At 73.4% G+C, this 50,101-nt stretch carries 43 protein-coding genes; 20 read left to right on the top strand and 23 right to left on the bottom strand.

All coding sequences use genetic code 11. The features are described 5' to 3' along the window. Both ACFVU9_RS32570 and ACFVU9_RS32565 read right to left on the bottom strand, forming a co-directional pair. On the bottom strand, window positions 1–2,320 hold a 2,320-nt coding region (locus tag ACFVU9_RS32570), incomplete at its 3' end, for a PKD domain-containing protein (RefSeq protein WP_387599621.1). Window positions 2,321–2,544: 224 nt separating this feature from the next. Continuing rightward, entirely contained in the window at window positions 2,545–4,974 is a 2,430-nt protein-coding gene (locus ACFVU9_RS32565) for a PKD domain-containing protein (protein ID WP_387599618.1), read from the bottom strand. Between the two features lie 359 nt (window positions 4,975–5,333). Here ACFVU9_RS32565 and ACFVU9_RS32560 point away from each other — a divergent pair, with 359 nt between their 5' ends. Both ACFVU9_RS32560 and ACFVU9_RS32555 read left to right on the top strand, forming a co-directional pair. Then, window positions 5,334–6,371, top strand: coding sequence for a fatty acid desaturase family protein (locus ACFVU9_RS32560; protein WP_387599625.1), 1,038 nt, complete (start codon window positions 5,334–5,336; stop codon window positions 6,369–6,371). Between the two features lie 60 nt (window positions 6,372–6,431). After that, window positions 6,432–6,902 (top strand): hypothetical protein, encoded by a 471-nt coding sequence (locus ACFVU9_RS32555; protein WP_380502591.1) that lies wholly within the window; start codon window positions 6,432–6,434, stop codon window positions 6,900–6,902. A 17-nt stretch (window positions 6,903–6,919) separates the two neighbouring features. Here the strand turns inward: ACFVU9_RS32555 and ACFVU9_RS32550 are convergent, their stop codons facing one another. Then, entirely contained in the window at window positions 6,920–7,813 is an 894-nt protein-coding gene (locus ACFVU9_RS32550) for an alpha/beta fold hydrolase (RefSeq protein ID WP_387599615.1), read from the bottom strand. Window positions 7,814–7,876: 63 nt separating this feature from the next. Here ACFVU9_RS32550 and ACFVU9_RS32545 point away from each other — a divergent pair, with 63 nt between their 5' ends. Beyond that, window positions 7,877–8,488: a TetR/AcrR family transcriptional regulator gene (locus tag ACFVU9_RS32545; protein WP_387599612.1), complete on the top strand. Its 612-nt coding sequence runs from the start codon at window positions 7,877–7,879 to the stop codon at window positions 8,486–8,488. Between the two features lie 20 nt (window positions 8,489–8,508). Here ACFVU9_RS32545 and ACFVU9_RS32540 read toward each other — a convergent pair whose 3' ends face one another. Beyond that, on the bottom strand, window positions 8,509–8,871 hold the full coding sequence (locus ACFVU9_RS32540) for a nuclear transport factor 2 family protein (protein ID WP_380435500.1): 363 nt from the start codon (window positions 8,869–8,871) through the stop codon (window positions 8,509–8,511). Window positions 8,872–8,942: 71 nt separating this feature from the next. Here ACFVU9_RS32540 and ACFVU9_RS32535 point away from each other — a divergent pair, with 71 nt between their 5' ends. Then, complete coding sequence (locus ACFVU9_RS32535) at window positions 8,943–9,827, top strand: LysR family transcriptional regulator (protein WP_380498355.1); 885 nt, start codon at window positions 8,943–8,945, stop codon at window positions 9,825–9,827. 8 nt (window positions 9,828–9,835) lie between these two features. On the opposite strand, the gene ACFVU9_RS32530 is transcribed toward ACFVU9_RS32535, so the two are convergent. The 4 genes from ACFVU9_RS32530 to ACFVU9_RS32515 form a co-directional block, all read right to left on the bottom strand. Continuing rightward, window positions 9,836–10,672: an ABC transporter substrate-binding protein gene (locus ACFVU9_RS32530; protein ID WP_387599609.1), complete on the bottom strand. Its 837-nt coding sequence runs from the start codon at window positions 10,670–10,672 to the stop codon at window positions 9,836–9,838. A gap of 257 nt (window positions 10,673–10,929) precedes the next feature. Beyond that, entirely contained in the window at window positions 10,930–11,721 is a 792-nt protein-coding gene (locus ACFVU9_RS32525; protein WP_387599607.1) for an ABC transporter ATP-binding protein, read from the bottom strand. Next, window positions 11,721–12,767 carry a FecCD family ABC transporter permease gene (locus tag ACFVU9_RS32520; RefSeq protein ID WP_380502576.1) on the bottom strand — a complete coding sequence of 349 codons (1,047 nt, stop codon included), beginning with the start codon at window positions 12,765–12,767 and terminating at the stop codon, window positions 11,721–11,723. Before ACFVU9_RS32520 ends, ACFVU9_RS32525 begins: the two co-directional genes overlap by 1 nt. Continuing rightward, on the bottom strand, window positions 12,764–13,801 hold the full coding sequence (locus ACFVU9_RS32515; protein ID WP_380435510.1) for a FecCD family ABC transporter permease: 1,038 nt from the start codon (window positions 13,799–13,801) through the stop codon (window positions 12,764–12,766). The genes ACFVU9_RS32520 and ACFVU9_RS32515 overlap by 4 nt, the downstream gene beginning before the upstream one ends. Window positions 13,802–13,900: 99 nt before the next feature. On the opposite strand from ACFVU9_RS32515, the gene ACFVU9_RS32510 reads away from it, so the two are divergent. Beyond that, on the top strand, window positions 13,901–14,527 hold the full coding sequence (locus ACFVU9_RS32510; RefSeq protein WP_380502573.1) for an HAD family hydrolase: 627 nt from the start codon (window positions 13,901–13,903) through the stop codon (window positions 14,525–14,527). A 19-nt stretch (window positions 14,528–14,546) separates the two neighbouring features. On the opposite strand, the gene ACFVU9_RS32505 is transcribed toward ACFVU9_RS32510, so the two are convergent. Further along, entirely contained in the window at window positions 14,547–14,783 is a 237-nt protein-coding gene (locus ACFVU9_RS32505; RefSeq protein WP_359967645.1) for a hypothetical protein, read from the bottom strand. Between the two features lie 577 nt (window positions 14,784–15,360). On the opposite strand from ACFVU9_RS32505, the gene ACFVU9_RS32500 reads away from it, so the two are divergent. Next, the gene (locus ACFVU9_RS32500) at window positions 15,361–15,744 is read left to right on the top strand and encodes a cold-shock protein (protein WP_359967648.1); all 384 of its coding nucleotides are present in this window, start codon (window positions 15,361–15,363) and stop codon (window positions 15,742–15,744) included. Between the two features lie 18 nt (window positions 15,745–15,762). Here ACFVU9_RS32500 and ACFVU9_RS32495 read toward each other — a convergent pair whose 3' ends face one another. The 4 genes from ACFVU9_RS32495 to ACFVU9_RS32480 all read right to left on the bottom strand — a co-directional run bounded on the left by ACFVU9_RS32495 (window position 15,763) and on the right by ACFVU9_RS32480 (window position 19,418). Beyond that, a complete protein-coding gene (locus ACFVU9_RS32495) occupies window positions 15,763–16,614 on the bottom strand; it encodes a 1,4-dihydroxy-6-naphthoate synthase (protein WP_380502567.1) in 852 nt (283 codons plus the stop codon). After that, a complete protein-coding gene (locus ACFVU9_RS32490) occupies window positions 16,607–17,374 on the bottom strand; it encodes a futalosine hydrolase (protein ID WP_387599600.1) in 768 nt (255 codons plus the stop codon). The genes ACFVU9_RS32495 and ACFVU9_RS32490 overlap by 8 nt, the downstream gene beginning before the upstream one ends. 10 nt (window positions 17,375–17,384) lie before the next feature. Then, complete coding sequence (locus ACFVU9_RS32485; protein WP_380435519.1) at window positions 17,385–17,915, bottom strand: hypothetical protein; 531 nt, start codon at window positions 17,913–17,915, stop codon at window positions 17,385–17,387. 117 nt (window positions 17,916–18,032) lie between these two features. After that, entirely contained in the window at window positions 18,033–19,418 is a 1,386-nt protein-coding gene (locus ACFVU9_RS32480) for an MFS transporter (RefSeq protein ID WP_380498378.1), read from the bottom strand. Window positions 19,419–19,934: 516 nt separating this feature from the next. On the opposite strand from ACFVU9_RS32480, the gene ACFVU9_RS32475 reads away from it, so the two are divergent. Beyond that, on the top strand, window positions 19,935–20,816 hold the full coding sequence (locus ACFVU9_RS32475; RefSeq protein ID WP_380435521.1) for a DUF3027 domain-containing protein: 882 nt from the start codon (window positions 19,935–19,937) through the stop codon (window positions 20,814–20,816). 257 nt (window positions 20,817–21,073) lie between these two features. Further along, on the top strand, window positions 21,074–24,376 hold the full coding sequence (locus tag ACFVU9_RS32470) for a sacsin N-terminal ATP-binding-like domain-containing protein (RefSeq protein WP_387599597.1): 3,303 nt from the start codon (window positions 21,074–21,076) through the stop codon (window positions 24,374–24,376). 52 nt (window positions 24,377–24,428) lie between these two features. On the opposite strand, the gene ACFVU9_RS32465 is transcribed toward ACFVU9_RS32470, so the two are convergent. From ACFVU9_RS32465 to ACFVU9_RS32455, 3 genes are all read right to left on the bottom strand, one after another. Beyond that, window positions 24,429–24,650 (bottom strand): hypothetical protein, encoded by a 222-nt coding sequence (locus tag ACFVU9_RS32465; protein ID WP_380435525.1) that lies wholly within the window; start codon window positions 24,648–24,650, stop codon window positions 24,429–24,431. A gap of 47 nt (window positions 24,651–24,697) precedes the next feature. Further along, on the bottom strand, window positions 24,698–27,166 hold the full coding sequence (locus tag ACFVU9_RS32460; RefSeq protein WP_380435527.1) for an HAD-IC family P-type ATPase: 2,469 nt from the start codon (window positions 27,164–27,166) through the stop codon (window positions 24,698–24,700). Window positions 27,167–27,242: 76 nt separating this feature from the next. Beyond that, window positions 27,243–27,539: a DUF2530 domain-containing protein gene (locus tag ACFVU9_RS32455; protein WP_387599594.1), complete on the bottom strand. Its 297-nt coding sequence runs from the start codon at window positions 27,537–27,539 to the stop codon at window positions 27,243–27,245. 183 nt (window positions 27,540–27,722) lie between these two features. On the opposite strand from ACFVU9_RS32455, the gene ACFVU9_RS32450 reads away from it, so the two are divergent. After that, window positions 27,723–29,183 carry an NCS2 family permease gene (locus tag ACFVU9_RS32450; RefSeq protein WP_380502556.1) on the top strand — a complete coding sequence of 487 codons (1,461 nt, stop codon included), beginning with the start codon at window positions 27,723–27,725 and terminating at the stop codon, window positions 29,181–29,183. Between the two features lie 70 nt (window positions 29,184–29,253). Here ACFVU9_RS32450 and ACFVU9_RS32445 read toward each other — a convergent pair whose 3' ends face one another. Next, window positions 29,254–29,703, bottom strand: coding sequence for a VOC family protein (locus ACFVU9_RS32445; RefSeq protein ID WP_380498367.1), 450 nt, complete (start codon window positions 29,701–29,703; stop codon window positions 29,254–29,256). Between the two features lie 133 nt (window positions 29,704–29,836). Here ACFVU9_RS32445 and ACFVU9_RS32440 point away from each other — a divergent pair, with 133 nt between their 5' ends. Then, window positions 29,837–30,760: a DUF4231 domain-containing protein gene (locus tag ACFVU9_RS32440; protein ID WP_380435535.1), complete on the top strand. Its 924-nt coding sequence runs from the start codon at window positions 29,837–29,839 to the stop codon at window positions 30,758–30,760. Between the two features lie 196 nt (window positions 30,761–30,956). Next, window positions 30,957–32,669: a hydrogenase maturation protein gene (locus ACFVU9_RS32435; protein ID WP_387599590.1), complete on the top strand. Its 1,713-nt coding sequence runs from the start codon at window positions 30,957–30,959 to the stop codon at window positions 32,667–32,669. Window positions 32,670–32,765: 96 nt separating this feature from the next. Here ACFVU9_RS32435 and ACFVU9_RS32430 read toward each other — a convergent pair whose 3' ends face one another. Further along, window positions 32,766–33,542, bottom strand: a complete 777-nt coding sequence (locus ACFVU9_RS32430) for an MHYT domain-containing protein (protein WP_380435539.1) — start codon at window positions 33,540–33,542, stop codon at window positions 32,766–32,768. A gap of 339 nt (window positions 33,543–33,881) precedes the next feature. Further along, a complete protein-coding gene (locus ACFVU9_RS32425) occupies window positions 33,882–34,286 on the bottom strand; it encodes a VOC family protein (protein WP_380435541.1) in 405 nt (134 codons plus the stop codon). Window positions 34,287–34,429: 143 nt separating this feature from the next. Between ACFVU9_RS32425 and ACFVU9_RS32420 the strand changes: the two genes are divergently transcribed. Together ACFVU9_RS32420 and ACFVU9_RS32415 are read left to right on the top strand one after the other, a co-directional pair. Beyond that, complete coding sequence (locus ACFVU9_RS32420) at window positions 34,430–34,864, top strand: MarR family transcriptional regulator (RefSeq protein ID WP_359967692.1); 435 nt, start codon at window positions 34,430–34,432, stop codon at window positions 34,862–34,864. A gap of 122 nt (window positions 34,865–34,986) precedes the next feature. Beyond that, on the top strand, window positions 34,987–36,507 hold the full coding sequence (locus ACFVU9_RS32415) for an MFS transporter (RefSeq protein WP_387599585.1): 1,521 nt from the start codon (window positions 34,987–34,989) through the stop codon (window positions 36,505–36,507). A 59-nt stretch (window positions 36,508–36,566) separates the two neighbouring features. On the opposite strand, the gene ACFVU9_RS32410 is transcribed toward ACFVU9_RS32415, so the two are convergent. Continuing rightward, window positions 36,567–37,085, bottom strand: coding sequence for a GNAT family N-acetyltransferase (locus ACFVU9_RS32410; RefSeq protein WP_387599582.1), 519 nt, complete (start codon window positions 37,083–37,085; stop codon window positions 36,567–36,569). Window positions 37,086–37,138: 53 nt separating this feature from the next. On the opposite strand from ACFVU9_RS32410, the gene thpR reads away from it, so the two are divergent. Next, window positions 37,139–37,732, top strand: a complete 594-nt coding sequence (gene thpR, locus ACFVU9_RS32405; protein WP_387599579.1) for an RNA 2',3'-cyclic phosphodiesterase — start codon at window positions 37,139–37,141, stop codon at window positions 37,730–37,732. Here the strand turns inward: thpR and ACFVU9_RS32400 are convergent, their stop codons facing one another. Continuing rightward, on the bottom strand, window positions 37,733–38,323 hold the full coding sequence (locus ACFVU9_RS32400; protein ID WP_380498372.1) for a TetR/AcrR family transcriptional regulator: 591 nt from the start codon (window positions 38,321–38,323) through the stop codon (window positions 37,733–37,735). A 110-nt stretch (window positions 38,324–38,433) separates the two neighbouring features. Between ACFVU9_RS32400 and ACFVU9_RS32395 the strand changes: the two genes are divergently transcribed. Beyond that, window positions 38,434–39,228, top strand: coding sequence for an SDR family oxidoreductase (locus tag ACFVU9_RS32395; protein WP_387599575.1), 795 nt, complete (start codon window positions 38,434–38,436; stop codon window positions 39,226–39,228). Between the two features lie 258 nt (window positions 39,229–39,486). Here ACFVU9_RS32395 and serC read toward each other — a convergent pair whose 3' ends face one another. Both serC and ACFVU9_RS32385 read right to left on the bottom strand, forming a co-directional pair. Beyond that, window positions 39,487–40,605, bottom strand: coding sequence for a phosphoserine transaminase (serC, locus tag ACFVU9_RS32390; protein ID WP_380435553.1), 1,119 nt, complete (start codon window positions 40,603–40,605; stop codon window positions 39,487–39,489). Window positions 40,606–40,768: 163 nt separating this feature from the next. Next, window positions 40,769–41,869 carry a citrate synthase 2 gene (locus ACFVU9_RS32385; RefSeq protein WP_380435555.1) on the bottom strand — a complete coding sequence of 367 codons (1,101 nt, stop codon included), beginning with the start codon at window positions 41,867–41,869 and terminating at the stop codon, window positions 40,769–40,771. Window positions 41,870–42,287: 418 nt separating this feature from the next. Between ACFVU9_RS32385 and pdxH the strand changes: the two genes are divergently transcribed. The 5 genes from pdxH to ACFVU9_RS32360 all read left to right on the top strand — a co-directional run. After that, complete coding sequence (pdxH, locus tag ACFVU9_RS32380; RefSeq protein ID WP_380435760.1) at window positions 42,288–42,920, top strand: pyridoxamine 5'-phosphate oxidase; 633 nt, start codon at window positions 42,288–42,290, stop codon at window positions 42,918–42,920. A gap of 155 nt (window positions 42,921–43,075) precedes the next feature. Beyond that, a complete protein-coding gene (gene fxsA, locus ACFVU9_RS32375; protein WP_359967709.1) occupies window positions 43,076–43,267 on the top strand; it encodes an FxSxx-COOH cyclophane-containing RiPP peptide in 192 nt (63 codons plus the stop codon). Window positions 43,268–43,427: 160 nt separating this feature from the next. Beyond that, entirely contained in the window at window positions 43,428–44,810 is a 1,383-nt protein-coding gene (locus ACFVU9_RS32370; protein WP_380435558.1) for a TIR-like protein FxsC, read from the top strand. Then, window positions 44,800–48,813, top strand: coding sequence for an FxSxx-COOH system tetratricopeptide repeat protein (gene fxsT, locus ACFVU9_RS32365; protein WP_380435560.1), 4,014 nt, complete (start codon window positions 44,800–44,802; stop codon window positions 48,811–48,813). The genes ACFVU9_RS32370 and fxsT overlap by 11 nt, the downstream gene beginning before the upstream one ends. A 67-nt stretch (window positions 48,814–48,880) precedes the next feature. Beyond that, a partial coding sequence (locus tag ACFVU9_RS32360) for an FxsB family cyclophane-forming radical SAM/SPASM peptide maturase (protein ID WP_387599570.1) occupies window positions 48,881–50,101 on the top strand: 1,221 nt, incomplete at its 3' end.

Genomic DNA, 50,101 nt, shown 5'->3' with positions numbered 1-50,101 from the left:
TGGGCTGGTCGCCGGGGTTGCCCCAGGTGGCGGTGGAGACGGTGGCGTCGTCGTGGCGCAGGGCGAAGGTGCCGTTGCGGTAGATGCCGAGCTGGAAGTGGCCGGTGGCGTCCCAGTCGCCGGAGACGGGGTTGTCTCCGGGCTGGCCGAAGGCGGCGGTGGTGAGGGTGCCGTCGTCGTGGCGGACGATGAAGGTGGCGGTGCCGGGGCGGTAGAGGGCGAGTTGGGCGTGGCCGTTGCCGTCCCAGTAGCCGGGGACGGGGAGGTCGCCGGTGTCGCCGAAGGGGATGGCGGTGACGGTGCCGTTGTCGTGGCGCAGGGCGAAGGTGCCGTTGCGGTAGATGCCGAGCTGGTCGTGGCCGAGGCCGTCCCAGTCGGCGGTGGCGGGGAGGTCGCCGGCCTGGCCGAAGGAGACCTGGGTGATGTCGGCCTTGCAGCAGTCGCCGGTGGAGCGAAGTGCCCAGGTGCCGTTGTTGAAGAGGCCGTTGGCGGCGGGCTTGCCGGTGCTCCAGCGGCCGGCGATCGCCCGGTCACCCGGATCGGTGAAGTTGGCGTGGGCGAAACCGTCGGCGGTGGCGCTGCGGCCGTGGTCGTCCCGGACGGTCAGTCGCACGAGGTAACGGCCGGGCTTGGCGTAGGTGTGCGTGACCGGGCCGGCGGGCTGTGACTGGAACCATTGGTACTGGCCGTCACCGAAGTCGACGCTGTACTCCGAGACCGGCCACGGGCTGTTGTACGAGCCGGTGACCGCGATGCTCGCGGGGGCCGAGGCCGAGCGCTGGACCTGGACGGCGGCGGTGATCGGGCCGCTCGCCACGTCGGCGGGCGTGGTGGTCTTCTTGACGGTGCCGTTGCTGTCGGTCGCGGTCAGTGTGGCGGTGTACCGCCCCGCTGCGGCGTAGGTGTGCGTCAGCGGGAAGGCCGGCGCGGTCACGACCGGGCTGCCGTCCCCGAAGTCCAGCGTGGTGGTGGCCGGGTACCAGGGCGAGGTCGTCCCGCCGTAGAACGTGACGGCCATGGGCTGGTCGGGCATGTACGCCCCGTGGTTCAGCGAGACGTTGAGCGGGTTCTGGTACTCGGCCGCCCCGCGGTCGTGGTAGCCCACGCCGGTGCCGGTGTTGGGCACGAGCGGGTCGTCGACGCGCGGGTTGCCGTAGACGTCCGTGTCCAGCTGACCGGGCGCGGTGGCGTCGGCCGAGTCCACTGCCGGCGAGCTGGCGCTGGGGGTCACGTCCTCCAGCATCGAGTTGTAGTCGGACAACTTCGGGTCCGCCGTCAGGTCGTGCTGCCCCTGGCCGGTGGCGGCGGCGAGGTCGGCGGGTGACCGGTAGAGCGTGCCGTCCCAGGAGTAGGCGTGGGTGTCCGGGCTGTCGGTGTACAGCACGTTGTAGTCGGACCTGGTGCCGGGGACGGAGCCGGACGCCACCATCACGCCGACGCCGACGTTCACGTCGCAGTTCCGGTGGACCTGGACGATGTTGTTCACCACGGTCGAACCGGTGGAGCTGCCGGTGAGCACGATGCCGGTGCCGCAGGTGCCGCCGATGGTGTTGCTGTTCACCACGGTGCCCGGCGCACTGTCGGCGACGATGATGTTCGAGGCGCGGAAGTCGTAGACCCCGGTGAAGGCGTTGGTGGTGACGATGGTCCCGGTCACCCCGGGCTCGATGGCGACGCCCGCCCGGCCGCTGCCGCCGATCTGGTTGCGGCTGATCGTGACGTCGCGGGTCTTGCCGGTGAGGCGGATGGCCGACGTGTTGTTGTCCGGGTTGGTGGGCGGTGACGTCGTGGCCTTCGTGACCTGAGCCCCCGCACGCGTCACGGCGTTGCCGTCGACCGTGATGCGCTCGGAGTCGGCGACGAGCACCGCCTCCTCGTCGGAGTCGCTGAGCCAGAAGTTCTTGATCGTGATGTCGTGCACCCCGGATGCCACGAAGGCGTGCGGTGCCTTCGTGGTCGACGGGTACCCGCCGGGGGCGATCTCGACGTGCGGCCGACGGCCGATGGGGGAACCCTCGCCCTGGATCGTGATCGGGTGCCCCGGGGTGCCGGACTGCTTCAGCGTGACCTGTTCCGTGTACTGGAAGCCGCCGACCCGGATGGTCTGGCCCGGCTGCGCAGCGTCGGCGGCGGCCTGGATGCTGCAGAACGGACGGCCCATCTCGGTGCCCGGGCCACTGTCCGAGCACGACGTGGGGTTGTTGTTGTCCACGTACAGGTACGCGGGATCGGCGTGCGCGGCCATGGCCGGCAGCGCGCTCACGATGACGGTCGAGCTCACGAGTGCGGCGGCGAGGCCGACGCGACGTCTGCTGGGCACTGCTTGATCCCCCTGGGGTGTGCGGAGCGCGCCGGGCCGCCGCCTGTGTTCGGGCGTGGAACGTTCGACCGGCGCGAGCGCGAACGATATCCAAGGCGGCGGACACCACCCTGCGGTGGGGGCCGGTTCGAACAGCCCGGCAGCCCCGCCCCTCCGGTGTGAGGCTGCGAGCCAGAGCGGCCCTGCACCGTTGGGTGGGGTGCAGGGCCGCTTCTGTGTTCTGGTTAGTAGACCTGGCCGGCGTAGCCGTAGATGCCGGTGTATGCGCCGCTGAGGGCGTAGGAGGGGTCGGTGGGGCGGAAGATGCCGTAGGTCATGCGGCCCTTGGCGTACCAGTCGCCGACGATGGGCTGGTCGCCGGGGTTGCCCCAGGTGGCGGTGGAGACGGTGGCGTCGTCGTGGCGCAGGGCGAAGGTGCCGTTGCGGTAGATGCCGAGCTGGAAGTGGCCGGTGGCGTCCCAGTCGCCGGCGACGGGGGTGTCTCCGGGCTGGCCGAAGGCGGCGGTGGTGAGGGTGCCGTCGTCGTGGCGGACGATGAAGGTGGCGGTGCCGGGGCGGTAGAGGGCGAGTTGGGCGTGGCCGTTGCCGTCCCAGTAGCCGGGGACGGGGAGGTCGCCGGTGTCGCCGAAGGGGATGGCGGTGACGGTGCCGTTGTCGTGGCGCAGGGCGAAGGTGCCGTTGCGGTAGATGCCGAGCTGGTCGTGGCCGAGGCCGTCCCAGTCGGCGGTGGCGGGGAGGTCGCCGGCCTGGCCGAAGGAGACCTGGGTGATGTCGGCCTTGCAGCAGTCGCCGGTGGAGCGAAGTGCCCAGGTGCCGTTGTTGAAGAGGCCGTTGGCGGCGGGCTTGCCGGTGCTCCAGCGGCCGGCGATCGCCCGGTCACCCGGATCGGGGACGTTGACGCTGATGAGGCCGTCGGCCTTCGCGGTGCGGCCGTGGTCGTCGTTGATGGTGAACCGCACGAGGTAACGGCCGGGCTTGGTGTAGTTGTGCCGGACCATGCCACCGGGGTAAGGCGCCCCCGGGGTGGTCTCGATGGTGCCGTCGCCCCAGTCGACGCTGTAACCGGTCACCGTCCACTGGCTGTTGAAGGAGAGGTACGCCCAGGCGTTCCTGGGGTCCGTCGCAGAGTGGGAGGCCCCGATTCCGGCGGTGAGCGGGCCGATCGTCGTGTCGACGTCCCTGGTGGTCGTCTTGACGGTGCCGTTGCCGTCGGTCGCGGTGAGGGTGGCGGTGTGGTGGCCCTCGGCGTAGGTGTGCGTCAGCGGGAAGGCCGGCGCGGTCACGACCGGGCTGCCGTCCCCGAAGTCCAGCGTGGTGGTGGCGGGGGACCAGGGCGAGGTCGTGCCGCCGCCGAACTCGGCGTCCAGGGGGTGTCCGTACTGGCCGGTCGTGAGGGTCAGCGAGACGGCGAACGGGTTCTGGTACTCGACCGCTCCACGGTCGTGGTAGCCCACGCCGGTGCCGGTGTTGGGCACGAGCGGGTCGTCGACGCGCGGGTTGCCGTAGATGTCCGTGTCCAGCTGGCCGGGCGCGGTGGCGTCGGCCGAGTCCATCGCCGCGGTGTCGGCGGTGGGGGTCAGGTCCTCCAGGGAGGCGGGGGCGGTGAAGATCTTGGGGTCGACCGCCAGGTCGTGCTTGGCCTGGCCGGTGGCCGCGGCGAAGTCGGCGGGCGTCTTGTAGAAGATGCCGTTCCAGTCGTAGACGTAGTCGGCCGGGCCGTCCGCGTACACCACGTTGTAGTCGGCCCTGGTGCCGGCGACGGACTCCGGGGACACCGCGAGTCCGATCCCGACGTTGGGGTCGCACTTCCGGAAGATCTTGACGATGTTGTTCACCACCGTCGAGCCGGTGGAGCCGCCGCTGAGCGTGATGCCGGTGCCGCAGGTGCCGCCGATCGTGTTGCTGTTGACGACCGTGCCGGGTGCGCCGTCGGCGACGATCACGTTCGAGCCCGCCGCGGGGCCGATTCCGGTGAACGCGTTGGTGGTGATGATGCTCCCGGTCACCCCGGGGTCGACGGCCACGCCCGCCCGGCCGCTGCCGGCGATCTGGTTGCGGCTGATCGTGACGTCGCGGGTCTTCCCGGTGAGGCGGATGCCCGGCGTGTAGCCGGCCGGGGCGCCCGGCGCCCCGCCCGTGATCTGCATCCCCGCCCACAGCACGCTGTTGCCGTCGACCGTGATCCGCTCGGAGTCCTGGACGAGCACCGCCTCGTCCGCGGGCTGGTCGATGGAGAAGTTCCTGATCGCGATGTCGTGCACCCCGGACGCCAGGAAGGCGTGGGGGGCCTTCGCCGTCGAGGGGTACCCGCCCGGGCGGATCCGGGTGCGCGGCTCCTTGGGGTTGGCGCGCTTCTCGCCCTGGAAGACGATCGGGTGGTCCGCGGTGCCCGATCGCTTCAGCGTGACCTGTTCCGTGTAGTCGGTGCCGGAGACGAGCACGGTCTGGCCCGGCTGCACCACGTCGGCGGCGGCCTGGATGCTGCAGAACGGTTGGTTCTGCGTCCCCGGTCCGCTGTCCGAGCAGGCCTTGTGAGTCTTGATCACGTACAGGAACTCGGTGTCGGCGTGCGCGGCCACGGCCGGCAGCCCGGCCACGACGGCGGTCGAGCTCACGAGTGCGGCGGCGAGGCCGACCCGACGCTTTCTGGGCACTGCTTGGTCCCCCATCAGTTGTGCGGAGCGCGTCGGTCCGTCTGGTGTCCGAGTGTGGAACATACGGCCGACGCGTGCGCGAACTGTATCCAAGGGAGCCGACACCACTCTGGGCGGGCCTCTGCTTCGATCCGCCTGTACGGAACCCTCCGCTGCGACGCGAGGAGTACGGCCGTCCTGGCGATCGAGTGGTGCTGCGGCGACACCTTCGAGGCTCTCTTCGCCACCAGACGGAGGAGGGGTGAGGCTGTCCCGGGGGAGGACAGGGGGGTTAACACCCGTACGGGACGGGTGATTTCCCCGTTCTCCGGGGCGCCCCGGCGAACCAGACTCGGGGCATGCCCACACAGCCCGCGACGATGACGGTCGCGCCCGAGGCCCTCGCCCCGCAGCCGGAGACCGGCGGCAGCGACTTCGCCCAGTTGAGCCGCCGGATCGCCGCCGAGGGCCTGCTCGCCCGGCGGCACGGTTACTACGCCGCTCGCGCCGCACTGGTGCTCGCCGCGTTCGTCGGCGGCTGGTGCGCCCTGTTCGCGCTGGGCGACACCTGGTGGCAGCTCGGTCTGGCGGCGGCGATGTCCGTCGTGTTCGCCCAGATCGGCCTGCTGTCCCACGACCTGGCGCACCGGCAGGTGTTCTCCCGGCGCGCGCCGAGCGAGATCGGCGGCCGGATCGCCGCGAACCTGCTGATGGGGATGAGCTACGGCTGGTGGATGAACAAGCACACCCGCCACCACGCCAACCCCAACCACGAGGAGCGCGACCCGGACGTCGCCCCCGACCTCGTCGTCTGGTCCCAGCGGCAGGCCCGGCAGGCGAGCGGGCTCGCCCGGTTCATCGGGCGCCGGCAGGCGTTCCTGTTCTTCCCGCTGCTCCTGCTGGAGGGCCTCAACCTCAGCTTCAACAGCTTCCGTGCGCTGCGCGGTCCCGCGGTGAAGCGGCCGTGGCTGGAGGGTGCGCTGCTGGTGGCCCATTTCGCCGGCTACTTCGGGCTCGTCCTCGCCGCGCTCCCGGTGGGCAAGGCGGTGGCGTTCCTCGCCGTCCACCAGGCGCTGCTCGGCGTCTACCTGGGTTGCGTGTTCGCCCCGAACCACAAGGGCATGCTGATGGTCACGCCGGAGATGCGGCTCGACTTCCTGCGCCGCCAGGTGCTCACCTCGCGCAACGTCCGTGGCGGCCTCGCCGTCGACGCCGTGATGGGCGGCCTCAACTACCAGGTGGAGCACCACCTCTTCCCCAGCATGCCGACGCCCGCGCTCGGGCGGGCGGCGCGGATCACCCGTGCGTTCTGCGCGGAGAAGGGCATCCCGTACTACGAGGTGGGCCTGTTCCGCTCGTACCGGGAGATCCTCGCCCACCTGCACCGCACGGGGGAGCCGATCCGCTCGGGCGATTGAGGTGGGGAAGGCAGGCTGGTGACGCTTCCTCAGGTCGACCGGGCCTGCCAAGATCCGCTGGTGAAACACGTGACGTACCGTCTTCCCCCGGCGCAGCTGCGCCGTCAGTGGATCTTCTCGACGCTCTTCCTGGCCGGTGGTGCCTACCTGGTGTACCGCGGTTCGCTCTTCCCGTTGTCCGTCCGGACCGCCGTCGGCATGGCCTTCGGCGTTCTCCTGATCACCGGTGGACTCCTCCAGGTGAACGGCGTCTTCACCAGCGTGAGCTTCGACGAGCGTGAGATCCGGTGGACCGGTGTACTGGGCTCCCGCAAGAGGTTCGCCTGGGCGGACGTCACCAGCGTCGAGGTCGTGAAGAACCGCAACCGCCCCGATTCCGGGGACGTCGTGCGGGTCACCCACCGGGACCGCGGCGACTTCAAGCTGCCGGCCGTGATCGGCATGCCGGGCGCCTGGCGCGACCCGGCCTTCGAGGCCAAGGCGGCCCACCTCATCGCCACCTGGCGCGAAGCCACCGTGGCGGCGGCTTAGCCGACCCGGCCCCTCGCTCACGCACCGGAGCGGGGGGTCGCACCGTTCTTGTGCGCCGGGGCGTCGAGGATCCGGGCCGTGATCAGCTCCGGCTGGTCGGTGGTCAGGGCGTGCCCGGCGTCGGGGACGAGTTCGATGCGGGCCGTGGGCAGCAACTCGCGGAGGCGGGCCGATACGGCCCGGGAGTCGTGCAGGGCGCTGCGCTCGCCGAGGAGGACGTGGGTCGGGGCGTGCAGGCGTCCCAGTTCTTCGTCGGTGAAGGTGTGGGCGAGGGGGAGCCGGCGGCGGAAGCCCATGGTGGCCTTCATCAGGGCCATCAGTTCGGTTTCGAGGATGGTGCTGTTCCCGACCACTCGTGCCAGGCGAGGGCGAAGTGCCCTCGGGGCGAGGCCGGCGAGGCCGCCGGCGATCACCCAGGCGTAGAAGCGCCACCCGAGGTCGGCCATGCCCGCCGGGTCGAGGAGGGTGAGGCCGGCGACGCGATCGGGGTGGTGGATGGCGTGGTTGATCGCGATCCAGCCTCCGTACGAGCACCCGACGAGACGGGCGGAGGGCGTGTCGAGTGCGGTGAGGAGTTCGTCGAGCCACGCGGCGGCGTCGCGGCCGTCGTGCAGGGGAGCGGTCTGGACGCTCGCACCGGGTTCGCCGATGGTGTCGACGGCGATGACGGGGTGCCGTTCGGCGAGCGCCTCCACGTACCGGTGCCACATCAGCGAGTTGCCGCCGGATCCGGGCAGGAGGACGAGCGGCTCGCCGTGCTCGGTCCCGGTGCGGTGGACGCGGGTGGTGCCGAACGCGGTGGGGACGTCGATCGCGGTCCTCGGGCCGGGCCACAGGGACGCGAACGTGCGCTCGTAGGCGGCGCGGAAGCGGGACTCGGCCCGGGCGTTCCTGAACTCGCTGATTCGCATGGTACATGTGTATCACAGGCATGATACGGGTGTACCAGGATCGGTGGAGAGGAAGTTCGCGGGATGGCGGAGAAAGCCGACCACGAGGAACGGCGCCGGCAGATCGCCGAGGCCCTGCTGCGCATCGCCGACACCCAGGGCCTGCAGGCGGCGAGCATGCGGGCGGTCGCGGCGGAGGCCGGGGTGTCGCTGCGGCTGGTGCAGTACTACTTCACGACGAAGGACGGGCTGCTGCTGGATGCCCTGGCGAGGCTCGGGGTCCAGCTCCAGACCCGGATGGAGCGGTGGATCAAGGAGGCCGGGTCGCCGCCCACGCCGCGGAGCATCGTGACGGCGATCCTGGCGTGCATCCTGCCGACGGACGCCGAGAGCCGGCGCATCACGCGGACGTATGCGGCGTACTACACGCTCGTGCTGAGCGATCCGGGGGCCATGGAGAAGAAGGGCCCGCTCCAGCCGGATCTGCTGGAGGGCTTCCTGGCGAAGCAGATCCGCGCGGCGCAGGAGGCGGGGGAGATCGGGGTGGGGAAAGATGCGGCGGTGACGGCCGCCGGGCTGCTGGCCATGGTCAACGGGCTGGGGTCGAGCGTGCTGGGCGGCCAGCGCGGCGGGGAGGAGGCGGTGGCGATCCTGGAGTACCACCTGGAGGAGTTGTTCGGCGCGGGAAGTCGGTGAGGCCGACTTCCCGCGGCCGCCTACTTGGCGAAGCCCGCCAGCAGTTCGCGCGGGTCGAAGGTCACGCGGATCCGCGTGATCCTGCCGTTCTCGATGTGCATCCAGTTCACCGTGGGCGTCGCCGGGGCAATGCTCGTGTGCAGGTCGTACCAGGTGATCACGTCGTCGCCGTCGGCGACCCGGACCTGGACGTCGATCTTCTCCAGCACCTGCCCGAGACCCTTCAGTCCGCCCAGGGCCTCCTCGACCCCCGAGGCGGTGCCGAGCGCGCCCACGAAGTCCACGTCCTCCGCCAGTAGTTCCCGCACCGCCTCGAAGTCGCCGGCCTCCCAGGAGGCGAAGTAGGTCTCGGCGATCTCGCGTGCACTCTTCGTCGTCGTCATGCCTCCATGGTCCGCCGGTATCCACCCATCCGTCCAACAGATAGATCGAATGCCAGCTATCATCATCAGTTATGGAGATGCACCAGCTGCGCTACTTCGCCGCCGTCGTCGACGAGGGCTCCTTCACCGCTGCCGCTGCTCGCCTGCATGTGAGCCAGTCCGGCATCAGCACCCAAGTCGGCAAGCTGGAACGCGAGTTGGGCCAGCAACTCCTCGAACGCGCCAGCCGGGGAGGCATCCGCCTCACCCCCGCCGGCGAGGCGATCCTCCCGCTGGCCAAGAACGCCCTCGCCACGCTCGACGACATCCAGCACACCGCCGCCGAGTTCGCGGAGGCCGTGCGCGGGCGCGTGCGCCTGGGCATGATCACGGGCTGCTCGATCCCGCCGTTCCTCGACGTCGTCGCCGACCTCGGCCGCACGCACCCCGGGATCGAACTCAGCCTGCACGAGGACGACTCCGAGCTCCTCCAGTCCCACGTCCTCGCCCGCACCCTCGACCTCGCGCTGATCGGATTCGCGGGCGAGGCCGACCCCGAGCTCGACGTGAGCGTCTTCGTCGACGAGCCGATCGCCGCCGTCGTGCCGATCGGGCACCCGCTCGACCGCAAGACCGTCCGCCTCGCCGACCTCCGAACCGGCGAGAAGATCCTCGGCCTGACCAGGGGCACCGGGATCCGCGCCGCCTACGACCGCTCGTGCCTCCAACTCGGCCTGGAACCCCGCGTGGACATCGAGGCCGGCTCGCCGACGACGCTCCTGCGCCTCGCCGAACGCGGCGCGGGCGTGGCCGTCCTGAGCCCGTCGTCCGCCGTCGGCGTCCCGACGCTGCGCGTCATTCCCCTCAAGGACGCGGCCGTTCACGCCCGCCTGGGCCTCGTCGCCCGTCGTGACCGGCACTCGCCGGCCGTACGGCTGCTGCGGGCCAAGCTCCGTGCGGCACTCGGCGGTTCGTGACCCGGACGTCACGCCCCCAGGAAGCGCTGCAACTCGTCCAGCATGTAGTTGGCACCCGTGTACCCGATGCCCTCGAACCACAGCTGGTCGTCGACGGGGAAGGCCCGGTGCGCCTTCACGGCGCCGAGCGCCTGCCACGCGGAGCTCGCCAGAACGGTGCCGGCGCCGGACCGCTCCGGATCGCCGTACGTCCCGTAGAGCAGGAGGTCGCCGTCCGCCCTGGCGATCTGGTCGAGCGGGACCTCGAAGTCGGACTGGTCGACGTTCTGCGCGTCCGGCCGCCCGATGCCCGCGTCCGACAGCACCACCCCCGGGAAGCTCTGCTTGCCGTACAGCCGGATCCCGCCGCCCTCGACGAACCGCACGAGGCTCACCTTCCGCCCGGACACCTTCGCGTCCGAGAGCGCGGCCGTCACCTGCGAGACGTGCCGCTGGTACGAGCCGACGAAGGCCGCGGCGGCCGCCTGCCGGCTCAACGCCTGGGCGTGCAGCTGGAAGTTGGCCTTCCAGGGGGCGCCCGTGGTCTGGGTGAGCACGGTGGGCGCCAGCTCCCGCAGGGCGTCGTAGCGGTCGCCGTCCCGCATCTGGTTGGACAGGATCAGGTCCGGCCGCAGCGACCGGATCGTCGCGAGGTCGGGCGCCCCGGCCGGCCCGACGTACGCGATCGCGGCCGTCCGGGACTGCGGCCAGTACTCCGGGTAGTGCGCGTCCAACGCGGGCCGCGCGGCCCCGATCGGCGCGATCCCGAGCGTCAGCGCCGAGTCGAACACGTCCGTGTCGAGCGCGACGACCCGCAGCGGCGCACCCGGCACGACCACCGGCCCGACCGCGGTGTTCACCGTCACCGGAGGCACCGCCGCACCCGAACCGCCCGCCGGGACCCCGTCCGTCCCCGAGCCCCCCGCCCGATTCGTCGTACACCCGGCAAGGGCGGCCCCACCCAGCCCGACCAGCAGCGCGCGACGGGTGATCCGGTGCATCGGCGATTCCTCGGACGGTCGGACGACGGGGGAGACGAACCCTGCCGATTATGTCCGAATTGCCGCCCGACACCCGCCCGCGCCGCCCGGCCCCGGAAGGACGTGGCGCGGTCCGTTCGCCGTCAGGCCGCCGTCCACGGGGCGCCGGGGACCACCAGGGGGGTGCCGGTGACCGGGTCGGGGACGACGACCGAGTCGAGGCCGAAGACCTCGCGGACCAGGTCGGCCGTCACGACCTCCGCCGGGGTGCCCTGGGCGACGATGCGGCCCTCGCGCATGGCCACCAGGTGGTCGGCGTAGCGGGCGGCCTGGTTGAGGTCGTGGAGGACGGCGACGACCGTGCGGGCGCGTTCGGCGTTGAGGCGGCGGACCAGGTCGAGGACCTCGACCTGGTGGGCGATGTCGAGGTAGGTCGTCGGCTCGTCGAGGAGCAGGACGTCGGTGCCCTGGGCGAGGGCCATCGCGATCCAGGCGCGCTGGCGCTGGCCGCCGGAGAGCTCGTCCATGCTGCGCTCGGCCAGGTCGGCCGTGGAGGTGCGCTCCAGGGCCTCGGCGACGGCGGCCTCGTCCTCCGGGGACCACTGCTGCCACCAGCTCTGGTGCGGCTGGCGGCCGCGGGCGACGAGGTCGGCGACCGAGATGCCCTCGGGGGCGGTCGGGGACTGCGGGAGCAGGCCGCGGCGCTGGGCGACCCGCTTGGTCGGGATGCGCGCCAGCTCCTCGCCGTCGAGCAGGACCGCGCCGCGGGCGGGCTTCAGGAGGCGGCCGAGGGCGCGCAGCAGCGTGGACTTGCCGCACGCGTTCGGGCCGACGATCACCGTGACCCGGCCCTCCGGCACCGTGACGTCCAGGCCCTCGACGACCGTGCGCGCCTCGTAGGCGAGGGTCAGGTCACGGGCTTCCAGCACGGCCATCAGGCACCTCCACGGCGGGATCGTACGAGCAGCCACATCAGGTAGGGCGCGCCGACCAGGCCGGTCACGACGCCCACCGGCAGTTCGGTCGGGGCGAGCAGGCGCCGGGCGATCAGGTCGGCGAGGACGACGACCAGGGCGCCGGTCAGCGCCGAGCAGAGCAGCGGGACCTGCGCGGAGCGGGCGAGCCGCAGGGCGATCTGCGGGGCCATCAGGGCGACGAAGTCCACCGGGCCGGCCGCGCCCGCCGCGCACGAGGCGAGGACGGTGCCGAGCAGCGCCATGCCGAGCCGGATCCGGTCCAGCCGCAGGCCGAGGCCGACGGCGGTCGCGTCGTCGAAGGAGATCGAGCGCTGCGCCCGCGCCGCCCACAGGGCGACGGGCGCGGCGGCGAGCAGCACCCAGGCGAGCCAACCGGCCTGGTCGTAGCCGGAGCCGTTGAGGCTGCCCGTCATCCACACCTTGGCGGCCTGTGCCTGGAAGCCGTCGCCCTTGGTGAGGAAGACGGAGGTCAGCGAGGAGAGCGCGACGCTGATCCCGATGCCGATGAGGACGAAGCGCTGCGCGTGCAGCCCGCGCCGCCAGGCGAGCGCGTAGACGAGCACCCCGGCGACCAGTCCGCCGAGGACGGCCGCGTACGGGGCCTGGCCGGTGGAGCCGACGACGCCGTACGCCATGAGGCCGACGACGGTCGCGGTGGCGCCCCACGTGACGCCGACGACGTCGGGGCTGGCGAGCGGATTGCGGGCGACGGTCTGGACGAGCGCCCCGGCCAGCCCGAGCGCGGTGCCGACCAGCAGGCCGACGACGATGCGGGGCAGCCGGAACTCGCCCACCACCAGCTCGTTCGGGTTCGGCTTCCCGAGCACGACCTCGACGACGTCGACCGGCGACACGGTGGACTCGCCGAGGCACAGCGAGGCGATCACGGTGCCGGCCAGTGCCGCCAGCAGCCCGAGCGCGACGAAGGCCGAGCGCCGGTGCAGCAGGAACGACGCCCGTCCGGCCCGGACGACGGTGTAGCCGCGCAGGGAAACCGACGTCACGCCGCCACCACCTTGCGCCGCCGCACCAGCGCGACCAGCACCGGGACGCCCACGAGCGCCGTCATCACCCCGGCCGGGACCTCCGACGGCGGGAAGAGCACCCGCCCGAGCGTGTCCGCGAGGAGCAGCAGCGCCGGGCCGAGCACGGCGGAGAAGGCGAGCACCCACCGGTTGTCGGCCCCCGCGACGGCGCGCGCCGCGTGCGGGACGGCCAGGCCGACGAACGCGATCGGGCCCGCCGCCGCGACCGCGGAGCCGGTCAGCACGGTGGCCCCGAGGGCGCCCACCGCCCGGACGAGGCCCGTCTTCGCGCCGAGCCCCTTCGCGGTGTCCTCGCCGAGCGCGAGCGCGTCCAGCCCGCGCGCCACCGCGACCACGAGCACCGTCCCGACCAGCAGGAAGGGCAGCAGCTGCCAGGCCACGTCGGAGGTCCGCCCGGACAGCGAGCCGACGTGCCAGAACCGGAACCGGTCCATCGTCGCGGCGTCCGTCGTGAGCACCAGCGTGTTCAGCGACGCGATGAACGCGGAGATCGCCGAGCCGGCCAGCGCCAGCTTGACCGGTGTCGCGCCGCCGCGCCCGCGCCCGGCGAGGCCGTACACGAGCACGGTGGCGATCACGGCGCCCGCGAACCCGAACCAGACGTACCCGGTCAGCGTCGAGACCCCGAAGCCGGAGATCGCCACGACCACGCCGGCCGCCGCGCCCTGGGAGACGCCGAGGATGCCGGGGTCGGCGATCGGGTTGCGGGTGAGGCCCTGCATGACGGCCCCGGCGAGGCCGAGCGCCGCGCCGACGGCGACGCCGACGACCGTGCGCGGCACCCGCAGCTCGCGGACGACGACGGCGTCGGCGGTGTCGCCGCCGTGCAGCAGGGCGTCGAGCGTCTCGGAGAAGGGGATCGTGCGGCTGCCGGCCGAGAGGCTCAGCAGCACCGCGCCGGCCAGGACGGCCAGCGCGGCGACGAGCCACGGTATGCGGCGGTGGGAGGTCCGTCGCCGGCCGGGCGGCGGCGCGGCGGTGGTGTCGGTCATGGGCCCTCTTCCGCAGACAACTCAGGTAAACCTAAGTTCCGCCGCGAAGCCCCGGCAAATCGCCTCGTCCCCGCACCGGCCGTTGGATAGCCTGGCGCCATGCCCGCGACTTCCGCCACCCCGCTCACCGTCGGCTTCGACCTCGACATGACGCTGCTGGACACCCGGCCGGGGATCCGCGCCACGTACCTGGCGCTGTCGGCCGAGACCGGTACCCCCATCGACGCCGACCTCGTCGTCACCCGGCTCGGCCCGCCGCTGCTGGACGAGATCCGCAACTGGTTCCCCGAGGACGAGGTCGAGCGCGCCGCCGCCCGCTACCGCGAGCTGTACCGGGAGTACGCCTTCGCCCCGACCGTCGCCCTGCCCGGCGCGCACGCGGCGGTCGAGGCCGTCCGCGCGCACGGCGGCCGGGTCGCCGTGATCACCGGCAAGTACGAGCCGAACGCCCGCCTCCACCTGGAGCACGCCAAGCTGCACGCGGACGCGCTGGTCGGCGACCTCTGGGCGGAGACCAAGGGCGACGCGCTGCGCGAGCACGGCGCGACGGTCTACGTCGGCGACCACCTCGGCGACATCGTCGGGGCCCGCCGCGCGGAGGCCGTCGCGGTGGGCGTGGCCACCGGGCCGTACGGCGCTGACGAGCTGCGGGCGGCCGGCGCGGACGTGGTGCTCGCCGACCTCACCGGGTTCCCGGCCTGGCTCGCCGGGCACCTGGGCGCGTAGGGCGCGTCACGCCTGCGAGTTATGCCTGCGAGGCCGCGCGGCGCTTCTGGGCGCGCGCGTTCACGAACAGCCCGACCAGCGCGAGCAGGAAGCCCGCCGGCATCAGCATGCTGAGCCAGTACGCGGCCGTCGGCAGCGGCGTGAGGTGCAGGAACAGCGGGACGAAGGTGACCAGGGTGGCGAGCGCGCCCACGCCGAAGACGATCGCTCCGGCCCGGACGTAGGCGTCGCCGCGGTCGGCGCTCTGGCTGCTCACTTCTGCTTGCTCCTCGGGAGGTGCTCGGGGGCGCTTCGGGGTGCTCGGGGTGCCTTCGGACGTGCCCCCGGTGTCCGGGGGCGTTCCGGGCGCGAGGGGCCGCGCCGGGGCACTCCAGTCTGGCAGAGCCGGGCGGGGTGCTCCCGGCCCGGCTCCCGCCGCACCGCTTCGCAGACGAGCGGTTCGGTCACGTTGCGCAGTTTCCCGGAAGCTGGGAGTTTCGATCCCTGCTGAGCGGGGGTATGCACGGGTTGCCTAGGGGTGCGAGTGGCGCGCCCCGACTTCCCCGGAGCCGGAGGTGTGAGCCGCATGGACAGCGCTGAGCCGCGCCCAGGGCGCACCAGTACCGGCTCTCCCGTGATCGCGAGAGCCCCACGGGCCCAGGTGCCCGAGTCGCCGGACCGCGGAACTTTCGCGGAACGCGGATGAGGCAGTGACGGACCGTTAGTCTGCTCCTGACAGCGTGCTGACCATGAGCGCCCACGGGCGCCGAGCCGAGGTCGGCCCGCGCTTTCCACCACCCAGTGATCCCCGGCCAGGGCCGGGATCCCTCACACCCATTCGAGGACTGTTCGAGATGCCCACCGGCCAGGTCAAGTGGTTCAACGAGACGAAGGGCTTCGGCTTCCTGTCGCGCGACGACGGCGGCGACGTCTTCGTCCACACCAAGGCGCTGCCCACCGGTGTCACGAGTCTGAAGCCGGGCCAGCGGGTCGAGTTCGGCGTGGTCGCGGGCCACCGCGGCGACCAGGCGATGGCCGTGCAGCTACTGGAGGCCCTGCCCTCGGTGGCCGCCGCCCAGCGCCGCAGCGCCGACGACATGGCGCCCATCGTCCAGGACCTGATCACCACGCTGGACGCGGTGCTCCCCGGCCTGCAGCACGGCCGCTACCCGGCGAAGCCGACGGGTCAGAAGCTGGCCGGCCTGCTGCGCGCGGTGGCCGACCAGTTCGACCTCTGAGCAGGGCCCCGAGGGGCGTCAGAACGCGAGCGCACCCGGGTCGAGCGGGGGTACCAGCCCCTCGGCGGCGGCCCGGGTGAGCAGCGCGCGGACGGCCGCGTAGCCCTCCTCGCCGAGGTCCGCGGTGAACTCGTTCACGTAGAGCCCGATGTGCTGGTCGGCGACGGCCGGGTCCATCTCCTGGGCGTGCGCGAGCACGTACTCCCGGCTGGCCGCCGGGTCCGCCCAGGCCTGCCGGACGGACGCGCGGATCGCGTCGGTGAGCGCGCGCAGCCGCTCGGCGCCCAGCGAGCGCTTCGCGACGATCGCGCCGAGCGGGATCGGCAGGCCGGTCTCCCGCTCCCAGGCCTCGCCCATGTCGGCGAGGCTGTGCAGCCCGTACTGCCGGTAGGTGAAGCGCGCCTCGTGGATCACCAGGCCGGCGTCCACCCGGCCGTCCCGGACGGCGGGCATGATCTCGTGGAACGGCAGGACGACGATCTCGCCGAAGCCCCCCGGCACGGCCTTCGCGGCCCAGAGCCGGAACAGCAGGTAGGCGGTGGACCGCTCGGACGGCACCGCCACGGTCTTGCCGGTGAGGTCCCCGGGGGCCGCCACGCCCGGCCGGGTGAGCACCAGCGGGCCGCAGCCGCGGCCGAGCGCGCCGCCGCAGGGCAGCAGCGTGTACTCCGCCAGGACCCACGGCAGGGCGCCGTAGCTGATCTTCAGGACGTCCAGCTCGCCGCGCTCGGCCAGCCCGTTCGTGACGTCGATGTCCGCGAACGTCACCTCGGGGGCGTCGGCGCCGGGCACCAGGCCGTGCGCCCAGGCGTGGAAGACGAAGGTGTCGTTCGGGCAGGGCGAGTACGCGATGCTGAGCCGTTCAGCCACGGCCGGCCTCCTCGGTGAGTGCCTCGGCGAGGGTCTCGACGAGTGCGGGGACGGGCAGCGCGGCGAAGGCCCGCTCCAGCGCGGCCAGGGCGTCGCCGATCCGCCAGGCGGCCCGGTCGCGCGGGCCCACCGGGTTGGAGACCGTCCGCAGCTCGAAGGCCGGCACGCCGAACCGGGCGGCGGCCTCGGCCACGCCGAAGCCCTCCATCGCCTCGGCCGCGGCGCCCGGGTGGCGGGCGGTCAGGGCGGCGGCCCGCTCGGCGCTGCCGGTGACGGTGGAGACGGTCAGGACGGGCCCGGTGACGGCCCCCAGCGCCCGTGCGGCGAGCGCGACGGCGGCCGGGGGAGGCGTGTGCCGGGTGGTGCCGAAGCCGAGCTCGGCGACGTCGGCGAAGCCCTCGGGGGTCTCGGCGCCCAGGTCGGCGGCGACGATCGCGTCGGCCACCACGGTCGCGCCCACCGGGGCGTGCGGGGCGAACCCGCCCGCGATGCCGGCCGACACGACCAGCCCGTAGCGGTGCGCCGAGAGGGCAGCTGCGGCGCCGGCCGCAGCGGCGGCCGGACCGACCCCGCCCGCCAGGACGTCCACGGCCCCGGCGCGGTGCAGCTCCCCGCCCGGCAGCGGCAGCGCGTGCCCCGCGCCCGGCAGGCCCCGCAGGACCGCCTCGGCCTCGGCGGGCACCGCGACGACGACGAGCAGCCGGGCCCGCTCGGGGCCCGACTGCTCGCTGTGCCCGTCGGCGACGGCGCGCGCGGTCATCGCAGGACCGTCAGTTGTCCTGGGTGTTCAGCTGGAAGTACCAGACGGCGGTCGGGTTGTCCGAGTTCTTGTCGCCCTCGACCACGGTCACCAGCGTCTTGCCGGAGGCGTTCAGCAGCTTGCCGGCCGACTGCGAGCCCGAGTAGGTCGCGTTCTTGGCGTAGGAGAACAGGCTGTAGCGCCCGCCCTGGGCCTGCGTGCCGCCGTTGGTGAAGGCCCACCAGCCCTTGTCGGCCACGTTCGGCGAGACGCCGACGCCGACGTTGTCGCTGACGACGACGTCCGAGGTCGGGAGCGTGCCGTCCTTGAGGGCCTGGGTGGCCGTCTCCTGGCACTTCTGCTGGTCGTCCTCGGTCAGCGGGTTGCCGTCGTTCCAGCACAGCGGGTCCGCGGCGAGCGAGGAGTTGCCCACGGTCAGGGTGGCGCGGTGGCTGTTGTGCGCGGTCTGGCCGGACGCGTAGGCGATGGACCCGCCGACCGTGCCGGCGCCGATCACGACGACGGCGCCGAGGGCGGCGATGACACGGGTATCGAGGCTCATGGGTCAGAATCTACCGGGCTTCGCCGATCACGCTACGCGGGGGTCGGCAACCGCGTGTTGCCGCCCGCGCCGATCACCCGCCGATCACCCGCCGCTCACCCGTCGGCCGGGCACCGGTCAGGCGACCCGGGGCGCCGTCGGGTGCCGGCGCAGGCCCACCCGGAACAGCGAACGGATCGTCCACAGCAGCACCAGGCCGACCACCGAGGCGGCCACCGAGAGCCCCAGCTCGCCGTTGAGCGGCAGCAGGATGCCGACCGCGCCGCCAGCCACCCAGGACAGCTGCATCAGCGTCTCCGAACGGGCGAACGCCGAGGTCCGGACCGCCTCCGGGACGTCCCGCTGGATCAGCGCGTCCAGCGCCAGCTTGCCGAGCGAGGCCGCCATGCCGGCCGTCCCGGCGATCATGATCACCGTCACGACGCCGTACCAGAGGGCCGAGGCCGCCGTCGCGCACGTCGCGAGCAGCAGCATCGCGGTGACCGTCGCCTCCGGGCCGCGCGTGCGCAGCCACGAGCCCAGGACGGAACCCAACGCGTTGCCCGTGCCCGCCGCCAGGGCGACCAGGCCCAGCGCCAGCGTGGGCCGCAGGCCGCCGATCGGCTCCTCGCGCAGCAGGAACGCCAGGAACATCACCAGGAAGCCGACCAGCCACTTCATCGCCGCCATCGCCCGCAGCGCCAGCACCACCGACGGGCCGACCGTGCGCAGCGAGGTCTTGACCGGCGGCGGCTTGTGGTGGATCAGGTGCGAGCCCTCGGTGTGCACCTCGGCGTGCAGCACGGCCCGCTGCTCGCCCTTCGCCGAGTCCACCGTGTGCGGCAGGTGGAAGGCCATCAGGGTGCCGATCACGAAGACCAGGAACGCCCCGCGCAGCGGCCAGCCGGGCCCGATCAGGTGCAGCAGCCCGCCCACCGCGGCGGCCACGCCGGTGGCCAGCAGACCGGCCAGGGTGACCCGGGAGTTCGCCTTCACCAGGGACAGCCGGTGCGGCAGCAGCCGGGGCACCACGACGCTGCGCACCACGCCGTACGCCTTGGACGCCACCAGCACGCCGAGCGCCTCGGGGTACAGCGCGATGCCGCCGCCCGAGATCACCCCGGCCATCGTCCAGGCCAGGACCGCCCGGGCCAGCATCGACATCGCCATGGCGGCGCGGCGGCCGTGCGGCAGGCGGTCCAGCAGCGGGCCGACCACGGGGGCGAGGACGGCGAACGGGGCCATCGTGATCAGCAGGTAGAGCGCCACCCGGCCGCGCGCCTCGCCGGTCGGGACGGAGAAGAAGATCGTCGAGGCCAGGGCGATGGTGATCAGCATGTCGCCGAAGGAGTTCAGCGCGTGCAGCTCGATCAGCTTCGCGAGGCCCGACTCGCCCGCGCCCTCGGCCGACGTGGCCCGGCGGATCCGGCGGCCGGTGCCGTGCACCACCCGGCCGGTGCGGGCGCCGGCGGCGGAGGCGCCGCGGACGAGGAAGTTGCGGTGGGGGCCGGGGGGCTCCTCCAGGTCCGCGTCGGGGTCCTCGCCCGGGTGCCCGTTGACCGGGCCGTCGCCGTGCTTCGTGAGGTCGACCAGGGCGGGCGCGGACGTCCCGGAACCGTCCGCCGGCTGCGGTTCGCCCGCAGGGTGGACCGGGGGCTGCTGTCGCGGCACCGCGTTCGTCTCGTCCGGGCCGTCGGCCTGCGAGGCGCGCAGTGCGTGCTGCGACGGGTTTTCGTCCGCCACAAGGCCATCCTGCCCCAGATTCGCTTCTGCGACGCGGGATTCCGCTCCGCTCGGCGCGGCCCCCGGAGGTCCGCCGGAGCCCCGGACTGTGCCGGGGCGCCGACCGACGGGTAGCCTGCCCAAGGTCCGCCCGCCCGGGTCCCACGGCGCCGGCAGGCCCGGACGAGCGGCGCGGTCGGTACCCGCGGCGGCCTCCGGTCGCGCAGAATGGACGAGGTACCCCGAGCCGCGACGGAACAGGCAACACGCCGTGGGCGACAGAAGAACTGGGAGAGAATCGACGCCGTGAGTGCTGCGATGCGAAGCCGTACCCCCGATCGGCTCTGTGCAGAGGCCGTCGAACTCGCCCGCCAGGCCGCCGAAGAGGCGGTCGGAGCGGAAGCCGTCGGGACGCACCTGGGTGTCCAGGCGGACGCCGACCGTGTCGTCACCCACAGCTTCGAGTGCCTCGACGCGGCCTACCGCGGCTGGCACTGGGCGGTCACCGTCGCCCGCGCCCCGCGCGCCAAGAACGTCACCCTCGACGAGGTCGTCCTGCTGCCGGGCCCCGACGCCGTCCTCGCCCCCCAGTGGGTGCCGTGGAGCGAGCGCCTGCGCCCCGGCGACATGGGACCCGGCGACCTGCTCCCCACCGACGCCGACGACCTGCGCCTGGAGCCCGGCTGGACCGGCGAGGACGAGCCCGCGCCGAACTCCGCGGTGGCGCAGGCCGCCGAGGAGGACGTCGTCGTCAGCGACACCGGCGTCCAGCCGGCCCCGGTCCGCGCGCAGATCAACGCCGTCGCCGAAGAGCTCGGCATGGGCCGCAGCCGGGTGCTCTCCCGGCTCGGCCTGCACCTGGCCGCCGACCGCTGGGAGAAGGCGCACGGCCCGCAGACCCCGATGGCGCAGGCCGCGCCCGCCTCGTGCAACAGCTGCGGCTTCCTGATCCCGATCGGCGGCTCGCTCGGGCAGGCCTTCGGCGTGTGCGGCAACGAGTTCGGACCGGCCGACGGGCAGATCGTCTCCTTCGCGTACGGCTGCGGCGGGCACTCCGAGGCGGCCGTGATCCCGGCTCCGCCGGCGCCGTCCGAGCTGATCCTGGACGAGCTGGTGGTCGAGCCGATGCAGCTCCACCCGGACCGCGCCTCCGGCTCGGTCGAGCCGGACGCCCCGGCCGAGGAGCTCGGCCACTCCTGACGCGTGCCGCTCCGGCCCGTCCCGCCGCACCGGCGGGGCGGGCCGTGGTGTCTTCTGGACGCCTCCGGCGGGGTGGGCGAGGGTTTGAGGTGGTGTGGGCCCTGCGCGGGGGCGGGCCGAGGTGTCTTCCGGGGCGCCTCTGGTGGGGGTGCGGGCAGGGTCCGGGCCCGGGGTGGCGCGGGCCGTGGTCGGGAGCAGTCGGTGGGGCAGGGAAGAATGCCCTACGACGTACAGGGCGGCGGAAGGCGGCAGGTCCAGTGGAACCTCGGATCATCGGCAGCGGCACGGACGAGCACCTCACGGACCCCTTCGGGAGTGCCGTGCTGCGCCGACGCGTGCTGGACGCCTGGGCCGCCTCGCCGGCCCGGTTCCGGGAGGACGCCAACGCCGAGGAGGAGCTCGCCCTCGGCGGCTACCGCGACCGGCTGGTCGTCGAGTTGGCGCAGAACGCCGCCGACGCCGCCGTCCGCGCCGGGCGCGGCCCCGGCCGGCTGCGGCTGACCCTCGCCGACGGCGTGCTCGCCGCCGCCAACACCGGCGCCCCGCTCGACGCCGCCGCCGTCGAGTCGCTGTCCACCCTGCGCGCCTCCTCCAAGCGCGGCGAGGCGCCCAGCGTCGGCCGGTTCGGCGTCGGCTTCGCCGCCGTCCTCGCCGTCACCGACGAGCCCGCCGTGCTCGGCGCCGCGGGCGGCGTCCGCTGGTCGCTCGGCGAGGCCCGCGCGCTCGCCGAGGCGCAGCCCTCGCTCGCCGACGAGCTGCGCCGCCGCGACGGTCACGTCCCGCTGCTGCGGCTGCCGTTCGCGGCCGAGGGCCCGGCCCCCGAGGGCTACGACACGGTGGTCGTGCTGCCGCTGCGCGACGCCGCCGCCGAGGACCTGACGCGCCGCCTGCTGCTCGCCGTCGACGACGCGCTGCTGCTCACCCTCCCCGGCCTCGCCGAGATCGTCGTGGAGACCCCGGACGGCACCCGCACGCTCACCCGCACCGCCTCCGAGCCGCGCCCCGACGGCATCACCGAGGTGACCGTCACGGACGACGAGGGCGGCCGCCCCCGGCAGACGCTCTGGCAGACCGTCGGCGCCTCCGGCCGGCTCGATCCCGAGCTGCTCGTCGACCGCCCCACCGAGGAGCGCGCCCGCCCGTACTGGACGGTCACCTGGGCCGTCCCGGTGGCCGAGGACGGCACCCCGCAGCTGCCCGGCGTCCTGCCCGTCCTGCACGCGCCGACGCCGAGCGACGAGCCGGTCGGCCTGCCCGCGCTGCTCATCGCCTCGTACCCGCTGGACTCCACCCGCCGGCACGTCGCCCCGGGACCGCTCGCCGCCTTCCTGACCGAGCGCGCCGCCGACAGCTACGCCGACCTGCTGCGCGCCCGCGGCGGCGACCTGGGCTCGCTCGGCCTGGTGCCCGGTCCGCTCGGCGACGGCGCGCTGGACAACGAGCTGCGCGGGGCGATCCTCCAGCGGCTGCCCGGCACGCCGTTCCTGCCGCACCCGGCGCCGGTCGAAGAGGGCACGCCCGCGCTGCGGCCCCGGGACGCGACGCTGCTGGAGGGCGCGGACGGCTCGGTGGTCGAGGCGCTGGCGCCGATCTTCCCCGGTCTGCTGCCGGCCGGCCTGGAGCGCCGCACCGAGCTGCGCGTGCTGAACGTGCGCCGGGTGCCGCTCGCCGAGGTGGTCGACCAGCTCGGCGGCCTGGACCGCGAGCCCGCCTGGTGGTGCAACCTGTACGCGGCGCTCGGCGCGGCCGACCCGGAGGCGCTCGGCGCGCTGCCCGTCCCGCTCGCCGACGGCCGGACGGTCACCGGGCCGCGGCGCGTCCTGCTGCCCTCCGACGCCGCCGACTGGGCGGCCTTCCCCGGCTACCCCGAGTCGCTGGCCGGGGCGCTCGCCGCGCTCGACCTGCGGCTCGCCCACCCGGAGGCGTCGCACCCGCTGCTGGCCAAGCTGGGCGCCGGCACCGCGACCCCGGCCGGCGTGCTGGACACGCCCGAGGTGCGGGCCGCCGTCGCCCGCTCCTTCGAGGTGGCCGAGGACGACCTCGACGCCGCCCTCGAACTGGCCGACGCCGTCCTGGCGCTGGTCAGGGCCGCAGCCCCGGCCGTCGGCGAGCACCCGTGGCTGGCCCGGCTGGCGCTGCTCGACGACGAGGGCGAGCCCGCCCGGGCCGGCGAACTCGTGCTCCCCGGCAGCCCGTTCGCGGCCCTCGCGCGCGAGGAGGACGCCGGCTGGGTGGACGACGACCTGCTGGAGCGCTGGGGCCCCGACGTGCTCGGCGCGGTCGGCGTGCTGGCCGACTTCGTCCTGGTCCGGGCCGAGGACGTCGTGCTCGACCCGGACGACCTGGAGCGCCTCGACCCGACCGTCCCGGCCGACCGCGCGGCCGGCGGCCACCCCACCGGCCTCCTCGACGAGGCGCCGGACGGGCTCGCCGAGTGGGCCGAGGACGCGCTCGACGCCCTGCACGCCGACGACGGCGACACCGTGGGCGTGCCGCCGGTGGCCGCCGAGCTGCTGGCCGTCCGCGACCTCGACCTGATCGACGACGACGCCTGGCCCGAGGCGCTCGCCGCGCTCGCCCGCCCGCCGTACCGGGACGCCGTCGTCAACCCCGTCCGCACCCTGCTGCCGAACGGCTCGTACGCCGACCTGCCGCCGTACACCGCGTGGTGGCTGCGCGACCACCCGGTGCTGGACGGCCGCGAGCCGGCCGGCCTGCGCGCCGCCGGGGCGGACCCCCTGCTGCGCGGCCTGTACGACGAGGCCCGCACCACGCTGGACGAGCAGTTCCTGCACGCCCTCGGCGTGCGGACGACGCTCGCTGCGCTGCTCGCCGAACCGCACGGGCCGGACGAGGTCCTGGACCGGCTCACCGACCCGGACGCCGAGGTCGGCCACCGCCAGCTGCACGGCATCCACAGCGCGCTGGCCCGGGTCGACGCCGGGCGGATCGAAGCCCTGGACGTCGTACGGGCGTTGCCGCCGCTGGACCCGGAGACCGGCCGCCGCCCGGCGCACACGGTGGTCGTCGACGCCACCGAGGCGGTCGTCGCGGACGCCCCCGACCTCGTCCAGCTCCTGCACTCCCACCCGCTGCTGCCGGTCGCCCCGGCGCTCGCGGCGGACCTCGCCGAGCGCCTGCACGTGTCGCTGGCCAGCGAGGTGGCGGGCGGGCGGGTGCTCTCCGAGGGCGTGCTGCACCGGGTGCCGGCCGTGGTGCGGGAGCTGCTGCCCGGCTGCCCGGTGGTGTACGAGGAGCACGAGGAGCTGCTCGTCGTCGGCCCGGACGGCAACGAGGCCGCGGTGGACTGGCGCCTGGACCGCGGGGCGGACGCGCCCGAGCCGCCGTACGACCCGGACACGGCCGAGGCCGGCGACGAGGACGACGAGTTCGAGGTGCCGCCGGTGCCGGGCCTGCTGCACGCGGCCACCCCCGAGGGGCTGGCGGCCGGGCTGGCCTGGTCGGTCGGGCAGTGGCACCGGCGGTTCGAGGTGCTGGCCGCGCTCAGCGAGCCGGACCGGGCCTACGAGCTGTCCGCGGCACGGGACTTCGAGGGCTGAGCGGGGCGGGCGGGCCGAGCGGGCCGGGCACGGCCGAGTCCGTTGCCCGGTGTCAGCGGGTCCGTCCGTCGGGGCGGGCCCGCAGCCGCAGGTAGAGCGTGACGGTGACGGTCAGCCAGACCACGCCGAGCGTCAGCATCCCGGCGGCCCGCAGCGACGGCTCGGACCTCGGAAGCACGTGCAGGACCGTCATCGCCAGGGCCGGCGGCGTGACCGCCAGCAGCCCGCCCAGGAAGGCGATGAACGCCTCCAACTCCCCACCCCTGCGCGCCATCCGGCACCCCCTCTCGGGGGCATGTTAGGCCGGACGAGGACGCCGCGTCACTCGTAGCCGCGGCGTTTCATGAAGCGCCAGGCGATTTCCAGGGCCATGCAGCAGATCACCGCGATGCCGACGCCCGTCCACGGGTCGCGGATGCCGACCAGGCGGAGCTGGAAGAAGTCGGACAGCCACGGGACCAGCAGCACCAGCGAGAACGCGCCGCCCATCGTGCCGATCAGCAGCAGGCGCCACCAGTTGTACGGGCGGGCGACGATGGCGAGCACCCAGATGGCGATCAGGAACAGCGTCAGCGTGGCCACGCTGGTGTCGGCCTTGAGGTCCGTCGCGTGGTTCGCCCTGGCCAGCGCGTAGGCCACGAACGTCCCGGTGCCCGCGATGGCGCCGCCCGGGATCGCCAGCCGCAGCACGCGTTTGACGAAGCCGGTGCGGGCGCGCTCGTTGTTGGGGGCGAGCGCGAGGAAGAAGGCCGGCACGCCGATGGTGAGCGTGGACAGCACGGTCGAGTGCCGGGGCAGGAACGGGTACGGCGAGTGGGTGAAGATCACCAGCAGCGCCAGCAGGACCGAGTACACGGTCTTGACCAGGAACAGCCCGGCGACGCGCTCGATGTTGCCGATCACCCGGCGGCCCTCGGCCACCACCGAGGGGAGCGTCGCGAAGGAGTCGTTCAGCAGCACGATCTGGGCGACCGCCTTGGTCGCGTCGCTGCCGGTGCCCATCGCCACGCCGATGTCCGCGTCCTTGAGCGCGAGCACGTCGTTGACGCCGTCGCCTGTCATGGCCACCGTGTGCCCGCGCGACTGCAGCGCGCCGACCAGCTCGCGCTTCTGCTGCGGGGTGACGCGGCCGAACACGCTCGTGCGATCGGCGGCGTCGGCGAGCGCCTCCGGCTCGGTCGGCAGCGTGCGGGCGTCCAGCGGCTGGTCCGCGCCGGGCAGGCCGAGGTGGGCGGCGACCGCGCCGACCGAGACCGCGGCGTCGCCGGAGATCACCTTCGCCCGGACCTGCTGCCCCTCGAAGTACCGCAGCGTGGCCGCCGCGTCCTCGCGCAGCCGCTGCTGCAGCACCACCAGGGCGAGCGGCGTGAGGCCCGCCGCCGGGTCCGGGGAGTCCAGCGGGACGGGATTGCGCCCGATCAGCAGCACCCGCAGGCCCTTGGCGCCCAGCTCGTCCACCTCGGCGAGCGCCGGGTGGCCGGCGGGCAGCAGGACGTCGGGGGCGCCGAGCAGCCAGGTGGCCTCGCCGCCCTGCGGCTCCAGCAGCTGCACGCCGCTCCACTTGCGGGCGGAGGAGAACGGCATCGCCTCGATCACGCGCCAGCCGTTCGCACCGCCCGCGGCCCCGGTCACGGCCCGCGAGCCGTCCCCGTAGGCGGCGATGACGGCCTGCATGGACGGGTTCGGCCGCGCGTCGGCCCCGGCCATCACGCCGAGCGCGTGCTCGATCGTCCGCGGCCCGACCGCCCCGGGCACGCCGTCGGAGATCACGCGCAGGTCGATCACGTCCATGCCGCCCTCGGTGAGCGTGCCGGTCTTGTCCAGGCACACCGTGTCGACCCGGGCCAGCCCTTCGATCGCGGGCAGCTCCTGCACCAGGCACTGCTTGCGCCCGAGCCGGATCACGCCGATCGCGAAGGCGACCGAGGTGAGCAGCACCAGGCCCTCCGGGACCATCGGCACGATGCCGGCCACCATGCGGCGCACCGCCTCGCGCCAGTCCCGGCCCTCGACGGCCAGCTGGCTGATGATCAGGCCGATCGCGGTCGGGACCAGCAGGTAGGTGATGAACCGCAGGATGCTGTTGATGCCGGTGCGCAGCTCCGACTTCACCAGCGTGAACCGGCTCGCCTCCTCGGCCAGTTGCGCCGCGTACGCCTCGCGCCCGACCTTCGTCGCGGTGAACGCGCCCGCGCCGGCCACCACGAAGCTGCCGGACATCACCTGGTCGCCGGGCTGTTTGAGGACGGGGTCGGGCTCGCCGGTCAGCAGCGACTCGTCGATCTCCAGGCCGTCCGCCTCGGTGACCTCGCCGTCGACGATCACCTTGTCGCCGATGCCGAGCAGCACGGTGTCGTCGAGCACGATCTCGCCGACGCCGATCTGCTGGACGGTGCCGTCCCGGCGCACCTGCGGGCGGGCCTCGCCGATCAGGGCCAGACTGTCCAGGGTCTTCTTGGCGCGCAGCTCCTGGATGATGCCGATCGCCGTGTTGGCGACGATGACCAGGCCGAACAGGCCGTCCTGGATGGGGCCGACGACCAGGATGATCCCGAACATCACGCCGATGATCGCGTTGAACCGGGTGAAGACGTTGGCCCGGACGATCTCCTTCGCGGAGCGGCTGGAGCGCACCGGGACGTCGTTGACCTGTCCGCGCGCGACCCGCTCGGCCACCTCCGCGCCGCTCAGCCCGCCGCGCCGGCCGGGCAGCAGGCCGAGGGGGTGCGCACCGTCGGGGCGGTCGCCGTCGCCGGGCTGCTCTTCCGCGGAGTGGGCAGGCTGCGTCATGGCACCGACTCTACGGGTGCCTTATGTCCGATGCGTGCTACTAAAGGCCTATTCGGTCCGACCGGGTGGCCGGGGTCTACGCGGCCCCGTCCGGGCCCGTCCCTTCGGGGTGCGCGGCGGCCGCGGCCTCGGCGGCGCGGCTGCGGGCGATCGCGTCCCGGCGGGCGCGGCAGTACCAGAGGCCGATCAGGCCGAGCAGTCCGCCGGACAGGCAGACCCAGGGCCAGGTGCCGTGGTCGTGGTCGGAGAGGGTGCCCTGGAACGGCAGCAGCACCAGGAAGGCGACGAACCACAGCACCGTGCCGCCGCCGACGATCGCGACGTCGTTGGCCTCCAGCGGCGGAGGGGAGGGGTGCAGCGGGGTCTTGGGCATGGGGCCTAGCGTACGGGGCGCGGGTCCGGTGGGGGCCATCCGGCGTCCGCTCGGGGCCGCGTGCGGCTCTACGCGCGAAGATAGCGCGGGTTCGATCCGGAAACCATACTTTTAGTTCTGCGCCCGGCCGCCGTCGACCAGGGCGTTCACCCCCCTCCTCCGCCCCCCACAGAGGACGCACGCATGCCTGTGGTCCAGCCGACCACCGAGTCGCCCGAGCCCGCCGACACCGCGCCCGAGCCGCCCTCCGGCGCCCTGGACCGCTACTTCCGGATCAGCGAGCGCGGCTCCACCCTGCCGCGCGAGATCCGCGGCGGCGTGGCCACGTTCTTCACCATGGCCTACATCCTGGTGCTCAACCCGATCATCCTGGCCAGCGCCACGGACCTGAACGGGACCCACCTGGACAGCGCCCAGCTGGTCACCGCGACCGCCCTCACCGCGGGTCTCACCACCCTGCTGATGGGCGTCATCGGCAATGTGCCGATCGGCCTGGCCGCCGGCCTCGGCGTCAACACCATCGTGGCGCTCCAGCTCGCGCCCAGGATGACCTGGCCGGACGCGATGGGCATGGTCGTCCTGGCCGGCTTCGCGATCATGCTGCTGGTCGCCACCGGGCTGCGCGAGCGGGTCATGAACGCCGTGCCGCTCGGGCTGCGCAAGGCCATCGCGATCGGCATCGGCCTGTTCATCAGCCTCGTCGGGCTGGTCGACTCCGGCTTCGTCAGCCGCATCCCGGACGCCGCCCACACCACCGTGCCGCTCCAGCTCGGCGGCAGCGGCCACCTGCTCGGCTGGCCGGTCCTGGTGTTCGTCGTCGGCCTGCTGCTCACCCTCGTCCTGGTGATCCGCAAGGTGCCCGGCGCGATCCTCATCAGCATCGCGGTCAGCACCGCCGTCGCCGTCGTGATCGATAAGTTCGCCGACATCCCGGCGCTCAAGTGGGGCCTGACCGTCCCGGCGTGGCCCGGCAACCCGGTCGCGGCCCCGGACTTCGGCCTGGTCGGCAAGGTCAGCCTGTTCGGCGGCTTCGAGAAGGTCGGCGTGCTGACCGGCGCGCTGTTCGTCTTCACCGTGCTGATGTCGTGCTTCTTCGACGCGATGGGCACCATCCTCGGCGTCGCCGACGAGGCCCACCTGCTCGACGAGAAGGGCGACCTGCCGGGCATCAACCGGATCCTCATGGTCGACGGCATCGCCACGGCGGCCGGCGGCGCCACCTCCGCGTCCGCGAACACCTGCTTCGTCGAGTCCACGGCCGGCGTCGGCGAGGGCGCCAGGACCGGCTTCGCCTCGATCGTCACGGGCCTGCTCTTCGTGGTGGCGCTCTTCCTCACCCCGCTCGCCACCATGGTCCCCGCGCAGGCCGCCACCCCGGCCCTGGTCACCGTCGGCTTCCTGATCCTGGCCAACTCGATCAAGGAGATCGACTGGGCCGACTACACGATCGCGATCCCGGCGTTCCTGACGATCGTGATGATGCCCTTCACGTACAGCATCACCAACGGCATCGGCTTCGGCTTCGTCGCCTTCTGCATCCTGCGCATCGCCGCGGGCCGCGGCCGCGAGGTCCCGATCCCGATGTACGCGGTCGCGGGCGTCTTCGCCTTCTACTACCTGATGCCGGCCCTCGGCCTGCTCTGAGCGCGGTACGCCCCGCACGCGGCCCCGTCCTCCTCCGTGGAGGGCGGGGCCGCGGTGTGTTTCGGCCGGGCTACTGGACGCAGAACTCGTTGCCCTCGGGGTCGGCCATCGTCGTCCATTCGCCGCCGTTCTCCTTCACGTGGCGCAGGACGGTGGCGCCGAGGGACCGCAGGCGGGTGACGGTGGCCTCGCGGGCTCCGGGGCCGGGGTGGAGGTCGAGGTGGAGGCGGTTCTTCGTCTCCTTGGGCTCGGGGACGGCCTGGAAGAGGATGCGGCGGCCCAGGCCGGTGCCGGTGGCCGGGTCGAACGGGTCGTCCGGGTGGCGGACGGCGAGCAGGGCGCGGAAGGCGGGGCGGCCCTCGAACTCGGTCACGGCCTCCGCGGGGAGGGCGCCGGCCGCGAGGAGGCGGGTGACCAGGGCGCTGTTGTCCTCGACCGCGTAGTCGAGGGCGGCGGCCCAGAAGGCGGCCTGGCGGAGCGGATCGGCGCAGTCGACGACGAGTTTCCAGTGCAGCGGCATGTAACCGGTTATATCGGTTACCGGTCGAGGGAGACAATCGGACGCGTGGGAAAGGTGTCAAAAATGTGACTGTGTACCGGAGTTGGCCGGGGGCATACTGCCTGGACGGGGCGACGGGGAGGGGGCTCGACCGATGGTGCAACAGGATCCGCCCGGGGGAGACGAGGCCAAGCTGCTGCCGGACCTGTTCTGGACGGCGGACAAGGCCTCGCTGGACGGACAGCGCGAGACGCTCCGGTGGTACCGCGGGCTGATCGCGATGCTGGTGATCGCCGCCGTGATCGGCTCGTTCCCGGGCCCGGACAAGGCGGGCGACGGCGACATCGCGCCGCTCTTCTCGGTGGTGGCCTTCCTGGTCGCCGGCTACTTCTGGTCCCGGCTGCGCCGCAGCAACCCGCAGGGCCGCTGGTACGAGGCCAGGGCCGCGGCCGAGTCGGTGAAGACGCTCGCCTGGAAGTACTCGGTGCGCGCCCGCCCGTTCGACGGCGAGGCGGACTCGCCCGACGTGGACCGCGGCTACCTGCTGCAGCTCGAAGACGTGATGCGGGCCTTCGAGGACCCGGAGATCGTGCCGCCCGGCACCGTCCCCGAGATCACCCCCGAGATGCGGCTGGCCAGGGCCGGCTCGCTGACCGCCCGGCGGACGCTCTACCTGCGCACCCGGGTCGAGAGCCAGCGCACCTGGTACCGCTCCCGGGCCGAGGCGTGCGAGTCGCAGGCCGTGTCGTGGGGGCTCGGCATCGCGGCGCTGATCATCATCGGCGCGGCGGCGGCCATCGCGCAGGCGACCGGCGCGCTGCAGGTGCACGTCTTCGGCGCCAGCTCCGCCGCGGCCGCGTCGATCATCGCCTGGACGCAGCTCAAGCAGCTCCGCCCGCTGGCCGCCGCCTACCAGCTGGCCGCCCGCGAGCTGGAGAACGTCGGCAACCAGCTGTCCGACCTCGACCCCCGGGCGCCGGACGCGGAGACCCGCTGGGCCCGCCTGGCCGCCGAGGCCGAGGACGCGGTCTCCCGCGAGCACACCACCTGGCGGGCCCGCCGGGCCTTTCCCCGCTAACCCGACGGAGGCGAACGCGGGAGGTCAACTCCGGGGAGGGGCTGGGGAGATCCCGCGAAGCGTGCGCCATGCCGGGGCCACAGGTGTGCAGGGTGCGTGAGGGTCGGGCGGGGACGGGCCGACCGTAATCATTACGTGTCCATGCCCTGGTTTCATCGCCTCCGCGCGCGACCCCCAGTCCCCGTCGGAGGCCCCCTTGCGCATTCTCCTGATCGCCAGTGCGTTCAACAGCCTGACCCAGCGCGTCCACACCGAACTGCGCGGGCGCGGCCACCAGGTCGCCGTCCAGCTCGCCCTCGGCGACGAACAGGTGCGGGCCGCGGTGGACCGGACCGATCCCGAGCTGATCGTCTGCCCGATGCTCACCAAGGCCGTCCCGGAGGACGTCTGGCGCGCCCGGACCGTCCTCATCGTGCACCCCGGCCCCAAGGGCGACCGCGGCCCGTCCTCGCTGGACTGGGCGATCACCGAGGGCGCCGAGCGCTGGGGCGTCACCGTCCTGCAGGCCGTCGGGGAGATGGACGCGGGCGACATCTGGGCGTCGGTCGAGTTCACCGTCCCCGCGTGCGGCAAGAGCGAGCTGTACCGCAACGAGGTGGCCGACGCCGCCGTCGAGGCCGTCCTGCTGGCCGTCCAGCGTCACGAGGGCGGGCTGTTCACCCCCGAACCGCTCGACTACGACCGGCCCGACGTCCGCGGCCGGCTGCGCCCGTTCCTGCGGCAGGACGCGCGCCGGATCGACTGGTCCGCCGACGACACCGCCACCGTGCTCCGCAAGCTCCGTGCCGCCGACTCCCAGCCCGGCGTGCTCGACGAGCTGTACGGCCGCGAGTTCTTCCTGCACGGCGGCCACCCCGAGGACGAGCTGCGCGGCCCCGTGCCCGGCGAGGTGCTCGCGACCCGTGACGGCGCGATCTGCCGGGCCACCGTGGACGGCGCGGTGTGGATCCCGCAGCTGCGCCCGCGCCGCACCCCGGGCGGGCCCGCCACCTTCAAGCTGCCCGCCGCGACGGTGCTCGCCGACGAGCTGCACCGCGTCCGCGAGGTGCCGGTGACCCCGGCCGAGGCGGCCCGCCGCGACACCTGGTCGGAGCTGCGCTACCACGAGGACGGCGACGTCGGCTTCCTCGAATTCGCCCACACCGGCGGGGCGATGAGCACCGAGCAGTGCCGCCGCCTGCTCACCGCCTACCGCGCGGCCGCCGACCGGCCCACCTCGGTGCTGGTGCTCGGCGCGGCCCGGGACTTCTACTCCAACGGCATCCACCTCAACGTCATCGAGGGCGCGTCCTTCCCGGCGCTGGAGTCGTGGGAGAACATCAACGCGATGGACGACCTGGTCGCGGCGATCCTCACCACGACCGACAAGCTGACCGTCTCGGCGCTCGCCGGGAACACCGCCGCGGGCGGGCTGATGCTGGCGATCGCCGCCGACGAGGTGTGGTGCCGCGAGTCGGCGGTGCTCAACCCGCACTACCGGCTGATGGGCCTGTACGGCTCCGAGTACTGGACGTACACCCTGCCGCGCCGGGTCGGCGCCGAGTGGGCGGAGCGGCTGACCACCGAGGCGCTGCCGGTCGGGGCCGAGCAGGCCCGCCGGATCGGCCTGGTGGACCGCACGGAGGGCGGGGACGCGGCCGGTTTCCGCCGCTGGACGGTCCGTGAGGCGGCCCGCCTCGCCGCCTCGCCGGAGCTCACCGCGCGGCTGGTCGACAAGAAGCGCCGGCTGGCCGCGGACGACGAGGAGCGCCCGCTCGCCGACTACCGGGCGGAGGAGCTCCGGCGCATGCACGCCAACTTCTACCGCGCGGGCGAGCCGTACCACGGGCTGCGGCGGGACTTCGTCCGCAAGGTGTGCCCGGTGGCCACGCCGGAGCACCTGACCGGGCTGCTCGGCGGGCCCGAGTAGCGGGACGCGAAAGCGGAGGCCGGGCCCGGTGGGTTCGGGCCCGGCCTCCGCCGTGCGTGCGCTGAGTGTCGGCGAGCACTCAGAGCCGGCGAGCGCTCAGCGCCGGCGTGCGGCCAGTGGTGCGGCGTGGCCGACGACGACGGGCTGGGTGACGCTCTTGCTCGGCGACACCGCGAAGGCGAGCGCGCCGAAGAACACGTAGCAGCCGAGCCCGACCCCGAGCGGGAAGATGAACTCCAGCGCCATCACGCCGCCCTGGGTGTTCTGCGAGAAGTCGAGTTCGACGGAGAGCGCCGACATGCCCGTGTAGTGCATCGCGCACACGGCGACGCCCATCACCGGCGCCGCCGCCAGGACGGCCAGCGTGCCGCGGATGTTCAGCGCGGCCCAGAGCGCGGCCGTCGCCGCGAACACCGCGATGCCGATGGACAGCCCGACCGTCGTGCGGTCGTAGTGCACGTGCCCGGGCAGGACCATCGCGGCCATGCCGAGGTAGTGCATCGCCGCGACCCCGAGGCCCGTGGTCAGGCCGCCGGCGAGCAGCGACAGCACCGGGCGCCTGCTGTACCCGACGGTGAACAGGCCGACGCCGACGACGACGATCGCGACCACGAGGCTGAGCACCGTCGGCCCGGGCCGGTAGGTGATGTCGACGCCGCTGACGGAGAAGCCGAGCATCGCGATGAAGTGCATGGACCAGATTCCGGCGCCGAGCGAAGTGGCCGCGAAGAGCAGCCAGTTGACCCGGGTGCGGCCCTGGGAGACGAGCGCCCAGCGGGCGCTGCGCAGGGCGACGAACGAGCCGAGGCAGGCGACGAAGTACGAGACCGCCGGTGTTATCCAGCCGTGGTCGGCATGGTGGATCTCACCCAATGACAGCTCCCTGGACGGATGAGGGGGGAAGAGGGCGCCAGGGCTCGGGCGGACGCGGGACTGCCGGGAGGAACGGGACGGCCGGTGGGGCGCGTGGGAAGGCGTGCGCAGTGGGCACGGACGGGGTCCGCCGGGGGGAGACCTGGCATGGTGCCCCTGACATGTGGTGCCCCTGACAACGGGGCCCTGACAACCGGGACAGTAACCACTGCCCGGCGGCCGCACAAGGTTCGGCGTTTTCGTGAAGTCCCAGGTCAGCGTGGGCCTTTACGGGGCCTGCATGATCTTGGCACCAATCCCTGACACCCTCTGCGCAGGTCCGCCGGGCCCGTTCGTGGGTTAGTCCAGGGGGGCTAGCCCGAACGGGTGGCCGGCTGGGTCGATCAGCACCTTGAGCGTGCGGCCGTGCTGGTACGTCGGCTCGGTGGCGCCGAGCTCCAGGGCCCGGCCGATGGCCTCGTCGAGGTCGTCGACGTAGAAGTCGAGGTGGAAGTGCTTGCCGCCGTCCGGTTCCGTCCAGGGCTCCGGGCGGTAGCCGGTGACCCGTCCGAAGGCCAGCGGGCTGCCGCCCTCGGGGTTGTCGAGGATCGCGAAGTGCTCGTCCGCGTGGCGGGTCTCCCAGCCGAGCAGTTCGCCGTAGAACCCGGCCAGCGCGACCGGGTCGGCGCAGTCGATGGTGACCAGGGCGAGCCGGGCGAAGCCGGTGCCGTTCGGGGCGGCCTGGTCGGCGGCGAGGTCGGACATGTCTGGTCGGCCCTTCTGGGAGTCGAGACCTATGTCCAATATGGCACCGGGGCGATCTTCCGGCGCGGCGGTGGACCGCGGGGAGGGTGGGGAGGGCGGTAACCAATTTTCGTTAGCGAGAGTAATGACGTAAGCTAACGACCATGCCCGAGATGTCCGAGCAGGACCTCGCAGCGGTCAACCAGCTGCGATCGTCCACGATGCGCCTCTCCCGCCGGCTCAAACACCAGCGGGTCGAGGAGTCGCTGAGCCCTACCGAGATGGGGGTGCTGGGCACCCTCGCCCGGTGCGGAAAGGCCACGCCGGGTGAGCTCGCCCGGAAGGAGCACGTGCAGCCCCCTTCGATGACCAGGATCGTCGCGATGCTGGAGGAGAAGGGGCTCGTGCGGCGCGAGCCGCACCCCGAGGACCGCCGCCAGGTGGTCGTCAGCAGCACCGAGCAGGCCGAGGCGATCCTGGCGGAGAGCCGCCGGCGTCGCAACGCCTGGCTCGCCGAGCTCGCCGAAGGGCTCGACGAGGAGGAATGGGCCGTCCTCCGGGAGGCCGCGCCCGTGCTCTACAAGCTCGCACACCTCTAGGCACGCCCAGTCCGACCTGCCAGTCGGAGAAGAAGGAGCACCGCATCACCGCAGGACCGACCACGAACACCAGGAGCGCGACGGCCGTTGTACGGGCCGTCGCGCCGCGAGGGGAGAACACCGTGACACCGCCGGCCGCAGCCGCCGCCGCCATCCGTACCGACGAGCCGACCACCGACCCCGCCGCGGCCACCGCCGCGGCCGCCGACAGCCAGGCACCCGCCCCCACGGGGCTGCCGGGCAACGGCGACGACGACCCCGACGAACGCACCGCGGCGGACGACCCCGCCGCTCCCGGCCGCAGCCACGCGGCCGCATCCCCGACCGGTGCCACCTTCACGCGGCCCCGGGGGATGTTCTCCTCACTGCGCGTTCGCAACTACCGCTACTACTTCGCCGGCCAGGTGGTGTCCAACACCGGTACCTGGATGCAGCGGATCGCCCAGGACTGGCTGGTGCTCAGCCTCACCGGCAGCCCGCTCGCCGTCGGCATCACCACCGCGATGCAGTTCCTGCCGATGCTGCTGCTGGGCCTGTTCGGCGGCGTCCTCGCCGACCGGATGCCCAAGCGCCGGCTGCTGATCTACACCCAGGGCGCGATGGGCCTGCTCGCCGCGGGCCTCGCCGTGATGACCGTCGGCGGCATCGTGACGCCGTACTACGTGTACGCGTTCGCCCTGCTCCTCGGCCTGGTCACCGTGGTGGACAACCCCACCCGGCAGGCCTTCGTGTCCGAGATGGTCGGCCCGAAGGACCTCGCCAACGCGGTCAGCCTCAACGCCGCCAACTTCCAGACCGCGCGCCTGGTCGGCCCCGCCGTCGCGGGCCTGCTGATCGCCGCGGTCGGCAGCGGCTGGGCGTTCGCCGTCAACGCGCTGTCCTTCGCCGCCGTGATCGGCGGACTGCTCGCGATGCGGGAGAGCGAGCTGCGCCCGACCGAGCCGATCGCCCGCGAGAAGGGGCAGCTGCGCGAGGGACTGCGGTACGTGAAGGAGCGGCCCGAGCTGCTCTGGCCGATGGTGCTCGCCGGGTTCATCGGCACCTTCGGCTTCAACTTCCCGACGCTGCTGGCCGGTTTCGCGCACGACACCTTCAAGGTGGGCGCCGGGCAGTACGGCCTGCTGAACACCGCGATGGCGGTCGGCTCGCTGGCCGGAGCGCTGCTCGCGGCCCGCCGGGGCGCGCCGCGCCTGCGCCGGCTGGTGGCGGCGGCGCTGGGCTTCGGCGCGCTGGAGGTCGTGGCCGCGTTCGCGCCCGACTACTGGACCTTCGCGGCGCTGCTGACGCTGATCGGGGTGTTCGGGCTGAGCTTCAACACCTCGGTCAACTCGATGCTGCAGCTGGCCACCGACCCCGAGATGCGGGGCCGGGTGATGGGCCTGCTGGTGCTGGTCTTCACCGGCGGCACGCCGATCGGCGCGCCGATCGTGGGCTGGGTCACCGCCTCGTACGGGCCCCGGCTCGGGTTGCTGGCCTGCGGGCTGGTGTCCGCGCTGGCGGCCGGTGCGGTGGGCCTGGTGCTCGCCCGCAGCGCGGACCTGAAGGTGCGCTTCGACCTGCACCCGGGCCGCGGCGGCCGGGTGGTGGCCGTCGTGCCGCGGACCCGGACCACGTCCAAGTCTCAGCTGGCTCCGGCCTGCTGACGAATCGTCAGGCCTCGGGTGCGGCAACGCCCCCGAGGCCTGAGGTGTACCCGGACGCCTTAGAGCCGGATCTCCAGGACCTGGCCGACCCACACGCCGTTCGGCTGCTCGACCTCGAAGGACTCGGTCTCGGTGAAGCCGAGGGCCCGGTACTGGCCGACGAGCTTGCGGTCGTTGCCGCCGTAGCAGTCCACCCGGAGCAGGCCGATGCCGCGCCGGCGGGTCTCGTCGAGCGCGTCGGCGATCAGCGCGGCGCCGATGCCCGAGCCCTTGCGCGTGCGGTCGGTCACCAGGTTGCGGACGTACAGCTCGCGCTCGTCCACCGCGGGGATGTACTGCCCCCGCTCCTCGGACAGGACGCACGCGCCGACGGTGCGGCCCTCGTCGTCCACGGCCAGGCGCATCAGGAACGGCTCGCGGCCGTACTTCTCGACGTGCTCCACCCGGGCCGGGAGGGTGGAGAAGGGCTGGTCGCCCCACTGGCCGGTGCGGCCCTGGCCGGCCAGCCAGGCCACGGCGCCGTCGAGCAGGGCGAGCAGGTCGGGCACGTCTTCGGGGCCCCCGTTGCGGATCTTCATGGAGAAAGTTCTAGTGCAGACGACGGCTCGGCGGAAGGGCGGAAGATAAGACCATGAGATTGTTCGTGGCGGTGCTCCCGCCGGTCGAGGCGTTGCAGGGGCTCTCCGACGCGGTGGCGCCGGTGCGCGGGCTGCCCGGGGCGGACCGGCTGCGCTGGACCACGGTCGACGGCTGGCACCTGACGCTGGCCTTCCTCGGGCAGGTGCCGGAGGACCGGTTGCCGGAGCTGGAGACGGCCCTGGCCGCCGTCGCCGAGGCCCACCCGGCGCACCGGCTGCGGCTCGCGGGTGCGGGCCGGTTCGGCGACCGGGTGCTCTGGGCGGGGGTCGAGGGGCAGGCCTGGGCGCTGCGCAGGCTCGCCGAGGCCGTGAACGAGGCCACCGCGGACGTCACCGGCGAGGTGGACGCGTTCGCCTTCCATCCGCACCTCACGCTCGCCCGGGCCGGTTCGTCGCGCGGGCACCGGAGAGCCGTCCAGCGGGTCGCGGCGGCCGAGCTGGAGGGACTGGCCGCCGCGCTGGCCGACTACCGGGGGCCGGAGTGGGAGGCCGCCGACCTGCGCCTGATGAAGAGCGACCTGGACGGCGGCTTCGCGCACTACGAGACCGTCCGCGCGTGGCCGTTGGCGCGCTGGGCGGTCGGCTGATCACGGCCAGGCGCGCATCGCGACGGCCGCGACCTGCTCCAGCTCCGCCCGGCTCGCGCCGTCGCGGGCGCGCAGCGTCATGCCGTGGACGACGGTCGCGATGAACTGCGCCAGCGCGGCCGGGTCGGTGCCGGCCGGCTCCAGGCCGGCGGCGACGTCGGCGCGGATCCGGGACTCCAGGTCGCGCACGTTGGCCTCGCGCTGCTCGCGGACGGCCTGCACGACGTCGGGCGAGGTGCAGTTGACCGTCGAGCCGACCAGCAGGCAGCCCCAGGGGTGGGCCGGGTCGGTGAGCACGGCCGCGGCTTCGCGCAGCATCCGGTCGACGCCGGCCCTGGTGGTCGGCTCCTCCGCGAAGGCGCGCGCCGTGTGGATGCCGTACGTCTCCTGGTAGCGGGCCACGACCTCGGCGAAGAGCGTCCGCTTGTCGCCGAAGGCCGCGTACAGGCTCGGCGGGCGGATGCCCATGGCGGCGGTGAGGTCGGCGACCGAGGTGGCCTCGTAGCCGCGCTCCCAGAAGAGCCGCAGGGCCTGTTCGAGGGCGGCCTCGCGGTCGAAGGAGCGGGGGCGCCCGCGCGTCGTGCTGGTCATGGCCAGATTTTATATCGAGCGCTACAGAAGCCGTGCTACGGTTCTATTCATTAGCGATCACTACAGAAACAGATCGCTGCAGGAGTCGACCGGAGTGAGGGGGCGTGGCCATGGGCGCGCTGGCAGGGAAGACGGCACTGGTGACGGGTGGCAGCCGGGGCATCGGGCGGGGCATCGCCGAGCGGCTCGGCCGGGACGGCGCGCTGGTCGCCGTGCACTACGGCCGCAACGGGAAGGCCGCCGAGGAGGTCGTGCGGACGATCGAGGCGGCGGGCGGACGGGCCTTCGCCATCGGCGCCGAATTGGGCGTGCCCGGCGACGCCGACGCGCTGTGGGCGGCCTTCGACCAGGGGCTGGCGGCGTACGGCGCCGAGCACGGGGCCAGCCACGGCGGGGGAGCCGAGGGGCTGGACGTCCTGGTCAACAACGCGGGCATGGGCCTGTTCGGGAGGGTCCACGAGCTGGCCGAGGCGGGCTACGACGAGGTGTTCGCGGTGAACGCCAAGGCGCCGTTCTTCGTCGTCCAGCGCGGCCTGGAGCGCCTGCGGGACGGCGGGCGGATCGTCAACGTCTCGTCCGCCGTGACCCGGGTGGCCTTCCCGTCGGCCATCGCCTACGCGATGACCAAGGGCGCGCTGGAGACCTTCACCCTGGCCCTGGCCGAGGAGCTCGGGCCGCGCGGGATCACCGTGAACGCGGTGCGGCCCGGCGTCGTCCCGACCGACGTCAACCCGTGGCTGGAGGACCCCGCGGCGCGGGAGCGGACGGCCGGGCAGTCGGTGCTCAAGCGGGTCGCCGAGGTGTCGGACATCGCCGACATCGTGGCCTTCCTGGCCTCCGCCGACTCCCGGTGGGTCACCGGCCAGAACATCGACGCCACCGGCGGGGCCGGACTCGGCGTCTAGCCGGGGGTGAGCCGGAGGTACGCTCGTTGACCGTGGATCCCAAGACTCGCATGCGCATCGTGACCGGCACCCTGGTGCTCCTGCTGGTCGTCGTCCTGGTCGGCTCGCTGGTCAACCGGTAGCGGCGGCACCCCGGCGGGCCTCCCGCCGGGGGCAGTCCGGCGGCACTCCGGCAACACTCCGGCAGCAGCCACGCGGCAATGACGAGAGGGCCACCGCACGCGTGCGGTGGCCCTCTCGTCGTCGGTGTGCCGGGTGCTAGAGCGCCTCGACCACGTAGTCGATGCACTGCGTGAGCGCCTCGACGTCCGCCGGGTCGATCGCCGGGAACATCGCGATGCGCAGCTGGTTGCGGCCGAGCTTGCGGTACGGCTCGGTGTCCACGATGCCGTTGGCACGCAGTGCCTTGGCGACCGCGGCGGCGTCCACCGACTCGTCGAAGTCGATCGTGCCGACCACCTGCGAGCGCTCGGCCGGGTTGGCGACGAACGGGGTCGCGTAGGACGACTTCTCGGCCCAGCCGTACAGCCGGGACGAGGAATCAGCCGTACGGGCGACGGCCCAGTCGAGCCCGCCGTTGCCGTTCAGCCACTCCAGCTGGTCGGCCAGCAGGAACAGCGTGGAGAGCGACGGGGTGTTGTACGTCTGGTCCTTCGACGAGTTGTCGATGGCCGTCGGCAGCGAGAAGAACGGCGGGATGTAGCGGCCGGAGGCGGCGATCTCGGCGGCGCGCTCCAGGGCGGCCGGGGAGAAGGTGGCCAGCCACAGGCCGCCCTCGGAGGCGAAGGACTTCTGCGGGGCGAAGTAGTAGACGTCGGTCTCGGTGATGTCCACCGGCAGGCCGCCGGCGCCCGAGGTGGCGTCCACCAGCACCAGCGAGCCCTCGTCCGCGCCCGCCGGGCGCGCGATCGGCATCGCGACACCGGTCGAGGTCTCGTTGTGGGTGAGGCCGTAGACGTCCACGCCGGCCTCGGCGACCGGCAGCGGGTGGGTGCCCGGGGCGGTCTTGATCACGCTCGGCTCGCCCAGCCACGGCGCGGCCTTGACCGAGGAGGCGAACTTCGAGGAGAACTCGCCGAAGTCCAGGTGCTGGGACTTCTCCCGCACCAGGCCGAAGGCGGCGATGTCCCAGAAGGCGGTGGAGCCGCCGTTGCCGAGCACCACCTCGTAGCCCTCGGGCAGCGAGAACAGGCTGCTCACGCCCTCGCGCACGCGCTTGACCAGGTTCTTCACCGGGGCCTGGCGGTGGGAGGTGCCGAGCAGGGAGGTCTGGGTGGCGGCGAGGGCACTCAGGGCCTCGGGGCGCACCTTGGACGGTCCGCAGCCGAAACGGCCGTCTGCGGGCTTGATGTCAGCGGGGATCTGGATCTGAGCCACGCGCCGCAGCCTACCGGCCGGGGCACGGGCGGGGATACGGTCGTCCGCGTCCTGAGACTGTGATCTCGACTGCTCCCGGACAAGCCGAAGCGGGTCCGGCCGGAGCCGGACCCGCTGGTCAGGGACGGTGCGTCAGGGGGACGCCGGGGGCGTCCGCCTGACGTCAGTGGACGATGGCGTCCCAGCCCTCGATCTCCTCGGGGCGACGCGCGCCGGGGCCGATGTAGCGCGCGGAGGGGCGCACGAGCCGGCCCGTGCGCTTCTGCTCCAGGATGTGCGCCGACCAGCCGGCCGTGCGCGCGCACGTGAACATCGAGGTGAACATGTGCGCCGGGACCTCGGCGAAGTCCAGCATGATGGCGGCCCAGAACTCGACGTTGGTGGCGAGGACGCGGTCCGGGCGGCGGTTGTGCAGCTCCTCCAGCGCGGCCTTCTCCAGCGCCTCGGCGACCTCGAAGCGCGGCGCGCCGAGCTCCTTGGCGGTGCGGCGCAGCACGCGGGCGCGCGGGTCCTCGGCGCGGTAGACGCGGTGGCCGAAGCCCATCAGGCGCTCGCCCTTGTCCAGCGCGTTCTTGACCCACGTGACCGCGTCGCCGGTGCGCTCGATCTCCTCGATCATGCCGAGCACGCGGGAGGGCGCACCGCCGTGCAGCGGGCCGGACATCGCGCCGACCGCGCCGGACAGCGCGGCGGCGACGTCGGCGCCGGTGGAGGCGATGACGCGGGCGGTGAAGGTGGAGGCGTTCATGCCGTGCTCGGCGGCCGAGGTCCAGTACGCGTCGACGGCCTTGACGTGCTTCGGGTCCGGCTCGCCGCGCCAGCGGATCATGAACCGCTCGACGACCGTCTCGGCCTTGTCGATCTCGCTCTGCGGGACCATCGGCAGGCCCTGGCCGCGGGCCGACTGGGCGACGTAGGACAGGGCCATGACGGCGGCGCGGGCGAGGTCGTCGCGGGCCTGCTCGGCGGAGATGTCGAGCAGCGGCTTGAGGCCCCAGACCGGGGCGAGCATGGCGAGCGCGGACTGGACGTCGACCCGGATGTCGCCGGAGTGCACCGGGATCGGGAAGGGCTCGGCGGCCGGCAGGCCGGGGTTGAACTTGCCGTCCACCAGCAGGCCCCACACGTGGCCGAAGGAGACCTTGCCGACCAGGTCGTCGATGTCCACACCGCGGTATCGGAGGGCGCCGCCCTCGCGGTCGGGCTCCGCGATCTCGCTCTCGAACGCGACGACTCCCTCAAGCCCGGGTACGAAGTCGGACATGCGACGGCTCCTTCAGTTCTGCGATCGGCGCTCCGCCGTGGTGGGGCGGGCACGCCAGTGACCGAATGGTGGTTGGCACTCGGTGCCAGAGTGGCAGGCACGGGGTGCATTGCGCCATACACCACCGTGGTGATGTTTCCCGCGGGCCCGCTTGACTTTTCCGCCGAGGGTCGGTCGTGCCCGGGAAATCTCCGGAACCGAAAGCCGTGTTCCGGACAATTCACCGTACGACGGGCGGCCAAGCGGTGGCGAGTCACCTTATCTCCCACCGGGGTTTGTCTCGAGGTAGCGGTGCCGGTTGCTTGTCGTACGGGATGATGTTGGCGTGCAGACCCCGGAACGCGCCCAGTCGACGCCCCTGAGCCCCGCCACCCGGAACCTGGCCGACGAGGCCCGGCCCGGTCCGGACCTCACGGTGATGCGCAAGCACTACACCCACGAGGGCCTGGTCGAGGAGCAGCTCGCGCCCGACCCGCTCGGCCAGTTCACCCGCTGGTTCCACGAGGCGGACGACGCCGGCGTGATCGAGCCCAACGCCATGGTGCTCTCCACCGCCGACGCCCAGGGGCGGCCCAACTCGCGCACCGTCCTGCTCAAGGGCTACGACGCGCGCGGCTTCGTTTTCTATACCAACTACGGCTCCACCAAGGGCTCGGAGCTCTCGGCGAACCCGCACGCGGCCCTGCTCTTCCCGTGGATCGCGCTGGCCCGCCAGGTCATCGTCCAGGGCCGGGTCGAGAAGGTCGGCCGGGACGAGACCGCCGCCTACTTCCGCACCCGCCCGCACGGCTCCCAGCTCGGCGCCTGGGCCAGCGAGCAGTCCAGTCCGGTCGCCGGCCGCGAGGTCCTCGAACGGCGCTACGCCGAACTGGAACGCCGCTACCCCGAGGGCGAGGGCGTGCCCGTCCCGCCGTTCTGGGGCGGCTACCGGGTGGTCCCGGAGAGCGTCGAGTTCTGGCAGGGCCGCGAGAACCGCCTCCACGACCGCCTCCGCTACCTCGCCGACCCCGCCGCCCCCACCGGCTGGCGCGTCGAACGCCTCTGCCCCTGACGGCGGGGCGGGGGCGCGGCGGGCGCGGCGGCACAGTTGACCTGACGGTCCGTCATGATCAAGGTGCGGCGTAGTAGCATTCTGCCCGCGCGGACCTGGGTCGGATCCCACCGGGGCACCAGCCCGCCGTGCCGACACGATCGAGTGAGGGACTGATGGGCGTCACCGGTGCGGAAACCGCCGCTGGACTCGGCTCTGACCTGGTCGACGTCGCCGCCCTGCCGCTCGACGAACTCGACGCGCTGCCCGACACCGTCCTCGGCGACCTGCTGCGCCGGGTGGTCGCGGACGCGCTGACCCCCGGCGCGGAACCGCTCGCGGCGTTCCAGTCGGCGCTCGGCCGGTAGCGAGGGCGGTAGCGGGGCCTGCCGGGGCGTGCGCCCCACCACCGGTTAAACCCCCCGGAGCCTCCGAGTTCGCCAACTTCCCCGCGCGGCCGGTGGAGTTCACGACATGCTGGGTATGAAACCAGCGCCGTCGCGACACCGTCGGGCCTCGGGGGACAGAGTGCTGCAGCCTTACTTCTTCTTCAGCTACGCCCGTGTGGACTTCGAGGCGGAGGACGCCTTCGTCGACCAGTTCTTCAACGATCTGAGAGACGAGCTCGGGCGCATCGAACCCGCCGCGCGGGCCGAGGAGCTGGCGTACCGCGACACCGAGCAACTGCGCGTCGGCGACGACTGGGCCGAGCAGCTCGCCACCATGCTGGGCCGCAGCCGCACGATGGTCGCGCTCTACTCGCCCGCCTACTTCGCCAGCCTCTACTGCGGCAAGGAGTGGACCGCCTTCCGCGGCCGCGTCCGGCGCCACCACGAGGACACCGGCGAGCTCATCCCGGCGCTGGTCCCGGTGCTCTGGGAACCGGTCGTCCCGGGCGAGTTGGCCGCCGAGGTCACCAAGATCCAGTGGGCCCAGCCGGACATGGGCGAGGCCTACGCGCGGTACGGCCTGCGCGCGCTGCTGCGCACCGGGCCGCAGGGCGACGCCTACCGGCAGGTCGTCAAGGTCGTCGCCGAGCGCGTCCGCGACGCGGCCGCGCGCCGCCTCACCGAGCTCGCCGACTTCGACCTCAACGCGGTGCGCGGCTACTTCCCCGGCCCGCAGCCGGTGGAGCCCACGGCCGCCGCGGGCATGGTCCGGCTGTTCATCGCGGCCGGCCGGGCCTCGGAGGCCGCCGCCGAGGGCGGCTCCCACGCCGGCGGCTGGTACGGGGCCAAGCCCTGGCACTGGGCGCCGTACCACCCGCCCACGACGCCGTCCCTCGCGGTGCGCGCCCAGCGGGTGATCACCGCCGCCGGACACACCACCACCCTGGAGGAGGTCGGCACGGGCCTCGGCGAGAAGCTCGACCAGGCCCGCGAGGACAGCCAGGTCAGCGTCCTGCTGGTGGACCCCTGGGTGGCCGGGCACGACCGCTACCGCACCGCACTGCGCGAGTACGACGACCAGAACCACCCCGTCACCGGCGTGATGGTCCCGATGGGCAGCGCCGACCCGGAGGGGGAGCGCGACGCGCTCTGGGCCGGCGTGCGCGGCGTGTTCCGCCGCAACTGGCTGCGCCGGAGCGACCCGGAGCACCTCTTCCGCGTCAAGGTGAACCGGGAGAACTTCGACTCCGACCTCACCATCATGGTGACGGTCGCTCAGAACAAGCTCATGGACGACAACCTGGACTGGGGGGACGATGACGGTGGCGCATTCGGCTTCGGCCCCGGCGGCACCGGCGAACGGGCGATCCCCGGGCTGGCCATCCCGTTCGGTCCGCAGCCGGCCCCGGAGACCCCGCCACGGGAACCGGGGCGGTGGCCCAACCCGCCCGACGTGCCGAACCCGCGCGACCACCACGACGACGCAGCGCCCCTGAGGGGAGACCAGGACGATGATCACTGAGCCCGGAACAGAGCCGGCCCGCGGCGGACCGGGATCGGTCGTCACGTTCTACTCCTTCAAGGGCGGCACCGGCCGCACCATGGCCCTCGCCAACGTCGGCTGGATCCTCGCCAGCCGCGGCCTGCGCGTCCTCGTCGTCGACTGGGACCTGGAGGCGCCCGGCCTCCACCGCTACTACCACCCGCTGCTGGTCGACCCCGAACTCCACTCCACCGAGGGCCTGATCGACCTGCTGCGCTCCTACGTCAAACAGGCGCTGCCCTCCGCCGTCGGACCGACCGGCCTGCCCCCGGCCGCCTGGCTCGACGAACCGGGCCGGCTGGACGCCTACGTCTGCGGCCTCGCCCTCGACCTGCCGGCCGGCGGACGGCTCGACTTCCTCCCGGCCGGCCGGCAGAACGCCGCCTACGCCGCCGCCGTCACCAGCTTCAACTGGCGCAGCTTCTACCACGGGCGGGACATCCGCGGCGGCGAGTTCCTGCGCGAGCTGCGCGAACGCTGGTCCCGTACGTACGACTACGTGCTCATCGACAGCCGCACCGGCGTCAGCGACACCTCCGGCATCTGCACCGTCCTGATGCCCGACTCCGTCGTCGACTGCTTCACCTTCAGCGCCCAGAACATCCGCGGCGGCGTCGACGCCGCCCGGGCCATCGCCGAGGCCGAGGAACGGGCCATCCGCGTCCTGCCGGTGCCGATGCGGGTCGAGGACGCCGAGCAGGAGCGCCTCGAAGCCGGCCGCGACTTCGCCCGCGAGGCCTTCGCGCCCTACCTGGGCCGCTGGCTGCCCGCCGAACGCCGGGCCGGCTACTGGGCCGACGTCGAGGTCCCGTACAAGCCGTTCTACGCCTACGAGGAGGTGCCCGCCACCGTCGCCGACCGGCCGCAGGAGGCCCGCAGCCTGCTCAACGCCTTCGAACGGCTGGCCGGCTGGATCACCGACGGCAGGGTCCGCACCCTGCGCCCGCTCGGCTCCGAGACCCGCCGCCGCCTCTACGGCGCCTACCTGCGCTCCGCCCGCGCCGTGCCCCGGCAGGTCTTCGTCAGCTACGCGCCCGAGGACCGGATGTGGGCCGAGTGGGCGGCCGGCACCCTCACCCGCTTCGGCTACCAGTCCTCCCTGCACAACGCCGCCGAACCGTACACCGGCGGCCGCCCGCCCGAGGTCGCCGGGCCGCTCGACGGCCAGGGCCGGCTGCTCGCGCTGCTCTCGCCCGAGTACACCGCGCTGCCCCGCGCCGCCGAGGTCTGGCAACTGCTCCAGGGCCGCGAACTCGCCTCCGGCTCCCCGGCCCTCGTCGCCCTGCGGCTGCAGGACTCCGACGAGCCGGTGCCCCGCCCGTTCATCGGCCAGGCCGCGCCCGACCTCGTCCGCTCCTCCGCCGTCGCCGCCGAGTCCCAGCTCTACGGCGAGCTCGGCCCGCCGCCCGGCAGCGCCCGCCAGTCCGACTCCGACAGCGGCGAGTTCCTCGCCCCCGCGCGCTTCCCCGGCACCGCCCCGCAGGTCCAGGAGGCGCCCTCGCGCAACGCCTCCTTCATCGGTCGTGGCAAGCTCCTCGAACTGCTCCGCAACCGCTTCACCGGCGGCCCCGGCGCCGTGCTCAGCCAGGTCCTGTACGGCTTCGGCGGCGCCGGGAAGTCACAGATCGCCGCCGAGTACGCCCACCGCTTCAAGGCCGCCTACGACGTCGTCTGGTGGGTGCCCGCGGAGGAACCCGCCAACATCCCGCAGAAGCTCGCCGAACTCGCCCCGCGGCTCGGCGTGCCCACCAGCGACGACGTCGCGCACACCGCCGCCGCCGTCCTCGACGCGCTGCGCCGCGGCCAGCCCTACCGCCGCTGGCTGCTCGTCTTCGACAACGCCGGCACCCCCGAGGAACTCGCCCCCTGGCAGCCGGTCGGCTCCTCCGGCGGGCACGTCCTGATCACCTCCCGCAACCAGGGCTGGGCCCGGCACGCCGGCCTCGTCGAGGTCGACGTCTTCCTCCGCGAGGAGAGCATCCGGCTGCTGCGCCGCTTCAACAGCGGCCTCTCCCTGGAGGACGCCGACCAGGTCGCCCACCGCCTCGGCGACCTGCCGCTCGCCGTCGGCCAGGCCGCCGTCTGGCTGCAGGAGACGTCCATGCCGATCGCCACCTACCTCGAACTGCTCGACGAAGAGCTCACCGAGATGCTGGAGCGCACCGCCCTGCGCACCGCCGACTACCCGCACTCCGCCGCGGCCACCTGGCGCATCTCGGTCGAGGAACTGCGCCGGATGAACGCCCCGGCCGCCCAGATCCTGGAGATCTGCGCCTTCTTCGGCCCCGACGCCATCCCGATGCGGCTGCTCTACAGCCGCGCGGTCACCCGCGCCCTGCGGCTGCCCCCGCGCGCGCCCCGCGACAAGCTCGCGATCGGCGAATTCCTGCGCGCCATCAACCGGTTCGGGCTCGCCCGGACCGACCAGGGCAGCGAGACCATCACCGTGCACCGGCTCGTCCAGGCCGTGCTCCGGGACCAGGTCGAGGAGGAACGGCGGGCCGAACTGCGCGGTGTCGTCCACGCGGCGCTCGCCACCGCCAACCCCGGCGACCCCGACGTCCCCGCCAACTGGGCCGAGTACGCCGAACTCCTGCCGCACCTGTGGCCCTCCGGCGCCGTCGACAGCGCCGACGAGGACGTCCGGCAGTGGATCATCGACTCCGTCCGCTACCAGTGGAAGCGCAGCCTGCACGAGTCCGGCCGGGAACTCGCCGAGCGGACGCTCGAACACTGGAGCCGGGACGGCTACGGCGGGCCCGGCTTCGACGTCGACAACGACGCCCAGACGCTCATGCTGCGCACCCAGCTCAGCAACATCCGCCGGTCCCAGGGCGCCCTCCAGGAGGCGTACGAGATGGACCGCGACATCCTGGACCGGTTCACCGCGACCCTCGGCCCCGAGCACTCGCACACCCTCGCCGTCGCCAACAGCCTCGGCGCCGACCTGCGCTTCCTCGGCCGCTACGACGAGGCCCGCACCCTCGACCGCCGCACCCTGGACGCGGCCCGGCGCACCCTCGGGCCCGACCACCCGCGCACGCTCATGATCACCAACAACCTCGCCGTCTCCGACTACCTGGCCGGCGACCGGCGGGCGGCGTTGGAGCGCCACCGCAGCAACTACCTCCAGCAGCGCGACGCCCTCGGCGCGCACAGCCTCTACGCGCTCTCGTCCGCCTCCAACTACGCGCGCGACCTGCGCGAGACCGGACGCCTGCGGGAGGCCCTCGACCTGCTGGAGGAGACCGTCCGGATCTACCAGCAGACCATCGGCGACGGCCACACCGACACCCTCCGCGCCCGCAAGAACCTCGCCGTGGCCCTGCGGCGGGCCGGCCGCTACAACGAGGCCCTGGAGATAGACGAGGACATCTACCAGCGCTACCTGGACATCAACGGCCCCGAGCACCCCGACACCCTCGCCGCCGCCACCAACCTGGCCAGCGACCTCAACGCCCTCGGCCTCACCGAGCGGGCCATCCCGCTCGCCGAGCGGGCCCTCGCGCGGTACCGCGACTACCTGGGCGAGAACCACCCGGTGACCCTGGCGGGCGCCAACAACCTGTCCGTCTACCTGCGGCTGGCCGGCCGCCTGGAGGAGGCGAAGGCGTTGTCCGGGCGGACCCTGGCGCAGTTCCGGACGGTCCTCGGGGACCACCACCTCTACATCCCGATCGCGATGATGAACCACGCGAACGACCTGGCCCTGGCCGGGGAGACGCAGGAGGCGCTGGCCCTGGAACTGGAGGCCGCGCCCCTCATGACCGCGACGCTCGGCCAGGACCACTACGACTCGATCGGCATCAACTCCAACCTCTCGCTGTCGCTCGCGACCGCGGGGCAGACCGAGCGGGCGGCCGAGCTGCGGGCGGACTGCATCCGCCGGGCCCGGGCGACGCTGGGGGAGGAGCACCCGACGACCGTGGCGGTGAAGGCGGGGCTGCGGCTCGACTCGGACGTGGAGCCGCCGCACGTGTGACGTGTCGTCAATGAATCGGCGCCCACCGCTGTCAAGGGGCTCGGCCGGGCGGGGTTAGGCTCGCCGTATGGTGGCGTTCCGGCAGTTCCTGCTGAAGATCCACAGTCGGTGCAACCTGGCCTGCGACTACTGCTACGTCTACGAGGCCGCGGACCAGAGCTGGCGGGACCGGCCCCGGCGGATGGAGCTGCCGGTGGTCCGGCGCACCGCGCGCCGGATCGCCGAGCACGCGGCCGAGCACCGGCTCGACGAGGTCGTCGTGGTGCTGCACGGCGGGGAGCCGCTGCTCGTCGGCGCCGGTCATCTCGACGACCTGTTGGGGGAGTTGGCGGGAGCCGGGCCGCGGGTCCGGTTCAGCCTGCAGACCAACGGGCTCCGGCTGCTCGACGAGCCCGCGCTCCTGGACGTCCTGCACCGGTACCGCGTCGGCGTCGGGGTGTCACTGGACGGCACGCGCGCCGACCACGACCGGCACCGGCTGCTGCCCTCCGGCGCGGGCAGCTGGGAGCGGACCGCCGAAGCGGTGCGGCTGCTCGGCTCGCCCGAACACCGCTCGCTGTTCGCCGGATTGCTGTGCGTCGTCGACCTGGCGGCGGACCCGGTGGCCACCTACGAGGCCCTGCTGGAGTTCGCCCCGCCCCGGCTCGACCTGCTCCTGCCGCACGCGACCTGGCAGTCCCAGCCGGCGGGCGTGCGGCGCGTCCTGCCGTCCGCGCCCCCGGCCGGCGGGGAGGCGGCGCCGTACGGGGAGTGGCTGATCGCCGCCTTCGACCGGTGGTTCGACGCCCCCCGGCGGGAGACCGGCGTGCGGCTGTTCGAGGAGCTGGCCGTGCTGCTGCTCGGAGGGCGCGCGGCCAGCGAGGCTGTCGGGCTCGCGCCGGTGGACCTCGTGGTGATCGAGGCGGACGGCACGATCGAGCAGGCGGACAGTCTCAAGGCCGCGTACGACGGCGCCGCGGCGACGGGACTGGACGTGTGGCGGCACGGCTTCGCCGACGCTGCGGCGCATCCGGCCTTCTTGGCTCGCCAGCGTGGGGTGGACGGGCTCGGGCCGGTGTGTGTGGGGTGCCCGTTGGTCCGGGTGTGTGGGGGTGGGCTCTATGCGCATCGGTATGCGGGGGACGGGTTCGGGCATCCGTCTGTGTATTGCGCGGATTTGGATCGGTTGATTCGGCATGTGGTGGGGCGGTTGCGGGTGGAGGTGGGGGCCGCTGCGCGGGGCTTGGGGGGGCGTGGGCTTTCGGGTGGGTGGGGTTCGCCGGGGGTGGCTGCGGGGGTGGCCGCTCCG

The sequence above is a fragment of the Kitasatospora sp. NPDC057936 genome (assembly GCF_042887525.1).
In the GTDB taxonomy this organism is placed as follows: domain Bacteria; phylum Actinomycetota; class Actinomycetes; order Streptomycetales; family Streptomycetaceae; genus Kitasatospora.
Note: the sequence above shows the minus strand (reverse complement) of the source record. Positions and strands in the feature narration are given on the sequence as shown.

What these genes read in the sequence shown, in the direction of transcription:
- ACFVU9_RS32560 (WP_387599625.1), top strand. Translation starts at nt 5,334, where the DNA reads ATGACGGTCGCGCCCGAGGCCCTCGCCCCGCAGCCGGAGACCGGCGGC.
- ACFVU9_RS32550 (WP_387599615.1), bottom strand. Translation starts at nt 7,813, where the DNA reads ATGCGAATCAGCGAGTTCAGGAACGCCCGGGCCGAGTCCCGCTTCCGC.
- ACFVU9_RS32545 (WP_387599612.1), top strand. Translation starts at nt 7,877, where the DNA reads ATGGCGGAGAAAGCCGACCACGAGGAACGGCGCCGGCAGATCGCCGAG.
- ACFVU9_RS32540 (WP_380435500.1), bottom strand. Translation starts at nt 8,871, where the DNA reads ATGACGACGACGAAGAGTGCACGCGAGATCGCCGAGACCTACTTCGCC.
- ACFVU9_RS32535 (WP_380498355.1), top strand. Translation starts at nt 8,943, where the DNA reads ATGGAGATGCACCAGCTGCGCTACTTCGCCGCCGTCGTCGACGAGGGC.
- ACFVU9_RS32525 (WP_387599607.1), bottom strand. Translation starts at nt 11,721, where the DNA reads ATGGCCGTGCTGGAAGCCCGTGACCTGACCCTCGCCTACGAGGCGCGC.
- ACFVU9_RS32515 (WP_380435510.1), bottom strand. Translation starts at nt 13,801, where the DNA reads ATGACCGACACCACCGCCGCGCCGCCGCCCGGCCGGCGACGGACCTCC.
- ACFVU9_RS32510 (WP_380502573.1), top strand. Translation starts at nt 13,901, where the DNA reads ATGCCCGCGACTTCCGCCACCCCGCTCACCGTCGGCTTCGACCTCGAC.
- ACFVU9_RS32500 (WP_359967648.1), top strand. Translation starts at nt 15,361, where the DNA reads ATGCCCACCGGCCAGGTCAAGTGGTTCAACGAGACGAAGGGCTTCGGC.
- ACFVU9_RS32490 (WP_387599600.1), bottom strand. Translation starts at nt 17,374, where the DNA reads ATGACCGCGCGCGCCGTCGCCGACGGGCACAGCGAGCAGTCGGGCCCC.
- ACFVU9_RS32485 (WP_380435519.1), bottom strand. Translation starts at nt 17,915, where the DNA reads ATGAGCCTCGATACCCGTGTCATCGCCGCCCTCGGCGCCGTCGTCGTG.
- ACFVU9_RS32475 (WP_380435521.1), top strand. Translation starts at nt 19,935, where the DNA reads ATGCGAAGCCGTACCCCCGATCGGCTCTGTGCAGAGGCCGTCGAACTC.
- ACFVU9_RS32465 (WP_380435525.1), bottom strand. Translation starts at nt 24,650, where the DNA reads ATGGCGCGCAGGGGTGGGGAGTTGGAGGCGTTCATCGCCTTCCTGGGC.
- ACFVU9_RS32460 (WP_380435527.1), bottom strand. Translation starts at nt 27,166, where the DNA reads ATGACGCAGCCTGCCCACTCCGCGGAAGAGCAGCCCGGCGACGGCGAC.
- ACFVU9_RS32455 (WP_387599594.1), bottom strand. Translation starts at nt 27,539, where the DNA reads ATGCCCAAGACCCCGCTGCACCCCTCCCCTCCGCCGCTGGAGGCCAAC.
- ACFVU9_RS32450 (WP_380502556.1), top strand. Translation starts at nt 27,723, where the DNA reads ATGCCTGTGGTCCAGCCGACCACCGAGTCGCCCGAGCCCGCCGACACC.
- ACFVU9_RS32445 (WP_380498367.1), bottom strand. Translation starts at nt 29,703, where the DNA reads ATGCCGCTGCACTGGAAACTCGTCGTCGACTGCGCCGATCCGCTCCGC.
- ACFVU9_RS32440 (WP_380435535.1), top strand. Translation starts at nt 29,837, where the DNA reads ATGGTGCAACAGGATCCGCCCGGGGGAGACGAGGCCAAGCTGCTGCCG.
- ACFVU9_RS32425 (WP_380435541.1), bottom strand. Translation starts at nt 34,286, where the DNA reads ATGTCCGACCTCGCCGCCGACCAGGCCGCCCCGAACGGCACCGGCTTC.
- ACFVU9_RS32420 (WP_359967692.1), top strand. Translation starts at nt 34,430, where the DNA reads ATGCCCGAGATGTCCGAGCAGGACCTCGCAGCGGTCAACCAGCTGCGA.
- ACFVU9_RS32410 (WP_387599582.1), bottom strand. Translation starts at nt 37,085, where the DNA reads ATGAAGATCCGCAACGGGGGCCCCGAAGACGTGCCCGACCTGCTCGCC.
- thpR (WP_387599579.1), top strand. Translation starts at nt 37,139, where the DNA reads ATGAGATTGTTCGTGGCGGTGCTCCCGCCGGTCGAGGCGTTGCAGGGG.
- ACFVU9_RS32400 (WP_380498372.1), bottom strand. Translation starts at nt 38,323, where the DNA reads ATGACCAGCACGACGCGCGGGCGCCCCCGCTCCTTCGACCGCGAGGCC.
- ACFVU9_RS32395 (WP_387599575.1), top strand. Translation starts at nt 38,434, where the DNA reads ATGGGCGCGCTGGCAGGGAAGACGGCACTGGTGACGGGTGGCAGCCGG.
- ACFVU9_RS32385 (WP_380435555.1), bottom strand. Translation starts at nt 41,869, where the DNA reads ATGTCCGACTTCGTACCCGGGCTTGAGGGAGTCGTCGCGTTCGAGAGC.
- pdxH (WP_380435760.1), top strand. Translation starts at nt 42,288, where the DNA reads ATGCGCAAGCACTACACCCACGAGGGCCTGGTCGAGGAGCAGCTCGCG.
- fxsA (WP_359967709.1), top strand. Translation starts at nt 43,076, where the DNA reads ATGGGCGTCACCGGTGCGGAAACCGCCGCTGGACTCGGCTCTGACCTG.
- fxsT (WP_380435560.1), top strand. Translation starts at nt 44,800, where the DNA reads ATGATCACTGAGCCCGGAACAGAGCCGGCCCGCGGCGGACCGGGATCG.